The 57,387-nt window shown below is 63.7% G+C and carries 48 protein-coding genes and 3 pseudogenes (1 of these 51 only partly in view); 39 read left to right on the top strand and 12 right to left on the bottom strand.

Features of this window, described 5'->3' with window-relative positions:
- Window positions 1-206 carry the 5' portion of an Hsp20/alpha crystallin family protein gene (locus tag B0G62_RS29065; RefSeq protein WP_103707620.1) on the bottom strand. 202 nt of this gene lie to the left of the window's left edge, so the window shows 206 of its 408 coding nt (coding positions 1-206); it begins with the start codon at window positions 204-206; the stop codon falls past the left edge of the window.
- Between the two features lie 15 nt (window positions 207-221).
- Window positions 222-662, bottom strand: coding sequence for an Hsp20/alpha crystallin family protein (locus B0G62_RS29060; RefSeq protein ID WP_103707619.1), 441 nt, complete (start codon window positions 660-662; stop codon window positions 222-224).
- A gap of 246 nt (window positions 663-908) precedes the next feature.
- Here B0G62_RS29060 and B0G62_RS29055 point away from each other — a divergent pair, with 246 nt between their 5' ends.
- A complete protein-coding gene (locus B0G62_RS29055; RefSeq protein WP_103707632.1) occupies window positions 909-1,292 on the top strand; it encodes a hypothetical protein in 384 nt (127 codons plus the stop codon).
- A 280-nt stretch (window positions 1,293-1,572) separates the two neighbouring features.
- On the opposite strand, the gene B0G62_RS31495 is transcribed toward B0G62_RS29055, so the two are convergent.
- The gene (locus B0G62_RS31495; protein WP_146055379.1) at window positions 1,573-2,004 is read right to left on the bottom strand and encodes a hypothetical protein; all 432 of its coding nucleotides are present in this window, start codon (window positions 2,002-2,004) and stop codon (window positions 1,573-1,575) included.
- A gap of 246 nt (window positions 2,005-2,250) precedes the next feature.
- Here B0G62_RS31495 and B0G62_RS29050 point away from each other — a divergent pair, with 246 nt between their 5' ends.
- The 9 genes from B0G62_RS29050 to B0G62_RS29010 all read left to right on the top strand — a co-directional run bounded on the left by B0G62_RS29050 (window position 2,251) and on the right by B0G62_RS29010 (window position 12,684).
- Complete coding sequence (locus B0G62_RS29050; protein WP_146055378.1) at window positions 2,251-2,448, top strand: hypothetical protein; 198 nt, start codon at window positions 2,251-2,253, stop codon at window positions 2,446-2,448.
- Between the two features lie 492 nt (window positions 2,449-2,940).
- On the top strand, window positions 2,941-3,831 hold the full coding sequence (locus B0G62_RS29045; protein WP_244193424.1) for a cytochrome c oxidase subunit II: 891 nt from the start codon (window positions 2,941-2,943) through the stop codon (window positions 3,829-3,831).
- A gap of 57 nt (window positions 3,832-3,888) precedes the next feature.
- On the top strand, window positions 3,889-6,462 hold the full coding sequence (ctaD, locus tag B0G62_RS29040) for a cytochrome c oxidase subunit I (RefSeq protein ID WP_244193423.1): 2,574 nt from the start codon (window positions 3,889-3,891) through the stop codon (window positions 6,460-6,462).
- Window positions 6,459-6,881: a hypothetical protein gene (locus B0G62_RS29035; protein WP_103707615.1), complete on the top strand. Its 423-nt coding sequence runs from the start codon at window positions 6,459-6,461 to the stop codon at window positions 6,879-6,881. Before ctaD ends, B0G62_RS29035 begins: the two co-directional genes overlap by 4 nt.
- Window positions 6,878-8,212 carry a c-type cytochrome gene (locus B0G62_RS29030; protein WP_103707614.1) on the top strand — a complete coding sequence of 445 codons (1,335 nt, stop codon included), beginning with the start codon at window positions 6,878-6,880 and terminating at the stop codon, window positions 8,210-8,212. Before B0G62_RS29035 ends, B0G62_RS29030 begins: the two co-directional genes overlap by 4 nt.
- Window positions 8,213-8,402: 190 nt before the next feature.
- Window positions 8,403-8,990 (top strand): (2Fe-2S)-binding protein, encoded by a 588-nt coding sequence (locus B0G62_RS29025; protein ID WP_103707613.1) that lies wholly within the window; start codon window positions 8,403-8,405, stop codon window positions 8,988-8,990.
- Entirely contained in the window at window positions 8,987-10,012 is a 1,026-nt protein-coding gene (locus B0G62_RS29020; RefSeq protein ID WP_103707612.1) for an FAD binding domain-containing protein, read from the top strand. Before B0G62_RS29025 ends, B0G62_RS29020 begins: the two co-directional genes overlap by 4 nt.
- Window positions 10,013-10,014: 2 nt before the next feature.
- The gene (locus B0G62_RS29015; protein WP_103707611.1) at window positions 10,015-12,267 is read left to right on the top strand and encodes a xanthine dehydrogenase family protein molybdopterin-binding subunit; all 2,253 of its coding nucleotides are present in this window, start codon (window positions 10,015-10,017) and stop codon (window positions 12,265-12,267) included.
- A 66-nt stretch (window positions 12,268-12,333) separates the two neighbouring features.
- A complete protein-coding gene (locus B0G62_RS29010; protein ID WP_103707610.1) occupies window positions 12,334-12,684 on the top strand; it encodes a hypothetical protein in 351 nt (116 codons plus the stop codon).
- A 231-nt stretch (window positions 12,685-12,915) separates the two neighbouring features.
- On the opposite strand, the pseudogene B0G62_RS29005 reads toward B0G62_RS29010, so the two are convergent.
- A pseudogene (locus B0G62_RS29005) lies at window positions 12,916-13,248 on the bottom strand (NADPH-dependent FMN reductase); the annotation flags it as partial.
- A gap of 43 nt (window positions 13,249-13,291) precedes the next feature.
- Window positions 13,292-14,065, bottom strand: coding sequence for a PIG-L deacetylase family protein (locus tag B0G62_RS29000; RefSeq protein ID WP_103707609.1), 774 nt, complete (start codon window positions 14,063-14,065; stop codon window positions 13,292-13,294).
- Between the two features lie 159 nt (window positions 14,066-14,224).
- Between B0G62_RS29000 and B0G62_RS28995 the strand changes: the two genes are divergently transcribed.
- A complete protein-coding gene (locus B0G62_RS28995; RefSeq protein ID WP_103707608.1) occupies window positions 14,225-14,545 on the top strand; it encodes a hypothetical protein in 321 nt (106 codons plus the stop codon).
- Window positions 14,546-14,858: 313 nt separating this feature from the next.
- Here the strand turns inward: B0G62_RS28995 and B0G62_RS28985 are convergent, their stop codons facing one another.
- Window positions 14,859-17,486 (bottom strand): ATP-binding cassette domain-containing protein, encoded by a 2,628-nt coding sequence (locus B0G62_RS28985; protein ID WP_244193422.1) that lies wholly within the window; start codon window positions 17,484-17,486, stop codon window positions 14,859-14,861.
- A 246-nt stretch (window positions 17,487-17,732) separates the two neighbouring features.
- Between B0G62_RS28985 and B0G62_RS28980 the strand changes: the two genes are divergently transcribed.
- The 8 genes from B0G62_RS28980 to B0G62_RS28945 are packed head-to-tail and all read left to right on the top strand — an operon-like array spanning window position 17,733 to window position 26,915.
- Window positions 17,733-19,043 carry a glycosyltransferase gene (locus tag B0G62_RS28980; RefSeq protein ID WP_103707605.1) on the top strand — a complete coding sequence of 437 codons (1,311 nt, stop codon included), beginning with the start codon at window positions 17,733-17,735 and terminating at the stop codon, window positions 19,041-19,043.
- Window positions 19,044-19,094: 51 nt separating this feature from the next.
- Window positions 19,095-19,718, top strand: a complete 624-nt coding sequence (locus B0G62_RS28975; protein ID WP_103707604.1) for a D-glycero-alpha-D-manno-heptose-1,7-bisphosphate 7-phosphatase — start codon at window positions 19,095-19,097, stop codon at window positions 19,716-19,718.
- Entirely contained in the window at window positions 19,715-20,905 is a 1,191-nt protein-coding gene (locus B0G62_RS28970; protein WP_103707603.1) for a glycosyltransferase family 9 protein, read from the top strand. The genes B0G62_RS28975 and B0G62_RS28970 overlap by 4 nt, the downstream gene beginning before the upstream one ends.
- Before the next feature lie 29 nt (window positions 20,906-20,934).
- Window positions 20,935-22,725, top strand: a complete 1,791-nt coding sequence (locus B0G62_RS28965; protein WP_103707602.1) for a carbamoyltransferase family protein — start codon at window positions 20,935-20,937, stop codon at window positions 22,723-22,725.
- Complete coding sequence (locus B0G62_RS28960; RefSeq protein WP_103707601.1) at window positions 22,722-23,783, top strand: glycosyltransferase family 2 protein; 1,062 nt, start codon at window positions 22,722-22,724, stop codon at window positions 23,781-23,783. The genes B0G62_RS28965 and B0G62_RS28960 overlap by 4 nt, the downstream gene beginning before the upstream one ends.
- Before the next feature lie 12 nt (window positions 23,784-23,795).
- Window positions 23,796-24,929: a glycosyltransferase family 9 protein gene (locus B0G62_RS28955; RefSeq protein WP_103707600.1), complete on the top strand. Its 1,134-nt coding sequence runs from the start codon at window positions 23,796-23,798 to the stop codon at window positions 24,927-24,929.
- On the top strand, window positions 24,923-25,894 hold the full coding sequence (locus tag B0G62_RS28950) for a glycosyltransferase family 4 protein (protein ID WP_244193421.1): 972 nt from the start codon (window positions 24,923-24,925) through the stop codon (window positions 25,892-25,894). The genes B0G62_RS28955 and B0G62_RS28950 overlap by 7 nt, the downstream gene beginning before the upstream one ends.
- A 25-nt stretch (window positions 25,895-25,919) precedes the next feature.
- Window positions 25,920-26,915 carry a UDP-glucuronic acid decarboxylase family protein gene (locus B0G62_RS28945; protein WP_103707599.1) on the top strand — a complete coding sequence of 332 codons (996 nt, stop codon included), beginning with the start codon at window positions 25,920-25,922 and terminating at the stop codon, window positions 26,913-26,915.
- A 25-nt stretch (window positions 26,916-26,940) separates the two neighbouring features.
- Here B0G62_RS28945 and B0G62_RS28940 read toward each other — a convergent pair whose 3' ends face one another.
- A complete protein-coding gene (locus B0G62_RS28940; RefSeq protein ID WP_103707630.1) occupies window positions 26,941-27,930 on the bottom strand; it encodes an NADP-dependent oxidoreductase in 990 nt (329 codons plus the stop codon).
- Window positions 27,931-28,171: 241 nt separating this feature from the next.
- On the opposite strand from B0G62_RS28940, the gene B0G62_RS28935 reads away from it, so the two are divergent.
- Both B0G62_RS28935 and B0G62_RS28930 read left to right on the top strand, forming a co-directional pair.
- A complete protein-coding gene (locus tag B0G62_RS28935) occupies window positions 28,172-29,293 on the top strand; it encodes a glycosyltransferase family 2 protein (protein ID WP_103707629.1) in 1,122 nt (373 codons plus the stop codon).
- 82 nt (window positions 29,294-29,375) lie between these two features.
- A complete protein-coding gene (locus tag B0G62_RS28930; protein WP_103707598.1) occupies window positions 29,376-30,029 on the top strand; it encodes a UdgX family uracil-DNA binding protein in 654 nt (217 codons plus the stop codon).
- A gap of 72 nt (window positions 30,030-30,101) precedes the next feature.
- On the opposite strand, the gene B0G62_RS28925 is transcribed toward B0G62_RS28930, so the two are convergent.
- Window positions 30,102-32,444 (bottom strand): FdhF/YdeP family oxidoreductase, encoded by a 2,343-nt coding sequence (locus B0G62_RS28925; RefSeq protein ID WP_103707597.1) that lies wholly within the window; start codon window positions 32,442-32,444, stop codon window positions 30,102-30,104.
- Window positions 32,445-32,607: 163 nt separating this feature from the next.
- Here B0G62_RS28925 and B0G62_RS31845 point away from each other — a divergent pair, with 163 nt between their 5' ends.
- The gene (locus tag B0G62_RS31845; protein ID WP_167401366.1) at window positions 32,608-32,760 is read left to right on the top strand and encodes a hypothetical protein; all 153 of its coding nucleotides are present in this window, start codon (window positions 32,608-32,610) and stop codon (window positions 32,758-32,760) included.
- Between the two features lie 176 nt (window positions 32,761-32,936).
- Here the strand turns inward: B0G62_RS31845 and B0G62_RS28920 are convergent, their stop codons facing one another.
- Together B0G62_RS28920 and B0G62_RS28915 are read right to left on the bottom strand one after the other, a co-directional pair.
- A complete protein-coding gene (locus B0G62_RS28920; RefSeq protein ID WP_103707596.1) occupies window positions 32,937-35,264 on the bottom strand; it encodes a PAS domain S-box protein in 2,328 nt (775 codons plus the stop codon).
- Between the two features lie 237 nt (window positions 35,265-35,501).
- Window positions 35,502-36,188, bottom strand: a complete 687-nt coding sequence (locus B0G62_RS28915) for a glycosyltransferase family 2 protein (RefSeq protein ID WP_103707595.1) — start codon at window positions 36,186-36,188, stop codon at window positions 35,502-35,504.
- 291 nt (window positions 36,189-36,479) lie between these two features.
- Between B0G62_RS28915 and B0G62_RS28910 the strand changes: the two genes are divergently transcribed.
- Complete coding sequence (locus B0G62_RS28910) at window positions 36,480-36,797, top strand: hypothetical protein (RefSeq protein WP_103707594.1); 318 nt, start codon at window positions 36,480-36,482, stop codon at window positions 36,795-36,797.
- 291 nt (window positions 36,798-37,088) lie between these two features.
- On the top strand, window positions 37,089-37,550 hold the full coding sequence (locus B0G62_RS28905) for a response regulator (protein WP_103707593.1): 462 nt from the start codon (window positions 37,089-37,091) through the stop codon (window positions 37,548-37,550).
- A gap of 679 nt (window positions 37,551-38,229) precedes the next feature.
- Here the strand turns inward: B0G62_RS28905 and B0G62_RS28900 are convergent.
- The gene (locus B0G62_RS28900; RefSeq protein WP_103707592.1) at window positions 38,230-39,759 is read right to left on the bottom strand and encodes a methyl-accepting chemotaxis protein; all 1,530 of its coding nucleotides are present in this window, start codon (window positions 39,757-39,759) and stop codon (window positions 38,230-38,232) included.
- Between the two features lie 823 nt (window positions 39,760-40,582).
- On the opposite strand from B0G62_RS28900, the gene B0G62_RS28895 reads away from it, so the two are divergent.
- The 5 genes and pseudogenes from B0G62_RS28895 to B0G62_RS28875 form a co-directional block, all read left to right on the top strand.
- Window positions 40,583-41,776: a porin gene (locus B0G62_RS28895; RefSeq protein ID WP_103707591.1), complete on the top strand. Its 1,194-nt coding sequence runs from the start codon at window positions 40,583-40,585 to the stop codon at window positions 41,774-41,776.
- 151 nt (window positions 41,777-41,927) lie between these two features.
- Complete coding sequence (locus B0G62_RS28890; RefSeq protein ID WP_103707590.1) at window positions 41,928-43,178, top strand: MFS transporter; 1,251 nt, start codon at window positions 41,928-41,930, stop codon at window positions 43,176-43,178.
- A gap of 75 nt (window positions 43,179-43,253) precedes the next feature.
- The gene (locus B0G62_RS28885; protein WP_103707589.1) at window positions 43,254-44,297 is read left to right on the top strand and encodes a LacI family DNA-binding transcriptional regulator; all 1,044 of its coding nucleotides are present in this window, start codon (window positions 43,254-43,256) and stop codon (window positions 44,295-44,297) included.
- A gap of 213 nt (window positions 44,298-44,510) precedes the next feature.
- Window positions 44,511-44,669 (top strand): hypothetical protein, encoded by a 159-nt coding sequence (locus B0G62_RS31840; protein ID WP_167401364.1) that lies wholly within the window; start codon window positions 44,511-44,513, stop codon window positions 44,667-44,669.
- Window positions 44,648-44,818 (top strand): annotated as a pseudogene (locus tag B0G62_RS28875) (aldehyde dehydrogenase family protein); the annotation flags it as partial. The gene B0G62_RS31840 and the pseudogene B0G62_RS28875, both read left to right, overlap by 22 nt.
- 54 nt (window positions 44,819-44,872) lie before the next feature.
- On the opposite strand, the gene B0G62_RS28870 reads toward B0G62_RS28875, so the two are convergent.
- Window positions 44,873-45,877, bottom strand: a complete 1,005-nt coding sequence (locus B0G62_RS28870) for a LacI family DNA-binding transcriptional regulator (protein WP_103707587.1) — start codon at window positions 45,875-45,877, stop codon at window positions 44,873-44,875.
- A gap of 95 nt (window positions 45,878-45,972) precedes the next feature.
- Here B0G62_RS28870 and B0G62_RS28865 point away from each other — a divergent pair, with 95 nt between their 5' ends.
- The 10 genes and pseudogenes from B0G62_RS28865 (at window position 45,973) to B0G62_RS28820 (ending at window position 57,294) form a co-directional block, all read left to right on the top strand.
- Complete coding sequence (locus tag B0G62_RS28865; protein ID WP_103707586.1) at window positions 45,973-46,791, top strand: NAD-dependent epimerase/dehydratase family protein; 819 nt, start codon at window positions 45,973-45,975, stop codon at window positions 46,789-46,791.
- Window positions 46,788-47,720, top strand: a complete 933-nt coding sequence (locus B0G62_RS28860) for an SMP-30/gluconolactonase/LRE family protein (RefSeq protein ID WP_407671256.1) — start codon at window positions 46,788-46,790, stop codon at window positions 47,718-47,720. Before B0G62_RS28865 ends, B0G62_RS28860 begins: the two co-directional genes overlap by 4 nt.
- A gap of 1,334 nt (window positions 47,721-49,054) precedes the next feature.
- The gene (locus B0G62_RS28855) at window positions 49,055-50,137 is read left to right on the top strand and encodes a porin (RefSeq protein ID WP_103707585.1); all 1,083 of its coding nucleotides are present in this window, start codon (window positions 49,055-49,057) and stop codon (window positions 50,135-50,137) included.
- 226 nt (window positions 50,138-50,363) lie between these two features.
- Complete coding sequence (locus tag B0G62_RS28850) at window positions 50,364-51,269, top strand: helix-turn-helix domain-containing protein (protein WP_167401365.1); 906 nt, start codon at window positions 50,364-50,366, stop codon at window positions 51,267-51,269.
- Window positions 51,270-51,502: 233 nt separating this feature from the next.
- On the top strand, window positions 51,503-52,819 hold the full coding sequence (locus B0G62_RS28845) for an MFS transporter (protein ID WP_103707583.1): 1,317 nt from the start codon (window positions 51,503-51,505) through the stop codon (window positions 52,817-52,819).
- 39 nt (window positions 52,820-52,858) lie between these two features.
- A complete protein-coding gene (locus B0G62_RS28840) occupies window positions 52,859-54,058 on the top strand; it encodes a M24 family metallopeptidase (RefSeq protein WP_103707582.1) in 1,200 nt (399 codons plus the stop codon).
- Window positions 54,059-54,177: 119 nt separating this feature from the next.
- A pseudogene (locus B0G62_RS28835) lies at window positions 54,178-54,615 on the top strand (IS5/IS1182 family transposase); the annotation flags it as partial.
- Window positions 54,616-54,979: 364 nt separating this feature from the next.
- On the top strand, window positions 54,980-55,813 hold the full coding sequence (locus B0G62_RS28830) for an ABC transporter substrate-binding protein (protein ID WP_103707581.1): 834 nt from the start codon (window positions 54,980-54,982) through the stop codon (window positions 55,811-55,813).
- A 75-nt stretch (window positions 55,814-55,888) separates the two neighbouring features.
- On the top strand, window positions 55,889-56,620 hold the full coding sequence (locus B0G62_RS28825) for an amino acid ABC transporter permease (protein WP_103707580.1): 732 nt from the start codon (window positions 55,889-55,891) through the stop codon (window positions 56,618-56,620).
- A complete protein-coding gene (locus B0G62_RS28820) occupies window positions 56,617-57,294 on the top strand; it encodes an amino acid ABC transporter permease (RefSeq protein WP_103707579.1) in 678 nt (225 codons plus the stop codon). The genes B0G62_RS28825 and B0G62_RS28820 overlap by 4 nt, the downstream gene beginning before the upstream one ends.
- Window positions 57,295-57,387: the final 93 nt, after the last annotated feature.

Here is a 57,387-nt window from a genome sequence, read left to right as displayed (position 1 = left end):
GCCTCGATGACGAGACTGCTGTCATGGACCCGCACATCGAGCTTGTCGCGGGTGACGCCGGGAAGGTCGGCCCACAACGTGACGCCCTGGGTGTCCTCATAGATATCGACGGCGGGCGTAATCGTCATCCGCCGCGCGGCAGGCCCGCTTTCGCTGCGCGTGATCGCCGACGGGTCGCGCTTGCTCAGTTCGGTGGTATCGCTCATTTTCGGCTCCCTGGATTACTGGACGGTGATTGCTCGCGGCTTCGAGGATTCGCGCTTGCCGATAGCGATCGACAGGCAACCATTCTCGTAGCGTGCCTGAACCTTGTCGGGGTCTGCGTTCTCCGGCAGTTCGATGACGCGCCGGAACGCGCCAGTGAAGCGCTCCTGCGCATAAGCGCGTGTGTCCTCGCCAGTATCCGGTGGGGCCGGCTTGCGCTCACCGCTGATGGTCAGCAGCCCTTTGTCGATCGACACGTCGAGTTCCGCCGCATTGATGCCGGGTGCAAACGCGACAATCTCGATCGAATCGTCGGTGGCACCAATATTGACCGGCGGGAACATGCCGAAGCGGCTCGCCCGAAGACTGGAGGGAAAAGTACCGAAGAGGTTCGCCATCTGCCGCTGCAGCCGGTCGAACTCGCTGAAGAGGTCAGTTCCAAAGTAGAGATCGCTCATGATGCTGTTCTCCTCACGTGATACATGGAGGCGAACGGACCTACGCGCTCCAGTTCGCCTGCCATCTGGCATAACAAGTCGAAACACGCAGCGCACGGAACATCGGGACACGCGCGTCTGCCTGAGCGAAATCCAAGATAGGAACTGCCACGAAAATTTCAAGAGGGAAAAATAGCGGTTTGCCCTTGAAAATTTTTTGATAGTTCCTATCATCGCGGCGGAACAACACTGCGAATGGAGGACATCGTGGAATTCGATACCGACTGGCTGACCTTGGGCCCACACCGCGTTCGGCTGCGCTCGACCAAGGGTTTTCCAACGGAAGCAATGCGCAAGGCGGTGGACGTCATCCGGATTGCGGTCGACAACAACATGAGCGCCCGCGCTCGCATCGTGGAAGTGGTCTGCCGGCACGAAAAAAACTATGAAGTCACGATCGGGACGACCATCGCCAAGGACAAGGTTTGTGCTCCGCAACTCGAAACATTTGTCGCGGGCGTGCTCGGCCTGCCGGCTGACCACATCAACCTGATCGTCACCACGGTGGATCAGTCCGAAGTGGATCTGCATTTTGGTGTGTACGAGCGGATGCTCGCCGAGAAACTGGGCGTGGCGCCGCCGATCCAGTGATCCGGACGGCGGACGGAATGGCCGGGCCGGTAGCCGGAGTGTGCCTCGAGCGTGACCGGAACATGACCCTCGGGGACGGAACTTCGCTACCCGCCCGCGGAATGAACAGCGTCAACGACACCGGCTACCTGCGGAGTCCGGCAACGTGCGGCCTAAACTGTGTATTCCGCGATGGTCCGATCACGCTCGCCGATGACCTCGCGAAAATGTCTGGCAACTAACCTGGTATTGTGCGACCTGGCTTGCCCCGAGGCTTAGTCCGGGAAGCCTTTAGCGACGGCTATTCTATTCTTTCAGGCGGAGAAAATCGGCGTGGTGACAAATGCCAATGTGATGTCGCCCCCCTGACCGCAACCGCGCCATAATCGAAAAGGAGTTGTTGCGCCAGCAGTACGTTTGTCCCGCCCAGGCTTTGGATTATCGCGAGAATCCGTCGGCTATTCGGACGCTGATAGTGTTGATGGATTTCGTCTAATCGGTGGAAATCGTGATGACCGAAGACGCTTTGACACTCGCCGTGCCCCGCATATTCAGCGGTGCCAGACCCCTGTGGCGGTAAAACGTCTGAAGGTGCGGGCGTCGGATTGCCTCCCTCTCCGAGGTCAAAAATTTGTGCCCTCACATTTTCTGGCTGGATTTTTTTAAGTTCTTCAACGGCCTCCTCTGCATCACGAATGAATCGAAACAAACCAATGAGCGATATTTCGGACATGAGTGCCTCCTTACCTGCCACACGCTTTATTTTGTCCCTGGGAGCGCAAAAACCATTCTACCCGGGTTTTAAAATTAAGAATAGACAGATTTAAATAGACATTTAGGTAGGACTTTTAATCAAGATAAGTGAAGTTTCGTCGCGCCTTCCTCGCACTGCCGTGTCCTCTGCCGACAAATGTTGGAGATCCCTGGGACTAAATTTTGCGACGCGCGCCTTATTTCACTAACGAGCGGGAAGGAAGATATGAGAGTCAGCGTTTATAACGACGGCGACGAGTCGATCCGTGTAATTGCAGATCGGAAGGTGGGTAACGAGACGTTAATCGATGCAGGCGAAGAGGTTGTCCTTGAGGCAGAACGAATGATCCAACTCATCGAAATCGGGGGCGCGGATCCGACCGACCCGGACGAGGATGCGGACGACGAAGGGTTGGAGCGCTGATCAGGGACACGCCAGACGCCGCCACGTGTCCTTTGCGGGCGCAATCAGTGGTCCAGTGATAGCAAAACGCCATTTGGCCTCATTTTCGTGGATGGGCTACGCGGGGCGCCCATCACGCATTGGCCTGGGCAGTCACGACCGTCAACTGGTGTCCTCAGGTCCGAAATCTGCTACTGCTAATTTTCCCTTTCCCGCAGCCCATCAGCGCAGCGGGTGACGGCGTGAGAGTGGTCGCGCGGACTCCGCCGCGCTCCAAGCCGGGGGCTTTGTCGGAGCGCGCGCAATTTCCTACGGAGAACGCCGATGTGCTGGATCGTCCCTCCGCTCTGCCAGAAGCGCTTGCGGGTTTTCGGCGCGGGCGTCGCAACATCGTGCGCGCTCTACCAGACGTGCTCTGCGGCCACCCCTCTCTCCTATCTACTCCATAGCGCAGGCCCTGCGGCTTCGACCGTCAATATACTGGCGTGGGCGCTCATCGCACTATGTTCTGCCGTGTCTATCGCAGTTGCTTTATTGCTGGTAGTGGCCATTGCGAAGCGCCGCGGATCGTTGGAATCGCAGTCGATACCCGAAACGGTCGTCACCGACGGTAGCCCCGAACACAGTGCCTCCCGTGAGCACGCCGCGAATCGCATTGTCATTGCCGGTACCGCGGTCTCAACAGGGCTATTGTTCGTCGCGCTGATCGGCATGCTACGCGTGCTTGCCGCAATCGCCGAGCCTCCGCGCTCACCGTCCGTCTCCGTCACCGTCACGGCCTATGACTGGTGGTGGAAAGTCACCTACACAATGCCCGACGGAAATCGTTTCGTGACGGCCAACGAAATCCACATTCCTGCCGGTGAACCGGTAGAGGTGAATCTCTCTAGTGCAGACGTCGTGCATGCCTTCTGGGTGCCCGCGCTTGCGGGCAAGACCCAGGCAATCCCGGGTCAGGCGAACCGCCAATGGCTTCAGGCCGACCATGCCGGTGTATGGCGCGGCCAGTGCACCCAGTTTTGCGGCCCACAACATGCCCACATGGCTATGGAGGTCGTCGCCGAAACACCTGAGGCGTACGAACGCTGGCTGGTCAGCGAAGGGAGTCCCGCCGCGGCGCCTGGAAACCCGGCTGCCTTGCGCGGCGAGCAAATCTTCGAGTCGCGATGCGCGGCGTGTCATGCCGTGCGCGGCACAAGCGCCAACGGTGCGCAGGCGCCTGACCTCACGCACCTGGCGTCGCGTCGCCTGATCGCCGCGGGAACGCTCGTCAATACGTCCGCAAATCGCATCGAATGGATCGAGCACGCGCAGCGCATCAAGCCTGCCTCACTCATGCCTGATTTCGCCCTCACACACGATGAGGCCATTGATCTCGGGGCGTGGCTCGACACGCTTCAATGACGCGACCCCACCATGAACCGCTCCCCGGCTTCCCCCGCTGCAGGACCCGAGGCAGACATGCCAGTCGTGCCACATAAGCGAACCGCGTGCCTTTCGCGCGTGCCGGAGACGGGCACTGAGCCCCTCGACGCGGAAAGCGTACGCCGACTCGAAGCCATCTGGGAAACTCGACCCGGCTGGCGCGGCTGGTTTTGTACCGTGGACCACAAAAGCATCGGTATCCGCTACCTGGTGACGGCGTTCATATTCCTGCTGCTAGGCGGCAGCGAAGCGCTCGTGATGCGCGCGCAGCTCGCCCTGCCCAACGAGACGCTGCTCACGCCGCAGCAGTATGACCAGCTGTTCACGATGCACGGCGTCACGATGATCTTCCTCTACGCGCTTCCCGTGCTGAGCGGCTTCTCCAACTATCTTTGGCCACTCGTGCTCGGCTCGCGCGACATGGCGTTCCCACGTCTGAATGCGCTGTCCTATTGGGTCTTTCTTGGTGCGGGACTGCTGCTCTATGCGAGCTTTCCGCGCGGCCAGGGCGCGGATGCAGGCTGGTTCAACTACGTCCCGCTCGCTTCGGCAAACTACGATCCAGGGCCGAACATCGACGTGTACGCACTGGGCATGGTGCTGCTCGGCATCTCGACGACCGTGGGCGCCGCCAACTTCGTTGTCACTTTTCTGCGCATGCGCGCCGCCGGTATGTCAGTCGCGCGCTTGCCCATTCTCATCTGGGGCACGCTCACGGCTTCGTGTGCGAATCTGCTTGCCGTGCCTTCGGTGAGCCTCGCGTTCTTCATGCTCTGGCTCGACCGCAATGCGGGCGCGCATTTCTTCGATGTCGCAGCCGATGGCCGCCCGCTGCTCTGGCAGCACCTGTTCTGGATCTTCGCGCACCCGTGGGTCTACGTCGTGGTGCTGCCGGCGATGGGTATTGTCTCGGAAGCGTTGCCGACGTTCTGCCGCCGCCCGATCGCCGCCTATGCTGCCGTCGCCTTATCGACGGTCGCGACCATGTTGATCGGCTTCGAGGTTTGGCTGCACCACATGTTCGCGACGGGCCTGCCGCCGCTTGCACTGGCGTTCTTCGGCGCGGCGAGCATGCTGATTTCGGTGCCGAGCGCTATCGCCGTGTTCGCGTGGATCGCCACCATCTGGACCGGCAGGCCCGTGTTCAAGACGCCGTTTTACTACTTCGCGGGCTTCGTGCTGATGTTCACCGTGGGCGGTGTTTCCGGCGTCATGACGGCCGCTGTGCCGCTCGACTGGCAGCTCACCGACACCTACTTCGTGGTCGCCCATCTGCACTACGTACTGCTCGGCATTAACGTTTTTCCGGTACTGGGCGGACTCGTCTACTGGTTTCCCAAGTTCACGGGACGGCTGATGAACGAGCGCTTCGGCAAGTGGACGTTCTGGGTGCTGTTCGTCGGCTTCAATCTCGGCTTTTTTCCGATGCATATTTCCGGGCTGCTCGGTATGCCGCGCCGCGTTTACACCTATCCCGCCGATATGGGCTGGAATACGTCGAATCTGCTCACGAGCATCGGCGCCTTCGTGTTCGCCATCGGCATCGCCATGTTTATCGGCAACGCGCTTGTAAGCCTGCGGCGAGGCGCGCACGCCGGCGCCAATCCATGGGACGCGAGCGGGCTCGAATGGTCGACGAGTTCTCCGCCGCCGCCCTACAATTTCGCCGTGCTTCCGAGCGTAAACTCGCGCGACCCGCTTTGGTCCGCCGACGCGAGCGGGCCGCGCCCCGGCTATCTGCTGCATCGCGGACGCGAGGCGCTGGGCGTGTCGCCGATGACTGGCGAACCGGACGTGATCCTGAAGATGCCCGACGACTCCTGGGCGCCGTTCGTTCTGGGCGTGGCCGCGACGGCGGTGTTCGTCGCGCTGCTCCTGCATTCCGCGACGTCGACGGCGTTCGCTGCGCTGGTCTGTGCGGCGGCGCTGGTCGCCTGGCTCTGGCCTCGTCGTGAGCTGGGTCAGCGCGAGCCGTTCGCGCCACAGCCTGCGCCGTCCAACGATACAAGAACCGCCGATGACAGTCTGGCGCTTCCCGTGGGCAGCGCCGGCGAGCACGCGGGCGGCTGGTGGGGTGTCCTCACCTTGGTCGTGACTGAGGCCGCGCTGTTCGGCTATCTGATTTTCTCGTATCTCTACCTCGCGTCGCAGAGCCCGCGGCTGTGGCCACCCGATGGCTTGCCCAAACTCGGCGCAAGCAGTCTGAATACGTTGCTGCTACTGTCGAGCAGCGTGTTCGTCTGGCTCGCGGGGGCGCTGGTCCGGCGCGCGCGTACCGTCCCGGCGTTCTGGGCGATGGCGGCTGCCATCGCGCTCGGCGCAGCGTTCGTTGGCATCCAGTTCAAGGAGTGGCACGAGCGGCCCTACGGGCTGTCGTCGAATCTCTATGGCTCGCTCTATTTCACCATCACGGGCTTTCATATGGCGCACGTGATAGCCGGCCTCATCATGCTTTGCTGGCTGGCCGTCTGGATCGCGCGCGGTTATTTCGACGGTCGGCGCGACGCGGCGCTCAATATCGGCGGCCTTTACTGGCATTTCGTCGATGTCGTATGGCTGTTCATCTTCAGTGTGCTCTATCTGTCGCCCTACTGGATGCGAGATCGATGATGGAATCCGCTCCCGCATCGCCTGCCCGAACGCCGAAGCGCACGATCCACGCCGCCATGTGGTTCGGCTTGCTAGGCGTGCCGCTCGTGTGGGCTGGGCACGTTCTGGTCTGCACCGGCCTCGTGGCGATCGCCTGTGCGGGCGGCGTCGCGCAGCGCAACGCGTTGCCGTGGAGCGTGACGCATTGGCTCCTCGCGCTCGTATCCGCCGCTGCGTGCGCACTGTCCTGCGCGGGCATTCTGGCCGCCCGCGCATCGTGGCAAAAGACCGCAACGTTACCGGCGCCGCGACGCGAAACGTTCCGCTTTGTCGCGTGGTGCAGCACAGCCGTTTCAATCGCCTTCACGCTCGGGCTTGTGTTCACGATGGCGGTGTTGGTCACGCTACCCTTACAGCGCGTTTGCGAGGCGCTGCGATGAGCAGGCCGCGCGCGAACTGGCTCGTCGCGGTCGCTGTGATCGCTATCACGGGAACATGCCTTGTCGTCTTGCCCGGCGCGTGCGACAAACGCGACGACGCATCGGCTGCCACGGCGCTAAAGCCGCCGCCTGACGCCACCCTGATCGCGCTCGGCGAGCAGCTTGCGAAAGCGGGCGATTGCGCTTCGTGCCACGACTCCGCGCGGCGCGAGCCGTTCGCGGGCGGCCAACCCGTGAACTCCCCCTTCGGCCCGATCTACGCGAGCAACATTACGCCGGATCCGCTGCACGGAATCGGCCGCTACTCGCCCGAACAATTCGCCGCGGCCTTGCAGGATGGCGTCGCGCCCGGCGGCAAACGGCTCTACCCGGCGATGCCGTATCCCTCGTTCGCCGCGCTCGACAGACACGACATCGACGCGCTTTACCAGTACTTCATGTATGGCGTCACGCCGGTCGCAAACGCGACACCGTCCACGCGCCTGCCCTTTCCCTTTAACCAGCGCTGGGTTCTGCTGTTCTGGCGTCTGCTGTTTGCGCAGCACGGGCGCTTCGAGCCCGATCCGGCGCATGATGCGCAATGGAACCGGGGCGCGTGGCTCGTGCAGGGCCTCGGACACTGTGGCGCCTGCCACACGCCGCGCGGCCCCGCTTACAACGAAATGGGCTACACCGAGCATAGCCCGCTCTACCTCACCGGCGGCTTGGCCGACCACTGGTCCGCGCCGAACCTGACCGGCGATACGGGCAGCGGCCTGGGCCGCTGGAGCACCGAGGACATCGTGGCTTTCCTGCGCGACGGGCACAATGCACGCGCCTATGCGTTCGGTGCGATGGCGCCCGTGGTCGGCGCGAGCACGCAGTATCTGGATGGCGACGATCTGCGCGCCATTGCCGCGTACCTGAAATCATTGCCTGTCCGCGCGGCGAGCGGCGCCTACACCGATAGCGCGGCCGCCCGCGCGGCTACCCAAGCGACGCTTTACAACGGCGTGCCGGAGTTGCCCGGCGCGGGCGTCTATCTGGCATTCTGCGCGAAATGCCATGGCGCCGACGGACGCGGCACGCCCGACAAGGCGCCGCCTCTGGCGGGAAGTGCGCTCGCGTTGTCGGCTGACGCGACGAGCGCGCTGCGCATCATCATTGAAGGCAGCGAAAGTCCGCAAACGCCGAATGGAGGCGAGCCGCGCAGGATGCCCGCGTTTCGCGCGCAATTCACGGACAGCGAGATCGCGCAGGTCACGAGTTTCGTGCGCAATGCATGGGGAAACCGTGCCGCCGCGGTCGCGCCCGCGGAGGTGACCCGACTGCGCGCTGCAATCCACCGCTAGGGCGCTGTGATGCAACGCGGCCTTCGCTGTGCGCGCTGGATGTTCTTCGAACCCGAATTACGCGAGCACGACGAGCAACCTGTCTGAAGCCGTTTCGGCGGGCAAGGCCTTTGCGCAAGGCAAAGACGCCTATTCCTTCTTTTCCGCCTTTTTCCTTTTCGCGTTAATCGACCGAGCCAGGAGAACTGTCATGCCCAGCCAGACCGAAACCGCTCTTCATGCCCAGGCGCGCCCCGAATCGCGTACCGGATCGCACTCGAGTACGCACCGAGCGTCCCTGGAAGACACAATAGCGCTCACCCTGACGATCAACGGCACGCAGCACGCGTTGAGCATCGAACCGTGGACCAGCCTGCTCGATCTGTTGCGTGAGCAGTTGCATCTGTGCGGCACAAAAAAAGGCTGCGACCACGGCCAGTGCGGCGCCTGCACTGTCCTCGTGAACGGCGTGCGTATCAATTCATGCCTCGCGCTCGCCCTCGTGCATGACGGCGCGCAGATCACCACCATCGAAGGACTCGCTGAGGGTGACACGCTGCATCCGGTTCAGCACGCTTTCGTCGAACACGATGCCTTTCAGTGCGGCTACTGTACGCCGGGGCAGATCTGCTCGGCGGTCGGGCTGCTCGCGGAAGGTCACGCGCACTGTCGCGACGACGTGCGCGAACAGATGAGCGGCAATCTGTGCCGCTGCGGCGCCTATGTCAATATCGCCGATGCTGTAGATGCCGTGCGTTGCGCCCGGTCCCCCGCAGCAAACGGGGAGGACGCGCGATGAACCGCTTTTCCTACGCAAGGGCGACCAGCGTCGCCGACGCGGTGCACCTGCACTCAGTCACACCCCACGCGCAATTCCTCGCGGGCGGCACGAATCTGGTCGACCTGATGCGCGAAGACGTCCTGCGCCCCACGGCGATTATCGATATCACACGCCTGCCGCTGCGCGACATCGAGCCGACGTCGCAAGGTGGCCTGCGTATCGGCGCGCTGGCGAGCAACAGCGCACTCGCCTGGGATGCGCGCGTGCGCGAGCGGTATCCACTGATCACGCAGGCGATCCTGGCGGGCGCCAGCGCGCAGATCCGCAATGCGGCGACGGTTGGCGGCAATCTGCTTCAGCGTACGCGCTGCCTCTATTTTTACGATCCTGCCACCTGCTGCAACAAGCGCGCGCCGGGCACCGGCTGCGCCGCGCTCAACGGCGTCAATCGCATGCATGCCATCTTCGGGGCGAGCGAACAGTGCATCGCCACGCATCCTTCCGATTTATGCGTCGCGCTCGAAGCGCTCGACGCGAGTGTGTTGATCGCGGGACGCAACGGTTCACGCACCCTGCCTTTCGATGCGCTGCATCGCCTGCCTGGCAACACGCCGCATCGCGAAACCGTGCTGGAGGAAGCGGAACTCATCACTGCCGTCGAGGTGCCTGCCGAAGGTTACGGCCAGCACGCCACCTATCTGAAACTGCGCGATCGCCAGTCCTACGCATTCGCGCTGGTTTCCGTCGCGCTCGGCCTGCGTGTGGAAGACGGCCAGATCGCCGCGCTCGGCTGCGCGCTGGGCGGCGTCGCACACAAGCCGTGGCGCGACCGCACGGCCGAAGCAATGCTGCTCGGCCGCGAAGCCAGCGATACCCGCGCACACGAGCAGTTCGCCGATGCCGTAGTCGCACACGCCGCCCCCCGCCCCGGCAATGCATTCAAGGTCGAACTCGCCCGCCGCGCGATTGTGCGCGCCTTCGAACGCGCGCTTTCGGGTTCGCCGACGGCGTCAACCCAACACGACGTCCGGGAGGAATGAGCATGACCACCGTTTTCGACAAATCCGTGACCCATATCGGCGCGCCGCTATCCCGTTTGGACGGGCGCAGCAAGGTCACCGGCGCAGCCCGCTATGCCGCCGAATTTCCCGCCGCAGGGCTTGTGTACGGCGTGGTCGTCAACGCGCCGGTAGCGCGCGGTGAAATCCTCGCCATTGACGCGACCGCCGCGCGGGCGATGCCCGGCGTGCTGACCGTCCTCACGCACGAGAACCGCCCCGAACTGGCTGACGACGACGCGGCCTGGAAAGATCAGGTGGCGCCGGGTGGTACGCCGTTGCGACCGCTGGGCGATGCGCACATACGCTTCGCTGGTCAGCCCGTCGCAATGGTGGTCGCCGAAACGCTCGAACTCGCGAGCCATGCGGCCCGGCTCGTACGCGTACGCTGCCGCAGCCAGCCGCATCAGACCGAGCTCGCCAGCGTGGTGAAGGATGCGGTTGTGCCGTCGAACGAAAAAGCCGGCTTCGAGCCACCGCCCGCGCCACGCGGCAACGCTTACGAGGCGCTCGCACACGCCGAAGCGCACACCGACGCGTTCTACTCCACGCCGATGGAATATCATCAGCCGGTGGAAATGCATGGCTGCACGGTCGTCCCCTCTGCCGATGGCCGCTACACGGTGTACGAAAAAACCCAGGGCGTGGGCAATACGCAGCAGTATCTGATGAAGGTTTTCGGGCTCGCGCGCGAGCGCGTACGGGTTGTGTCGCCGTTCGTGGGCGGCGCTTTCGGCGCGGGTCTGCGGCCCCAGTATCACCTGCCGCTCGCGATGATGGCCGCGCGTGTCCTGCGTCGGCCCGTACGAGTCACGCTCACGCGCGCGCAGATGTTCGCGTCTGGTCACCGTCCGGCCACGATCCAGCACGTCGCGCTGGGAGCGCGGCGCGACGGGCAGCTGCAGGCCGTGATCCACGAAGCCGTTGGCGAAACTTCGCAGTTCGAAGATTTCACCGATGTAGTCGTCAACTGGGCGGGCCAGCTCTATCGCGCCGAACACGTGCAACTCGGCTACAAGGTTGGCCGCCTTGATCTACCGACGCCGGCAGACATGCGTGCCCCGGGGGCCGCACAAGGGCTGTTCGCGCTCGAATCCGCGATGGACGAGCTTGCCGTGGCGTTGCAGATGGACCCGCTCGAACTGCGCATCCGCAACTATGCCGACGAGGACGCCAGCAAACGCCGCCCGTGGTCGAGCAAGGCGCTGCTCGACTGCTATGCGCAGGGCGCGGAGCGCTTCGGCTGGGGCGCGCGCATTGCCACGCCGCGCGCGATGCGCAACGGGCACGAACTGGTGGGCTTTGGCATGGCCACGGGTATGTGGGACGCCATGCAGAACGAAGCGAGCGTGCGCGCCGTTCTCGACGCCGACGGACGGTTGGCGCTCGCGAGTGCCACGGCGGATATTGGCACCGGAACTTATACGGCGATTTCGCAGATCGCCGCCGATGCGTTTCATCTGCCGATCACCGACGTTCATTTCACGTTGGGCGATACCAGTTTGCCGCCGGCACCAATCGAAGGCGGGTCGTGGACCATCTCATCGGTAGGCAGTGCGGCGTCTGTCGCCTGCTCGCGGTTGCGGGCGCGCCTCGCGCAACTGATCGTCGCTCACGGCGGCGCACGCTTCGCCAACCTCGACGCCGATGCGCTTTCGGAAGCACTTGTCATCGAACGCGGCGAAGTGACCGTTGCACCGGACAGACCGCGCATCGGCATCGCCGCGCTGCTGGCAAGCGCGGGCATGAAGACGCTGGAAGAACAGGTCACACTTAAGCCCGAAGAATTGCAGCGACGCTATTCGATGGCGACACATTCGGCCGTGTTCGTCGAGGCGCGCGTGGACGAGTCGCTCGGCACGATCCGCATTGCCCGCGTAGTCAGCGCCATCGCTGCAGGTCGCATCGTCAACCCGAAGACGGCGGCGAACCAGATCGCGGGCGGCGTGGTATGGGGCATCGGCATGGCGTTGCACGAGCATGCGCAGGTCGATCACACGCTTGGCCGCGTCATGAATCACAACCTCGCCGAATATCACATACCGGTCAATGCCGATATCGGCGAGATAGACGTGCTGTTCGTCGACGAGCAGGACGATGTCGTCAATCCGCTCGGTGCGAAGGGCGTGGGAGAAATTGGCGTGGTGGGCGTGGCGGCAGCTGTGGCCAATGCCATCTTCAATGCGACAGGCAAGCGCGTGCGCGATCTGCCCATCACGTTGGACAAGCTGCTTTAGGCTGCAGGGTCGCGGGCACCCGGCTTGCGGTCGCGGGATGACTTCTCATGACTTCGGGAGCTTTCCATGCCGCAAGCCACTCGTTTTCGTTCACGCCGCAACACCACGATTGTGTCGATTTTCTGTGCTGCGCTCATCGTCATCACGTTTGTCCTCGCCGAAATGAAGCCGTGGTCGCGCAAGCCTGCCGACGCTGGCCTTTGCCAGAATAACCCGGCGCAATGGCGTCAGACAGCGCTGCAAAACAAGACCGGAGGCACAGCGTTCGCCATTCCGTCGGGCGCCCGCTGGGACGAAGAGAGTCGGCGCTGGGTCGTGCCGTTCCGCACCCGGGATCAGCAGGCTGGCGACCCCAATCAAACCGCGCTGATCGACTGCACAGGCGCCGTCACGATACCGAATACGCGGGGCGGCTGAGCCATCGCGCGGGGGATCGCGCGACGAACACCTCGACGACCGCCGAAAACGGAAACCCGAAACCAGGCTCCCCAAACAACCGCCACCCCATCGCGATCGCCATCCCTATCGCACAAGCGCAGCAAGCATCTCCATCGTCGTCGCTCCCGTCGCCAAATTGTCCTGGCGCCAGTTTCGCTAGCCCCAGGCTCGGCGAACTATCGATTGCGGCAGGAGAGATCGACGCCGGATTTACTTCGCGCGGGGCGGCTCGATGCCTTCGCCGGCACGATGCTGCTTGCCCACGCGTAACGCACTGACCGCCGCAGTGACGGCGCGGGCGACGTTGGCAACCTCCGCCTGCAAGTTTGTGTCCGCATCGAGCGCGAGGTGCGAGGTGGCATACGGCTCGGAATAGCCAATCATTCGGTCAATACGGGCCAATGCGCCCGCATCGATCCAGCCCATCCAGTCGAGCCAATCTGCCAGCGTCCGTCGGGCACCCTCGATCCCGGCCACATCGACATGAACAACCGGCCCGTAAATGCGTCCTGCCAGATGCTTCGGAAAATCCCATCCGCGAATTATCGGTTTTCTCCTTGAAATCCGCTCATCTGATAAGAAAACCTCATCGACGCCCCGCACCGGCCCCGTTCGGGCCATTGAGCGCACGGCCGACCGATTCGATGCGCCAGAAGCGTTCCCTACGTTTTACGTCAGGCGGAAACGAGTCGAAGGCGCGAGCCTGACTTTCATAGGCTTCGATGGCGCGGCGCTTGATCGCCGCCGCATTGCTCCGCGCCGCCGCGCCAAAGGCGCGCGGGTGTACGAAGCACGCCCGCAGTCCATCGTCCCGCAGGCGCGTCAGTCCCGCTTTCAGCACGCCCGGCATGGCGCGATAGATCGCATCCTCATAGGCAATGCAACCGGCGAGCCGCCTGCTGCTCACGAGTCGCCTGCACGCCGCCCCCACCAGTTCATGATCGGAGTGCCACAGTCCAAGCGGACACACGGGCAGGCAACTATCAAAACGGCGAAACTGTGCTTCCAGCGCATCGGCGACTTCGGCCACACCCGGCGGCACCCCATATTGCGAATCGAGAAAATCCAGCCAAAGCGGGGCCGCGCCGCAAAGCGCAAGCGCGCGCTCGTCTTCTTGCCAGCGCGCGTCCATCGCCTCGTGTGCGTCACCGAATCCGCTAGCTGTGTCCCAGTCGGTGCGCAGCGGCTCGACGGGTTTTCCCGCGAACACCGTACACACTACGGAACCCGCGCAGCGCGCAAGCAGACTGCCGCAACTGAGTACGGCATCGTCGAGATGGGGCGAAACGACAATAAGACGCGGCGAAGCGGATGGCGTTATCGCAGGTCTTGCGGCGGTTTGGGTGGCGCCTGGCGGCATTGCAGCTCCTGTGGCGGGGAAAGAAAACAACGCGCGTGCAAATGTCACGCCTGGCCGCCGACTTCTCCCGTTCAAGCGGCACGCGATGTGCGCTCGGGATGCCACGGACGCGCCACGCGGGCGCTCGCCAACCGTCAACTCGATGAGGGAGAAACAGTCATGAACACACGCAACACTCTGGTCGCCGTCCTCACCAGTCTCATGCTCGCGGCTTCTGCCGGGGCGCTCGCCCAAGGCGCTGGCGGCGGCAACGGCGGAACCGGCGGCGGTAGCAACAGCACGGGGAATACGCCGGCAGGCGCGAGCGGCGAAGGCAGCGGCAATGCCTATCCGGACCAAAGCGCGTCGGGCACGGGATCGGCAAGCCATAAGTCGATGCAGCGCTCGCATACGAAGTCGCACGCGAAGACGAAGAAGCCGATGAACGATACGACCAACACGCCCGGTGCCGACGCCAGCAGTGATACGAAGGGGCAATAACGTAACAGCAAAGGTGGCGGGCGCGCTGCCGCCGCAGGCGGGCTAACAGCGGAACGGCGTGCCTGCGCTACGCGGCACGTCGCTCCTCTGAACGGAGCACTACTCGTGTGCCGGCGCGGCGGAGCCAACAGCCGCGGGCAAAGCCAGGTCCGACGCCGCTGCTGGCTGAGCCTTGCCCGCGACGATTCGCTCGTGCCAGACGCTCATGCTGTCGTTGCCGACGTCGTGGGCAATGCAGTGTGGCGCGTGACGGGCGCCGCGAGCAAGACTGCCGGCGAAACCACGAACGCGCATTCGCCCGGTTGATTTCCTGTCACGGCCTGGACTCGCTCTCGATCGCCTCGATCAGTGCGGGCACCGTGACGGGCTTCACAAGACACGCGGAGAAGAGATCGCGCGCGGCATGGGCGGCAGCGACACGCGCGAATTCCCCCGTCATTCCCAGCACTGCGACGGGACGCGCCACGCCGCGCGCCTGTTCCAGTTCGCGCAGTGACTCGACCACGTGCGCGCCGTCTTCGTCGCCGAGGTGCAGATCGCAGAGCGCAACAACAGGCCATTGCGCGCTTTCGCGCCCGCGCAGCGATTCTAGCCACGCCGCGCCGCCCGCATACACCTCCACCTGCGCGCCGTGCAACGTCAGCGCCGCCTCCAGCGCGTCGCGGGTTTCCTCGTCGTCGTCCAGCACGGCAATGCGTAGCCCTGCGAGTTCGCACGGCATCCGCGAAGGACTATGCGGTGCCGGTGGTTCGGGCACCAGCGCATGCAGAGGCAGGGCAGCGGCGTAGCGCACGCTATGATCCTGCGGATCGAGAGTGAGACTCGCACCCGCCTCGCGCAACAGCGCTTCCACACGCGCCAAGGCTTCATCCGCGAGCGGCGCGGGCCGCGGGCCACCGGTCACGCCGAGCAGCACCGTATTGCCATCGCGTCGCGCGCCGAAGCGTACCTCGCGCGTCGCCGGCTCCGTCTCGTTCTTCGCGAGCACCACCAGCGCCTGCGCCAGCGCGTCGGCATCTTCCGCATCGACCCAATGGCTGTCATTTTCTTCGATGCTCGCGCGCACTCCGCCCTCGCGCACCGTCGCCGCCGCCCGCCCGAGCAGTTCCGCGACATTCACGGGTGCGGTCGCGAGGCGACGCCCCGCATGTTCCAGATCGTCCTGCTGCCACTGCATCGCCCACATCTTCGCGTAGACGCCTTCGCGCGCGCGCAGTGCTTCGTGACGCCCCGACTCGACGATGCGCCCATGTTCCATGACCAGGATCAGATCGGCATCGACGATGGTTGACAGCCGATGCGCGATCACCAGCGTCGTGCGGCCGCGCGCAAGCCTTCGCAGTTCGTTCTGGATGGCCCGCTCGGAACGCGTATCGAGCGCCGATGTCGCTTCGTCGAAGACCATGATGCGCGGATTCTTGAGAATCGCGCGCGCGATCGCGATGCGCTGCCGCTCGCCGCCCGAAAGCCGCACCCCCCGCTCGCCCACGCGTGTTTCGTAGTGATCGGGCAACCGCTCGATCAGGTCGTCCAACTGGGCGGCGCGGGCCGCGCGCACGATGTCGGCACGCGTGGCCCGAGGCTGTCCATAGGCGATGTTGTAGGCGATGGTTTCATTGAACAGCACCGTATCCTGCGGCACGATGCCGATCGCGTCGCGCAGGCTCGACTGCGTGACGCGCGCAAGATCCTGTCCGTCGATCTCGACGCTGCCCCGCTGCGGGCGGTAGAAGCGAAATAGCAGACGTATCAGCGTGGATTTGCCGGAGCCGCTTCCGCCCACGACAGCCACGGTCTGCCCCGGCGCCGCCGTGAAGTCGATATCGTGGAGCACGGCCTGCCGCGTTTCATAGCCGAAATCTACGTGACGAAACCTCACCTCGCCGTCGAGCACGTGGAGCGCCTGCGCATCGGCCATATCGGCATCTTCGCCTGGCGTGCCGCGCGCGGCGAGAATGCCGAACAACCGTTCGATGTCCACGAGCGCGTCGTTCGCTTCGCGGAACACGAAGCCCAGCGTATTGAGCGGCGCGCACAACTGAATGATGTAGGCATTCACGAGGATGAGATCGCCAATCGTCATCGCGCCCGCCAGGACGTTCTGCACGCCAATCAACATCACCGCGGCAATGCCTGCCGCCACCACGCCGCTCTGCCCCACATGCAACGCAGTCAATGCGCGTTGATTGGCCAGCCGCGCGAGCACCCATTCGTCGAGCAAGCCACGCAGGCGGGAGACCTCGTGCTCGCCGGTGGAGAAATACTTCACGGTGTCCTGGTTGAGCAGGCTGTCGACGAGCCGGGCATCGGCGCGCGCCTCCAGGGCATTCACGGCGCGCTGGAACACCAGACGCCGCCGGGTAAAAATCGCCGTGTACGCCGCGTAAAAAGCGAACGTTGCCGCGATCGCGAGCACGAAGCTCTGATCATAGCGATCCGCGATGATCGCGACGACCACGACGATTTCGATGAACGTCGGCAACACGGAAAACAAGGCCGTGCCGAGTAGAAAACCCAGCGCATCCGCACCCTTTTGCACGTCGCGCACGATCGCCCCCGTCTCGCGCTGCGCATGAAAGCGCGCCCCCAGCCGGTGTAGCTGTGCGAACGTCCGCTCGCGCAGCGACGCGACCGCGCGCTGCACCACCACGCTGAATGCAACGTCGCGCGCTTCTCCCAGCGCATCGGACAGAAAGCGCAGCAGCGCATAAGCGAGCGCGAGAAGCACGGGTACCAGCGCGAGCCGGTGTGGCGCCCCCAGATGGTCGATCAGATGCTTGAGCGCAATCGGCACCGAGACCGCGCCCAGTCGCGCGAGGATCATGAGCGCCGTCGCCGCCGCCGTGGCGGAAGCATGCTGCCACAACGCCGCGCCCAGCGCGCGGGCGATCCGCCTGCGCTGCCCGCGCATGGAGCGGCCCCCGGCTGAGGCTTCATTCATCTGCCGCTCCCATCTGCTACCTCCCTGGCCAACACGCGCGCAACGACGGCGAAGCCGTGCTGTGCGCAATCCTTGCTCCCGTGCCGCGGGTTGCCGCGCTTTTCGGAAACGGGACGATTGGCACGTCAAATGCTCTCGTCGTTGCACCCGGTGCAACATTCGCGGCGCAGGTCCGATCGAGCTGCCCGCGCCGGCGCACTCACGAGGCCTTCTGTTCGGTTAGCCGATTCCTGCGAGGAAAGTCCCATGAAAATTGCACTCATCAGCGAACATGCTTCGCCACTCGCGCTGGCGGGCGGCGTGGATACCGGTGGACAGAACATCTATGTCGCACACGTCGCGCGTCAATTGCAGCGCGCGGGACATCAGGTTGACGTCTTCACGCGGCGAGACCGCGCCTTGCTGCCGCCGATCTCGCTGATGGACGGCATCCGCGTCGTGCACGTGCCCGCGGGTCCTCCCACGCAGCTGCCCAAGGAAAAGCTGCTTCCGCACATGGGGGAATTCGCCTCGTTCGTCGTCGATTTTTGCAGCCGGGAAGCGCAACCCTACGACGTAGTGCATGCGAACTTCTTCATGTCGGGCATAGCGGGACTGGCTGCAAAGGATGCACTGCGCGTGCCGCTGGTCATGACGTTCCATGCGCTCGGCCGCGTGCGGCGGCTGCACCAGGGCGCAAGCGATGGATTTCCCGATGAGCGCTTCGCGATCGAAGACGAAATCGTGCGGCGCGCCGACTGCGTGATCGCGGAATGTCCTGCCGACGAGTCCGATTTGATCGAACACTATCGGGCCGAACCGAAGCGAATTGCCGTGGTGGCCTGCGGTTTCGATCCCGAGGAGTTCGCCCCGGTCGAGCGTCGCGAGGCGCGCAGGCATGTCGGCTGGCCGCGCGACGAATTCGCGGTTCTGCAACTGGGCCGGCTCGTGCGCCGCAAAGGCATCGACAATGTCGTGCAAAGCATCGCGGCGCTACAGGCGGGCTATGGCGTGAAGGCGCGCCTCTACATCGTCGGCGGGGACGCCGACACCCCGAACGAACTTGCCACGCCGGAGATCGCGCGGCTGCGCGGCGTCGCACATCGTTACGGGATCGAGGACCGGGTGGTCTTCGTGGGTCGTCGCGAGCGGGCCGCGCTGCGCTACTACTACAGCGCCGCGGACGTATTCGTCACCACGCCCTGGTACGAGCCCTTCGGCATCACCCCTCTCGAAGCGATGGCCTGTGCCACGCCTGTGATCGGCGCCGATGTGGGCGGGATCCGTCACTCGGTAAGGCATGGCGAGACCGGCTGGCTGGTGCCAGCGCGCGACCCCCACGCGCTGGCCGCCCGCCTGCATGCGCTGTACGCCGATCCGGAACAGGCGCGCGCCATGGGCAAAGCAGGCCGCGCGCGCGCCGAGGCCTATTTCACCTGGCGACGTATCGGCCTCGAACTCGAAGAAATCTACGCGCGTCTGGTCGGCAGCCGGGCCGCGCCATCCAGCCGGCGTCGGGCGGACGCCGACAGCGAAAGCGCCGCGGCGCAGTCCTTGCGCGTCGTGGGCTCGATGTGACCATGCCCGGTGATCGAATGTGACGACTTCAGTATGCCAAGCGGAGCCGGTATGAACAGGACTTCTAATCAGCGTCCTGCCGTCTTTCTCGACAAGGACGGCACGCTGCTCGAAAACATTCCCTATAACGTCGATCCCGCGAAAATGCGGTTCGCGCCGGGTGCCGGCGAGGCGCTCGAACTGCTCGCCCGCTCGCCTTTTCGGCTCGTCGTAGTCAGCAATCAGGGGGGCGTCGCGCACGGACGTTTTGCGCAAGAGGCCTTGCACGGCGTCGAAAGGCAGTTGCGGCGCATGTTCGAGCGCTGCGGCGCGACGCTCGACGCTGCCTGCTGGTGCCCGCACGATCCTGCCGGTCACGTCATGCCGTATGCGAGCGCGTGCCTCTGCCGCAAGCCGCAGCCGGGGATGCTGCTGCGCGCGGGCCGCGAACTCCGGCTCGACCTGACGCGAAGCTGGATGGTGGGCGATATCCTGAACGACGTGGAAGCCGGCAATCGTGCGGGCTGCCGCAGCGTCCTCGTGGACTGCGGCAACGAGACCGAATGGCAGAGCGCGCCGCGACGCCTGCCGTATGCGATCGTCGCCAATCTCTACGAAGCCACCCAGATGATCGTGGAGCGTCACGCCTACGAGAGCAGGGGGCCCCGCGCCATGTGCGAGACGGTGCTGCGATGAACGGCACGCCTTTCCCGCGCGCGCCGCTCCAAGCCCACGCGCGCACGCCCGGCGTCGCGCCCGCAGCCGCACCGTGGGACGCGGAGGTGCGCCGCATTCTTTGCGTGCGCCTCGACAACATGGGCGACGTCCTGATGACCACGCCGGCCCTGCACGCCCTGCGCGAGAGCGCGCCGCGCCGTCACATCACGCTGCTGGCCTCGCCGGCGGGAGCCGCGATCGCGCGCCATCTTCCCGACGTGGACGACGTGATCGAATACGACGCGCCCTGGAGCAACGCCACCCGCAGCCCGGCAAGCGGCGACGAGGCCGCGCTGCTCGCGCAGTTGCGCGCCGGCTCCTTCGACGCCGCAGCCATCTTCACGGTCTACAGCCAGAACCCGCTACCCGCCGCGACCCTGTGTTTCCTGGCCGGGATCGAGCGGCGGCTCGCTCACTGCCGCGAAAATCCCTATGCGCTGCTGACGCACTGGATACCCGATCGCGAACCTCACGCCGAACTCCGCCACGAGGTCGAACGCCAGTTGGCCATGGTGCGAAGCGTGGGCGCCCGCGTAACGGATGCGCGCCTGCGGCTGCGCGTGAGCCCCGCGGCTCGCGCGACGCTCGCCGACAAGCTGCGCATGCGCGGCGTCGAGCCCAGCGTGCGCTGCGTGGTCGTCCATCCGGGCGCGAGCGCGGCGTCTCGCCGCTATCCCGCCGCGCTGCACGCCCGGGCGCTCGATCTGATCGCGCCCGCCGCGCCCGGCCCCATCGTGCTCACCGGCAGTCTGCAGGAAGCCGCGCTGACCGCGGAGGTGTCGAGCTACATGAGCGCCCCCACTCGCGCGCGGGTGATCGACTGCGCCGGCGCGTTCACGCTCGCCGAACTGATCGCCCTACTCGAACAGGCCGCGCTGCTGATCGCCAACAACAGCGGTCCCGTGCATCTGGCGGCCGCGCTCGGTACGCCGGTGGTCGATCTCTACGCGCTCACGAATCCCCAGCACACACCCTGGATGACACCGCATCGGCTGCTGTATCGCGATGTGGACTGCCGCTGGTGTTACCGCAGCATCTGCCCCGAAGGCCATCACGCCTGTCTGCGCAGCGTGCCGCCCGCCGAGGTCGCCCGCGCGGCGCACGAATTGCTCGGCTATGCGCCGCCACTGCCAGCCCGTGCCGTTGTGCCTGTCCATATCGTCTGACATTCCAACGCTTACTGGAGTCCGCCGCCATGTACACATTGGGAATCAATGCCGTCTACCACGACAGCGCCGCTGCGCTGCTGCAAGACGGAGTCGTGATCGCCGCCGCCGAGGACGAACGCTTCACACACGTGAAGCACGCCAAGCGGCCCGTCCCGTTCTCGACCTGGCAATTGCCCTTCGACGCCATCGACGCCTGTCTTGCCCAAGCGAACATCACGCTCGCCGACATCGATCACGTGGCCTATTCCTACGACCCCGCGCTGTTTCCCGCGATGCCCACGCAGCCGGGCGCCACCATCGCGTTACCTTTCGATCCGACACAGGTGCGCGCGCAGCCGGGCCCGCAAAATCATGAAAACGGCTCGCCGTGGGATCCGCTCTTTCTGAGCTATATCGTCAACGCCAAAGCCCAGTTGCTCGACGGCGCGCCCCATCATCTGCGCAGACGCTTTGCCGGCGTGGACCGCGAGCGGGGTTTCGAGTGGCATTTCGTCGAGCATCATCTTGCACACGAAGCCAGCGCGTTTCTCGCGAGTCCGTTCGACAATTGCGCCGTGCTCACCATGGACGGCCGGGGAGAAGGCGTGACGACCAGCCTCGGCGCATTCCGCGACGGCGTGTACAAGCGCATTACGCAGGTAGAACTGCCGCATTCCCTCGGGCTGCTCTACGAGGCTGTCACGGGCTGGCTGGGCTTCCTGCACTCGTCCGATGAATACAAGGTCATGGCGCTTGCCTCGTTCGGCGAGCCGCGCTACCTCGACGCCTTTCGCGAGATCGTGCATTACCGCGGCGACGGCCACTACACAGTCGCCGAGCCGCGCCTCGTCGAACGCTTCGGCGCGCCGCGCGAACGTGGCGGCCCGCTGGAGCAGCGGCACTACGACATCGCCGCGTCGCTGCAACGTGTGCTTGAGGAAACCGTGCTGGAAATGGCGCGCTGGCTGCACGCCCGCACGGGGCTGCGCCATCTTTGCATGGCGGGCGGCGTGGCGCTGAACTGCGTGATGAACGCCTTCGTGCGCGACCACGGTCCGTTTGACGATGTCTGGGTGCAACCCGCCGCCGGCGATGCGGGCACGGCGCTGGGGGCGGCGCTCTGGACGGATTACCGTCTGCGCACCGAGGCCGCGCGCGCAGCGGGCGAAACCCGCGCCGAGCGGCACTGGCGAATGGACCACGCCTACCTCGGTCCCGCCTTCGACGACGACGCCATCGAAAGCTTCCTGCGCTGGTCGAAAACACCCTACCGGCGTCTGAACGATATCGCCGAAGAAGCCGCGCAACTGCTCGCCGACGGCCAGGTCATCGGCTGGTTCCAGGGCCGCACGGAATTCGGGCCGCGGGCGCTGGGCGCACGCTCGATCCTCGCCTCGCCGGTCGATCCCGGCATGCAGGCGAAGCTCAACGAGATCAAGGACCGCGAGGATTTCCGGCCCGTCGCGCCCGTGGTGCTGGAAGAGCGCGCCAGCGAATGGTTCGTCGATGCGCGGCGCGCGCCCTTCATGCTGTTCATCTTCGATGTCCGGCCCGAAAAGGCCGCGCGCATTCCGGCCGTGCGCCATGTCGATGGAACCGCGCGCGTGCAGACCGTGAACCGTGCGCAGCACGCGCTCTACTACGACCTCATCGCGGCATTCGAGCGACGCACCGACGTGCCGGTGCTCGTCAACACCTCGTTCAACACGCGCGGCGAGCCGATGGTGAATTCGCCGCGCGACGCGCTTGAGTCGTTCTGGACCTCGCCGCTCGACGCGCTCGTGATCGGGCCGTTTCTGGTCAGCAAGACGCCTGCCTCAGCGAAGGAGCGCGCATGAAAGCCGCCGACGTCGAACTGCGCGAATCGCGGCCCATCGGTGCGCCGGAGCCGTCGTTCGATGGCTATCCGGGCGCGCTGCTCGAACATCTGCGCATTGCCGTGGTGGTGCCCACTTTCCGGCGCGCCGCCCTGCTCGAACGCTGCCTCGACGCGCTGTGCGCGCAGGATCTGCCGACCGCCAACTATGAGATCGTGGTGTGCGATGACGGCCCGGACGAGTCCACGCGCGAAGCCGTCGGGCGCCGCGCCGCGCGGGAGGCACCGCGCGGTCTCGCGATCCGCTACGTGCCGGTGCGCGATACGCAAGGCCCGGCCGGGGCCCGCAATGCCGGCTGGCGGGCCGCGCGCGCGCCGCTGATCGCCTTCACCGACGACGACACTGTGCCGCAACCCGGCTGGCTGCGCGCCGGTCTTGCGGCGCTCGAACGCGCGCATGCGGTGGCGGGGCGTATCGTCGTGCCGCTCGAAGGCGCGCCGAGCGACTATGAACGCGACGCCAGTGGCCTCGCGCAGGCCGAATTCGCCACGGCCAACGCCTTCGTGCGCCGCGCGACGCTGGCCGAAGTAGGCGGCTTCGACGAACGTTTTACCAGCGCCTGGCGTGAGGATTCGGATCTGCAGTTCGCCCTGCTGCGCGCAGGTGCCTCGCTGGCGCGCGCCGACGATGCCGTGGTCGTGCATCCCGTGCGCCCCGCGCGCTGGGGCGTGAGCCTCGCGCAGCAGCGCAAGAGCCGGTTCGAGGCGCTGCTGTTCCGCAAGCATCCCGCGCTCTACCGCGAGAGCATCGCCGCGGGGCCGCCGCTGCTTTACTACGGCGTGCTCGCGAGCGTGCTCGTCCTTGCGATGGCGCTCGCGCTGCGGCACACCGGCATCGCGCTGGCGGCGCTCGCGATCTGGCTCGCGCTGACCGCCAGCTTCTGCGCGCGGCGCCTACGCGATACGCGCCACGACGCGCTGCATGTGCTCGAAATGATCTGGACGTCGCTATGGATTCCGTTTCTGTCGATCTACTGGCGGCTGCAAGGCGCCGTCAGCTATCGCGTCTGGTTTCTTTAAAAGGGTGCGCCGATGATCCCGCTTTTCGACACGCCTGCGCCACGCCGCATCGTCATTTTCCGCGCCCTGCAACTGGGCGACATGCTCTGCTGCGTCCCCGCGCTTCGCGCGCTGCGCGCAGCCTGCCCACATGCGCATATCGCGCTCGTGGGACTGCCGTGGGCGCGCGACTTCGTGGCGCGCTATCCGACATTGCTTGACGAATTTATCGCTTTTCCGGGGGCGCACGGCTTTCCCGAGCAGGCCGAGGACGAGAGCGGCCTGCCCGCGTTTCTCCACGCGATGCGCCTGCGCCGTTTCGATCTGGCGATCCAGTTGCATGGCAGCGGCGGCGTCGCCAACGCGCTGGTGCACGCGTTCGGCGCGTGCGCACTCGTGGGCTTTAGCCAGCCCGGCGAAACTCCGCCGCCCGGGCGCTTTCTAGCCTGGCCCGACCGGCTGCCCGAACCGCAGCGCTATCTCGCGCTGCTGCACGCGGCCGGCGTGCGCGGCCGGGCCTTGCGCGACGATACGCTCTGGTTTCCGCTACACGACGCCGATCGCGCCGCCTGCGCGGCGCTGATCGATCACCATGGACTCGATCCGTGGCGGCTCGTGCTGGTCCATCCGGGCGCGCAGCTGCCGTCGCGGCGATGGCCCGCTGAGCGCTTCGCCGCGCTGGCCGACGCACTCGCCCTCGACGGCTGGCAGATCGCCGTAACGGGCACGGCGCATGAACGCGAGTTGACGGCTGGCATGCTGGGCGCGATGACGCAAGGCGCCCGGCATCTCACCGGGGAGACGACGCTCGGCGCGCTCGCGGCACTTGTGCGGGCGGCACGCCTGGTCGTCTGCAACGATACGGGGCTTTCGCATCTCGCCGCCGCGATGCGCACGCCAAGCGTGGTCGTGGCCTGCGGCAGCGACACGCGGCGCTGGGCGCCGCTTGACCGCGCGCGCCATCGCGTGATCGCCGACTGGCCCGAATGCCGTCCCTGCATGTATCCGGTTTGCCCGCACGGCCATCCCTGCGCGCTCAATGTGAGCGTCGAAGAGGTGGCGACGCTCGCGCGCACGCAATTGCAGGGCGCCGATGGTCCGCCCACGACCCGCCCACCGATGTATCCAGACGCCCCGCACGATCAACGGAGCCTGCCGCCATGCTGATGCGAAACCCACGCCCCTTGCGCGTGCTGACCTGGCACGTGCACGGCAATTACCTCTACTACCTGACCCAGGCTCCGCACGAATTCCATATCGTCACGAAGCCCGGCCATCCACCCGGTTACGCAGGCCGCGTCGGCGCCCTGCCGTGGGGCGCCAACGTCCACGAAGTCGCCGCGCAAGAGGTGGTGTCGCGCGAATTCGATCTGATCGTCTATCAGCACCGCAGTCACTGGGAGCACGACCGGCTGGACCTGTTGAGCGAAGCGCAACGGCGGCTGCCGCGCGTCTATATCGAACACGATCCGCCGCAGGAAGCGCCCTTCGCGCAGCGTCACTGGGTAGACGATCCGGGCACGCTGCTGGTGCACGTCACGCCGTTTAACGCATTGATGTGGGACAGCGGAAAGACCCCCGCGCGGGTGATCGAACACGGCGTACTCGTGCCCGGCGACGCGCGCTATCGCGGCGATCGCGTAGGCAACCGCGCGCGCGGCATCGTCGTCGTCAACCATCTGCGTGAACGCGGACGGCGTCTGGGCGCCGATGTGTTCGAAGCCGCGCGGCGCGACGTGCCGCTCGACCTGGTCGGCATGGATGCGCAGAGTCTGGGCGGAATCGGGGAAATACCGAACCCCGATCTCCCTGCCTTCATCGCGCCTTATCGCTTCTTTTTCAATCCGATCCGCTGGACGAGCCTCGGACTGGCAATCGTCGAGGCAATGACAGTCGGCCTGCCGATCGTGGGCCTCGCGACCACGGAGCTTGCGAGCGTGGTTCGCAACGGCGAAAACGGCTTCGTCGATACACGCCTGGATAAGCTTGTCGAATCCATGCGCGCCCTGATCCACGATCCGGCGCTGGCGCGCCAGCTCGGCGACGCGGCGAGGCGCACCGCGCTTGAGCGCTTCGCCATCGATCGATTTGCCCACGACTGGGATGTCGCGCTACGCGAAGTCGCGGCGTAAGTGAAGTGACTGGAGAACGCTCATCATGAAAGAACTGACCAGCAAGCGCATTCTCGTCACGGGCGGCGCAGGCTTTCTCGGCTCGCATCTGTGTGAGCGCCTTGTCGCGCAGGGCCACGATGTACTGTGCGTCGATAACTTTTACACCGGTTCCAAGCGCAACGTGGCGCATCTACTCGATAACGCAAACTTCGAACTGATGCGTCACGACGTGACGTTTCCGCTATACGTGGAAGTCGATCAGATTTACAACCTCGCTTGTCCCGCTTCGCCCATTCATTACCAGTACGATCCCGTGCAGACCACCAAGACCAGCGTGCACGGCGCGATCAACATGCTCGGACTGGCCAGGCGCGTGCATGCGCGGCTGTTGCAGGCCTCGACGAGCGAAGTTTATGGCGATGCGCTCTGCCATCCGCAAACCGAAGACTACTGGGGTCACGTGAATCCCATCGGTCCGCGCGCGTGCTACGACGAAGGCAAGCGTTGCGCCGAGACGCTGTGCATGGACTATCGTCGTCAGCATGGCATGGATGTGAGGATTGCCCGCATCTTCAACACATACGGGCCGCGCATGCATCCGCGCGATGGCCGCGTGATTTCGAATTTCGTCGTGCAGGCGCTCACGGGCGAAGCGCTGACCGTCTACGGCGACGGCTCGCAGACGCGCTGCTTCTGCTATGTCGACGACCTGATCGACGGCCTCATGCGCCTGATGGAGTGCGAGACGCCCTGCGACGGCCCCGTAAACATCGGCAATCCTCATGAAATATCGATGCTGGACACCGCGCGCCTCGTGATCGCGCTCGCGCAGTCGGACTCGCCGATCGCGTTCGCGCCGCTTCCCGCCGACGACCCAAGCCACCGTTGCCCTTCGATCGAGCGCGCGCGGGGGTTGCTGGACTGGACGCCGCATACGCCGCTCGATATCGGGCTGGGCGCGACGCTCGACTGGTTTCGCCGTCTGATCGACGATGCGCACGCCGCCCCCGTCGCCCAAGCCGCGGCGCCGCATGTTTAACGCGGCCGATGCCGAGCAGGCCCACTCACGCCCCATCGCGCAACGCCACGAGCTTGCCGTGCGGATGGCCGCTCTCCAGGCGCGCGAAGGCCTCGCCGATGGCGTCGAAATCGTAACGCTCTACCACCTCGACCGTGATCTCGCTCCGTTCGAGCAGCGCCAGGATGTGTTCCAACTGGGCGCCGTCTGCGCGCGTGGTGTAGCGCGCGGCATGCGCGCCATGCGCCGAGGCCTGGCCCTGCGAAGGTTCGGTCAGCGTTGAAATCAGCGTTCCGCCGGGTTTTAGCACCGTCCACGAGCGCGTCTGCACCTCGCCGCCCATCAGGTCAAAGACGAGGTCAATGTCGCCGGTCACGTCCTCGAAACGCTGGCTGCGGTAGTCGATGGTTTCGCTCGCGCCTAGCGCGCGCAGTGCTTCATGTGTCTGCGCCGAAGCGGTGACGATCGGATACGCGCCGCAGCGGCGCGCGAACTGCACCGCGAAGCGTCCCACGCCGCCGCTTGCCCCCTGGATCAGCACGCGCTCGCCGCGTTCGAGCTTGCCGTAATCGAACAGTCCTTGCCAAGCCGTGAGCGCGGCAAGCGGCGTGGCCGCCACGACATCGACGCCAGCCCCGCGCGGAGCGTTCGCCAGCGCACTCATCGGAACAGCCACATAGTCCGCGAGCGCGCCCTGACCCTGGCCGATGAACGCGCATACGCGCGTGCCCGGCTCCCATCCGCTCGCGCCTTCGGGCCGCGCGACTACGACGCCCGCCACATCGCGGCCGAGCGTGAACGGTAGATCGTGCTGCGTGATCGTCGGATAACGGCCTTCCAGCGTCTTCAGATCCACCGGATTGAGCGCGGCGCCGTGCACCTCGACCAGCACCTCGTCGTCGCGCAACGACGGCAGCGGCACGGTCTCCCGGCGCAGCGCGTCGAGGCCCCCAAAAGCCTTCACGCGCCACGCGCGCATCGTTTCCGGCAATGCACGCGATTCCTGATCCCTATGCGGTTCATTTTGCAGTTCCATGATTTGCTCCTTTTCGACGGTCGATTGCGACGCCGCCAAGGATCGGACAGCGTCGCGCCTCGCAGACTGTCGCGCAATCGACAGACCCAAGCCGGAACGCCCGTGCGGGCAGCGCGCCGCGTGGGTACAACGCATGCGCAGCGCGATTTCGCGGCTTGTGCGTCTTGTGCGTCTTGTTATTGCGATCCGGCCAGCTGCGGTGTGAGTCGGCGCGCAAAAGAAACGATCGAGGATGACCCGCATGAAACACCATTTCCTTAACCCGCACATCAGCGTGATCGTGCTCACTCACAACCGACGCGCGGAGTTGATGCGCACGGTCGCGTCGCTGCTACGTCTGCCCGAGCGGCCCGCGGTCATCGTGGTCGATAACGGGTCGAGCGACGGCTCGCCCCAACTGCTCGCGCATACGTTTCCGGGACTGCAAGTGGTACGCAGCAAATCGAATCTCGGCGCGGCGGCGCGCAACCTGGGCGCGAACCTGGCGAGCACGCGTTATATCGCCTTCAGCGACGACGATACCGACTGGCGGCCGGGCGCGCTTGCCAAGGCAGTGGAACTGCTCGAACGATATAACCGGATTGGCGTGCTGTCGGCGCGGGTGGTAGTCGGCGCGCAACGCACGCTCGACCCGACTTGCGCGTTGATGGCCGACAGTCCGCTCTCCGGCACCGGCCATCCGCTGCGCTCGCTCACAGGATTCATGGCCGGAGCCTGCGTATTTCGCGCCGATCTTTTTCGCGAACTGGGTGGCTACGAGCCGCGTCTGTTCATAGGCGGCGAAGAAGCGCTGCTAGCGCTGGATCTCCTGCAGGCGGGCCACGAAATCGCCTATGCACCCCATCTCGAAGTCCATCACCGGCCCTCGATGTTACGCGACAGCGAACTGCGCAGACGCCTGCTTGCGCGCAACGCGGCGCTGGTCGCGTGGCTGCGGTTGCCCAGCACCGAAGCGCTGGCGGCGACCTGGCGTGCGCTCGGCGCCGCGCTTCGCGAGCGGCGGGCGGCGCGGGCCTGGCTCGCGCTCTGGCGCGATCTGCAATGGGCGTCGCACAACCGCAAACCGGTGGCGGCGCGGGTGTTAAACATGCGCGAAGCAGTGCGCCGCGCGGAGCGTGATGCCCGTTTGCGAAGCACGGGAGCGAAACCTGCTCCCTTATTGCACAAGTCATTCCTCCAGGAGCCCACCATGGCCACCACTCCGAACAAGGACGACAACCCGATCCGGCCCGAACAGTCAGACGTGGTGCAAACCGATCTGCCGGATATCGGCCCCTCGGAAGACCCGGATGCGCCCCCGCTCGATCCTGAGGTCGATCCCGACGCCGAGTCGCTCGATCCCCCCGAGACGACTGCCCGGTAGCTGCTCCAAACTGCGTGAGGGTGCGCTGTGCCAGAAACGCGAAATATCGGAGCAGTCGTTGGAACGACGCAGGAGTCCCGCTATGACGACGAACCCACGAACGGCGAGTGGTCGAGGCGATAAGCCTGCTTCGATATTGATAGACGCCGCCCAGCGACCACGATCGCTTGACGAATGCCACCGGTGTTCGCTGTTCTACGACGCTACCCAGCCGGTACCGGGCGCAGGAAACCCGCACGCAAAGCTGATGCTGGTCGGTGAGCAGCCGGGCGACAGTGAAGATCGCGCGGGTCTGCCCTTTGTCGGCGCTGCGGGCCGGTTGCTCGATTCGATACTTGCGGAAGTCGGTATCGAACGCCCGACTATTTATATAACCAATGCGGTCAAACACTTCAAATGGGAATTACGCGGCAAACGGCGTTTGCACAAGACGCCGGTGCAGCGCGAGGTCGAGGCATGCAGGTATTGGTTGGACTCCGAATTAACACGGATTAAGCCGCACGTGGTCGTTGCGTTAGGGGCAACTGCTCTACGCGCTGTCCTGAATGACCCGCATGCCCGACTCAACGCTTATATGCACGAGCCAACTCGTCGCGGCGATGCGGTGATACTGGCAACGTGGCATCCCTCATATGTGTTGCGCGCGCCGTCGGCGACCGCACGCGAGGACGCACGCGCTCAACTGAGCGCTACGTTGCGCGATGCACGAGCGTTGCTGAGCCGTCGGAAGGAATGAGGACAGGGTATTTTCTAAAACGCGCGCTCCTTGGGGAAGTGTTGCCAGGCCGCCCCCGGCTCGCGACTTCGATTAAGTGTGTTGCGGCGCGCCTGTGTCTGCCCTGAATGTGTCGCCGGCACTGCCCGTATTTTTATCGACTGCCACTACGCGCACGGGAATCGACTTGGCAGCTGGCACCTTGCTCTGTTTCGCGCAGTGCCAGAGCGGCAGCAGCGGATTGCATTCCGGATAGTAGCCTGCCAGACACCCGCGCGGCACGTCATAGGGCATCGCGGCCAGACCCGCAACCTGCCGCACCACGCCATCGGTCGAAATCGTCTGCAGGGTCAGGCGATCGCCCGTGTCAATATCGCGCGCTTTCATGTCGTCGCCATTCATGAGCAGCACCATGCGCGAACCCCGCACGCCGCGAAAGCGGTCATCGTGGTTGTAGATGGTGGTATTGAACTGTCCGTCCGCGCGCAGCGTCATGAGGCGCAACGCGCCGGGCTCGCTCTGCGGCATGTCGGGGTCCTCGTTCAGCGTTTCCGGGACCTGAAACTCGGCTTTGCCGCTCTGCGTTTTCCACTTGCGCTCGCGCGCGGGTAGAGGGCGCACGAAGCCACCTGGCGTCCACATCCGTGTTTCCATATCGTGGAACATCTCGGGCCACGTCTTCGCGATTTCCGCGCGCACGCGCGTGTAATCTTCGCTCCACGCCCCCCAATCGGCAGTGGATCGCTCTCCCAGCGTCGCCTTTGCAAGGCCGGCCAGGATAAACGGCTCGGAACGGATATCGGGCGATGCGGGCTCCGCAACACCGCGGGAACCGTGGAAGCGCGCCGTGCTGTCTTCCATGGAAACGTATTGTTCCCGCCCGCCGCTGCGATCGATTTCGATACGGCTCAAGCATGGGAGCAGCCACGCATCTTTGCCGTGTTCAAGATGGCTGCGATTGAGCTTGGTGGCGATGTTGACGTTCAACTGCAACCCGCGCCAAGCGGCTTCGATACGCGCGCGGTCGGGCACCGAGCGCACCAGGTTGCCGCCGAGATTCACGACAGCGCGCACGCGCCCGTCGATCATGGCCTCGAAGGCTTCGACGGTGTTGAAGCCCGCCTTGCGCGGCGGCTCAAAGTCGAACTGGCGTGCCAGTTGATCGAGAGGCGCGAGTTCGGGCTTTTCGGTAATACCGACCGTGCGCTGGCCCTGCACATTCGAATGCCCGCGCACCGGCGACGGTCCTGCCCCCGGTTTGCCGATGTTGCCGCGCAGAAACAGCAGGTTACAGAGCATGCGCACGTTTTGCACACCCAGACGATGTTGCGTGAGGCCCATACCATAGTGGGCAATCACCGCATTGGACTGCATATAGACGAGCGCGGCGGATTCGATCGCGGCGCGCGAGAGCCCGCTCACGAGTATGATTTCGGCCCAGTCGGTCTCGCGCAGGTATTGCGCAAAATCCTCGAAGCCGACTGTGTGCTCACGGATGAACGCCGTGTCGAGCACCTCGGAGCCGCCGCTCGCAAGCGCGCTGTCATGCGCTTCCAGCACGGCCTTGCATAGACCGACAAGCGCCGCGCTGTCGCCGCCGGGCCGCACCTGGTGATACTGCGTGCTGATCTGGGTATCGCCGGGCAGCAACATGTCGCGCGGCGACTGTGGATTAGCAAAAGAAAGAAGGCCCGGCTCGCGTAGCGGATTAAATGTGATGATCGGCACACCGCGTTTGCGTGCATCCTGAAGCTGGTGAAGCATACGCGGGCTGTTGGTGCCCACGTTGTGACCGAAGAAAAACATCAGATCCGTATGCTCGAAATCGTCGAGACCGATCGTTCCCACGCCCACGCCGATGGCCTGCGTGAGGCCCACGCTCGTGCTCTCATGGCACATGTTGGAGCTGTCCGGCATATTGTTGGTGCCATACATGCGTGCGAACAATTGCAGCATGTACGCGGTTTCCAGCGAAGCGCGACCCGAGGTATAAAACACCACGCTGTCCGGATCGAGCGCCCGCAACTGCGCGCCGATCGCCGCGAATGCCTCGTCCCACGAGACCGGCACAAGGCGATCGCTCGCGACGTCATAACGCATTGGTTCGGTCAGACGCCCCGCTTCCTCCAGATCATGGTCGTGCCATCCCAGCAACTCGCTGACTGTATGCTTCGCGAAGAAAGCGCGATCTGCGCGCTTCGAAGTGGTGTCCCAGGCGGTGGCCTTGGCACCGTTCTCGCAGAACTCAAACGTATGCGGATGAGCGGGTTTGGCCCATGAGCAACTGACGCACATGAAGCCATCCGGCTTGTTCTGACGCGGCAGGATTTTCGCGTCGCGCAGCACCGATCTTTCCTGCACGAGTATGCGCGCGACCGCCTTTACCGAACCCCAGCCGCCCGAAGCATTCGGGTAAGCGTCAGGGTGATGTCTCATCCGTGCGGTCTGCCGGGAAGATTTTCCCATGTTGCGCCTCGCCCAATGCCGTCCATGTTTTCGACGGAGCGCAATCTTCGTTCCGCATGGGGCGCACGGTTTCGCCGGATGCAGACCGGTGCCCCCGTGCTAAAAACCGCTTTTTCCTGCGCGGCGATCTCAGTTGACAGCCGATGCGATTGCCTTCGCTGCTGCGTTCAGCGCCGCAGCCAACAGCAAAGGGGACGACGGGGCGGCGCTTTTTGTCTGCGCGCCGGTCTGTCCCGACGCTGCGCTGACCGGGCGCGGCGCGGCATCGTCCACCGGCCAGGAATGAGCCGTCACCGTCGGCCACCTGATACCAAGTCGTGATAGGTATAGCCCGGCCGTCCTGCCCCGCGACGGCTTTTCGCGAAGCCTGCAGCGTTATCCGCCTGTTTCAACGCGATACGAGTTCTTACCGGCGACATCGCTACGGCGATTCCGCTTGCCGGTGGAATGCTGGTTTCCGCTTTATGGCTGTGTTAATGCGTTGATCGCCTGCGCCAGATCGTTCGCCGCAAACGGCTTGCGCACGTACCCAAACCGGAAAGACAGTTGGCCGGGGTCCGGCGGTAGCTCGCCCGAGGCGAAAATGACATGCAGCGCCGGGTAATTTTGCACCGCGCGCTTCGCCAGATCGATACCGGACTGCCCCGCGAGTCCCATATCGGTGACAAGGACGGTCGCGCCGGTCTGCTTCAGGGCGTGCAGCGCTGATTCCACCCCGTCGGCCTGCACCACGCGGTAATTCATCGCCGTCAGCAGTTCGCTGACCGCTTCACGCGAAGCCAGATCATCGTCAACCACAACCACCGATCGCGCCTTGCTGTCCACTGCGCCCGCAGGTGGGGAAACTGGGGCGGACGGAGCGGACGCCGGTTGCCCCAGCACCGCCCGGATCCTGCTCGCGAGCTGCGCGCGGCTGTAGGGTTTGCTGAGCAGATGGACGCCCGGATCCAGGCGTCCCGCGTGCACGATCGCGTTCTGGGTATAGCCAGATGTAAACAGCACCTTCAGGCCGGGCGTGACGCGGACCGCCATCCGCGCCATCTCCGTGCTGCGCAGCGGCCCCGGCATCACCACATCGGAGAAGAGCAGGTCGATCCGCACCCCGCTGTTCAGGATTGCCATCGCGCTTTGCGCGCTGTCGGCCTTCAGCACGTTATAACCAAGCTCGGCAAGCATTTCGACTGCCGTCGTGCGCACGTGTGCTTCGTCTTCCACCACCAGCACCGTCTCCGTCCCGCGGGCCAGAACGACCGCCTGTGATGGGGAAGCCGCTTCTACAACTTCCTCAAGCGTACGCGGCAGGTAGATCTTTACCGTCGTTCCGTGCCCGACTTCACTATAGATCCGCAGATGGCCGTGGCTCTGCTTTACGAACCCGTAGGCCATGCTCAGGCCCAGGCCGGTTCCCTCGCCTTCCGGTTTGGTCGTGAAGTAAGGTTCAAGCGCGCGCTCCAGTACATCAGGCGTCATACCGCTGCCGGTATCGCTGATCGCCAGCAGGATGTACTGGCCGGGCGGCACGTCGGCGGGCAGCGCGCCGTAGTGTTCGTCCAGCATGGCATTGGACAGTTCGAGGGTGAGCTTGCCGCCACCCGGCATTGCATCGCGCGCATTGATCGCGAGGTTCAGCACGACGTTTTCCAGCCGGTTGGGATCGACCAGCGTGTTCCATAACCCGCCTGCGACGACCGTCTCCACGTCAATCATTTCGCCCAGCGCACGCCTGAGCAGGTCGTCCATTCCGCGCAGCATCGATCCGAGGTTCACCGCCACCGGCTCAAGCGGCTGGCGGCGGCCAAAGGCCAGCAGTTGGGTCGCGAGGTTGGCACCCTGCTCCACTGCATCGATCGCCCTGGCGATGCGCTCGCGCGACCAGACATCGCGTGCGTGGCGACGCTCAAGGAGTTCGAGATTGCCGCGCAGGACCTGCAGGACGTTGTTGAAATCATGCGCCACGCCGCCGGTGAGCTTGCCGATCGCTTCCATCTTCTGGGCGTGCGCCAGGGCCGTGCGCGTCTTGTCGAGCTGTTCCTGGGCCGCCTTGCGGTCGCTTACGTCGCGGGTAATCTTCGCGAAACCGACCAGCGCGCCGGCTTCATCCCGGATGGCATCGATTACGACGTTTGCCCAGAAGCGGCTGCCATCCTTGCGAACACGCCAGCCTTCCGTTTCGTAGCGCCCCGTGGTGGTCGCAATCTGCAGGCCTCGTTCCGGCAAGCCCTGAGCCACGTCCTCGGGCAGGTAAAAACGCCGGAAATGCGTGCCGAGCACCTCGGCTGCCTCGTAGCCTTTGATGCGCTCGGCTCCAAGGTTCCAGTTGGTGACGTAGCCCTCCGGGGAAAGCATGAACAGCGAATAATCGGTGACACCTTGCACGAGGAGCCGGAAACGGCGCTCGCTTTCCAGCACCGCCTCGTGGGCGAGACGCTTGTCCGTGCCGTCGCGCAGCACAACGGCAAATCCGTCCATGCCGTCGTCCTGCGTTTGCAGCTGGACAATCAGGACATTCGCCCAGAACCGTGAGCCGTCCTTGCGCGTGCTCCATCTCTCGGTCTCAAAACGCCCGCTTTCACGCACCTGGGCCAGTGCGGCCTCAACCGTGGCCTCGGCGTTTTCACCGGTATAAAAGCAAGAGAGAGGCTGGCCGATGGCCTCAGCCGCGTTATAGCCCAGTATCCTGACCGCGCCGGGGTTCCAGCTCGCCACGGTTCCCTGCGCGGTCAGTCTGAAAATCGCATAGGCTTGCAGGCGCCCGACGAGCGCCGCTTCCCAACCAGCGTCGTTTCCCATAACCGGTATCCTCTTCCATTCCTCCGTTACAAACGGCAAGAGCATCCAGCGCGCGAGCTGCGCGGCCTGTCCCATCTCGCCCGAGGCGGGCATCGGGAGGCTGACAGTGTATCGTGATGCAAAGGGGTCCGCGCGCTCGGGTGGACCGGGGCGGAGGGGGAAAGATCCGGATGGATCGGCTGATCCACAGTCGCCGGTTCGGCCCGCGCGTCCGAGGACGCGAAGCCGCTTTGGTCGCTAGCAATCTTGCCCAGGTGCGCCACCAGGATCACCCTGCCGGGCCCATGCCGCGAGCGTGTCGCCGAATCCTCCCCGTACACGGGCGCGCAGACGCGCACTCGTTGTGACGCGCGGCGCCGCGCTCCAGCAGATGGAGGCACCCGTCGCGCGAAGCAGTTCGACCAGCGCGACGTCTTCTCCGCACGCCAGCGGCGGAAAGCCGCCCGCACGCTGGTAAGCCTGGACACTTACCCCCAGATTCGCACCGTGCACATGCCGGTGTCCGTCCGCGTCGCAATATCGCTCGCCCCAGATTTCGCGCAATCGCGCCGGATGCTCATCCCAGTCTTCGACCTGTACCGAGCCGCAAACGGCGTCCGTGCGAAGGGAGAGCTGGGCCACGAGCCAGTCGGGTGCCACGCGGCTGTCGGCATCCGTGAATGCCAGCCACTGTGCGCCCTGGGCGATCATGTGCGCGGCGCCTGTCGCCCGCGCGACGCCTACGTTGCATGCGCTTATGACGAGGGCCTGGATACCCGACCGGAAGACTATGTTTTCTGAACCGTCCGAACATCCGTCGAGCACTACGACGATGCGTACGGGCGTGCCCTGCAGATCCGGATGACGCGCGGCCACGCACGCCGCCGCGAGACACGGGCCCAGCAGTCGTTCTTCGTTGTGCGCCGGAATGACCATGCCGATCATTTTTTTCTTCGCAAGGGTCGGGGTGCAAGACAGCCAGCATCTTTAGTGCCCACGCATCGGAGACTATTCAAGCCATACGTCCTGCCCCCGCCAAAGACAGACTCGATCCGCGAAAGGTTGACACGCCTTCGACGCTGTCAAATGCGCCGGGCAGCAAAGACGCGTAAGCGGATGGAACGCAGGTTGACGCTGAGGATGGCCTGCCCCCCCTCGCCGTCTTTAAAGAAGACGCGCGACGGCATACCGATTGCGCTAGACCATTACCTATCTCGAAGGCCAAAGGAGCGAGGCATGGCAACGCAATCCCAGGAGCAACGCACGCCCGGCGAGCGGTCGGAGAAGGACGTCGATGAGAGCGTGAAGGAGAGCTTTCCGGCCAGTGATCCGCCAGCCGTCGGTGGCGCGACGCGGATCGAACCCGGCGGTAGCGGTGAGCCAGCCGGGTCGACGGATATCCCGGGCAACGACAAACCCGGGGAATCACAGCCGGACAACGACGGAACGGGCACCGGCAAGTCCGGCAAGGAACCCGGGGCAGACGAAGAAGAGGATGAGGAAGGATCCGAAGCCCCACCCAATGAATCGTCGACGGAAAAAGACAAGCTGTAATCCAGTGCGGTCACGAGGGCTAAACGCATTACCCCGGCTATGGATGACTTGCTGGATGGCGCGGCGGCAAACGCCAAGGCCCCCACGAAACACCTCGTCGGGCGTTTCAAAGGCGGTAGTAAACAGCTCGCGCCCGGTCGTCGGCTCTTGGTCCGATCAAGTAACACCCGGCGGCACGCGCGTTGCCGAGAGATTGGACACCCGCGCCGAATGGTTGTCGAAAGCGTGGTCGTTCGGATCCAGGGATATCGATATGCGGGACATTAGACGTGGCGACAAAACAGGAAAGCCGTGCCGAACATTCTCCTTGTTGATGACGACCTGAACAATGCGTCTCCGCTCGCACTCGCCCTTCAGCATGACGGTCATCGCGTCACGATGGCGTCGAACGCTTCGGCCGCGCTGACTGTCCTGCGGCATCAGCTCATTGACTGCCTCGTCACGGATTACGAAATGCCGGGCCTGGACGGCGCGCAGCTGTGCGACCTGGTTCGGGCCCAACCCGCATTTGCGGCGTTGCCGGTCGTGATGCTGTCCGCCGCAGAGGAACCACTGGAACGCGGCCGATGCTGGTCCTTTTTCTTGAGAAAGCCGGTGACCGTTGCCCGTTTTCTGGAAGTGATCGACGCGTGCGCGGCGCGCCGTTTGACTCATCACCCCGTTGCAGGGCAGACCGCCCACGCGGTTGCGCGGCGGTATCAATATCTCGCGCCGCAGAAGTGGCGAGCGGTCCAGTCTTCCTGCTGGCCATGAAAACAGCAGTGGAACCTAAGTCGCGTTATCGATCAGGATCACGAGCGAAGGCGGCGCGGATGGCGGATGGCGTGTCCTTCTCGTTGCCGGGTCGCAAACCGGCAGGTCCTGCCACTTCCGGGCAGCGCGGGTCAGTCCGGAAAGCGGCCGCAGGGAGCGAAGCAGGCGGTAAGCAGGATCGCGGACTGACATGCCGTCCCCCATCTCCCCCGATCCACACCCCGACGGCACCGAACTCATTGTATTTGCCCAGACACCAGGCTAGCGGAATGCCGACCACCCCGTATCCGGACAGCGCGCTGCAAATTGTCAGGCGCCCCCGTCCCATGGCTCGTAAGGCCTCCATCGCAATGTTCTGCGTGCCGTCGGCCATCGGGCAGCACGCCCAATTTTCGGATACCGCCGCTACGGCTTTAATGCCACCTTGATGCCCCCCTCCTCTTTCTCGCGGAACGTCTTGGACATTGCTGGCCCTTTCCCAGCGGCACTGCATGCATGATCACGAAGAAGGGATTGATCTGCCCGTCCTGAATCCTGCCGGCCTCGTGACACCCACTCGCAGCCACAGCAACGAACTGCGCTGCTCCTTCCGTGACGACGCGTTGCTGCGCACGCTGAGCTGCTAAAACAGGTGCCGGTCGTTCGTCCCTTTACTCGCTGCCCGAAGCACTCCTACCTGCTACGTACGGAAGACCCCGACTGCCGAGCGTAGCTGTTCGGCCTGGTCCTGCAGGGAGCCTGCGGCCGCCGCAGCCTCTTCGACCAGTGCCGCGTTTTGTTGCGTAACCTCGTCCATCTGTGCGATCGCCTGATTGACCTGCTCGATCCCGCGACTCTGCTCATGCGAGGCCGCGGCAATCTCGCCCATGATGCCCGTCACCCGGCTGATTGCGGTGCTTACCTTGTCCATCGTCTCGCCTGCACGCGCTACCAGTTCTGCCCCGTTGCGCACGCGGTCGGCTGACGTCTCGATCAGTTCCTTTATTTCCTTCGCGGAGGTCGATGAACGTTGTGCGAGATTTCGTACCTCACTCGCCACAACCGCAAACCCGCGGCCTTGTTCCCCCGCCCGTGCGGCTTCGACCGCCGCGTTCAGCGCGAGAATGTTTGTCTGAAAGGCAATGCCTTCGATGATGCCGATGATGTCGGCGATCTTGCTCGAGCTGTCCTGGATGCCGCTCATCGTGCCGACTACCTCGTTGACAATCGTGCTGCCTTCGGCCGCGATCTCGGATGCGTTAGTGGCAAGGCTGCGCGCCTCGTTGGCGTTATCGGCGTTGTGCTTGACCGCCGCGGTGAGTTGCTCCATGCTCGCCGCGGTTTGCTGTAGCGCTGCAGCCTGCTCCTCGGTGCGGGAGGACAGGTCGAGGTTCCCTTGGGCGATCTGCGTTGTGCCGACGGTGACCGTATCCGAGCCGGAAATGATCTTCGTGAGCATTTCCGTCAGACTTTGACGCATGCGTGCCATGGCGGCGAGCAGGCTGCTGTTGTCGTCCGGGCGTAGAGTGATCGGCAGGCTCAGATCCCCCTGCGCGATCCTGTTCATCACGTCTCCCGCATATGCGGGCTCGCCGCCGAGCGTCCCGGTCAGTCTGCGGATGATCTGCCAGGCGATAAGCCCTATGCCGATGATGGCCACGACGATCAGCGCGATCAGAAATCCACCGACACGCCAGAACGTGGCGTCGATATCGTCAGTAAAGAACCCGGTTCCGATCCACCAACCCCAAGGCTTGAATTCGATGATGCCATTCATCTTGACGACGAAGTCTCCGCTCGTCGGATGCCTGGCCCGGACCGTCATGACCGGCGTACGCTCGCGATCCAGCATTTCCCGATAGAGATCGCCGTCCGGTCGCCCATCGGGTGCCCGGCCGATATTGATTTTCCCGATCACGGACGGGTCGCGGTGTACCAGGGTCAACCCATTGGGCAAACGTACCCAAAAGAAACTGGTGGCCGAATAGTTCAGCTGGTTCAGCGCAAGTCTGGTCGCCGCCTGGGCCTGTTCGGTCGTCATCCTTCCAGCGATCTCTTGATCATGAAAGTAGGTGGCGAGGTGGTTCGCCATCTCCAGCAAATTGACGATCTCCTCGCGCTTGTCGTCAACCATCGCCTGACGGAGGCCGTAAAGTGCCCCGGCACCCACTGCAAGAAGAGCAATAAGCGCAGTCATCGTCAGGATTGCCAGGCGTGTAGAAACTTTCATGTCAATTCTTATCTCTTGCTGTACGACGTCTCTGAAGCAAATCGGCTTCTGGTCCGGGCGACCCGACGGTCAAAACTGAAACCCCGAAGCGGCGCGGTGTCCGCCTGTCGACCGGTAAGCCCATTTCCTGACGGATTTTTCTGGTGACGCTATGGTAGCGATACCATTCAAATGTGTCTACCTGCGATGGGTCGTTACCATTCGTACGCGACTTTGACTAGTTGAAGGACTGCCCTGCGTAGGGAGTTTCACGAAGCCGATATTCGGACGCCGGGTTTGCGCGGCCAGATACAGGGGAACCAGGAAGTGAACTCAACCGCAGCGCTACACAAACACGGCTGGCCAGACGGCGGCCCCTCGAACATTGGCGCGGCAGGCTTCAGGGTCGTCTGGACCTCCCAGTTCCGCGCCGTATTCCCATGAATATGCGTGCGCGATGGTAGCGTTATCATTGCGGTTGTCTGCTGGGGATTCCCCTTAGACGTAAAAACGCTACATTCCCGCCGATTAGGGTAATCGTTTTCCCTAGCCGGCAACCACCGGATTTTATTGCCCTGGCCCCGCGAAAACAGCATTAAGGCGTTTCGTGAAACAACGCAAATTCCAGTAGATGGCGCCGCCACATCGCGTTCTCCTCGTAGAGGAAACAGAAGGAAAATTGTTTCCCGGTCCGGGGCTAAATCGATGGAGAAGGACACTTTTCCAGCCGTGAAAAAGCGGCTGAGCCGGTACACGCTACGCCCGTTGCACGCGCGATCCGGGCGATTGACGCGAATCGGGTGGCGGTTAAGATTCGCAGACCCAAAAAATGAGGGGACGCCCAATGAAGACCACCACCACCCGCACTTCCACGCTTGTGACCGGCGCGTTGCTAACCGCCGGCGTGATGTTCGTCGCAGGAGACGCAGCGGCCCAAAGCAGTGTCACGCTGTACGGCGCAGTTGACGACGCGCTTACCTTCGTCAACAACCAGAAGGGTCACTCCAACGTTTACCTTCGCCAGGGCAACCTGGCCGCGTCGAAATTCGGCCTCATCGGCAACGAAGACCTTGGCGGCGGTTTGTCTGCGATCTTCGATCTGCAGGCCGGCTTCGATCCGAACAGCGGTGCGGCGTCCTCTAGCGGCCTGATCTTCAATCGCGAGGCATACGTTGGTCTAAAGAGCAACACCTACGGTACGGCGACAATGGGCCGGCAGTACACGCCGTACCTGCTATTCGTCGGCCCGCTGTCGTCGAGTTGGGCACTGACTGGCGCAACCGGCGCGCATCCGGGCGATATCGACGGTCTCGACACGACGATTCGCATCAACAACTCGATCACGTACACGTCGCCGGTCTATGCGGGCCTGCAGGCGAGTGCGATGTACGCGCTCGGCGGCTTCGCGGGTAGCACCTCGAAGGGACAGACGTTCAGCGCCGCGTTGCGCTACTCGAACGGCCCGATCGCGCTCGCGGCCGGCTACCTGCAGATGAACAACGCGAACACGAACACGACGATCGCGTTCGACCCGGCATCGACCGCATCCTTCGGCGTGTCCGCGTTGAACCAGGGCTATGTGACCGCACGCGGCGTCCGGCACGCCGCGGCGTCCGGCAACTACACGTTCGACAACGCCACCGTCGGCTTCACGTACACGAACGTTCGATACCTGCCGGGCGGCAGTTCGATCTTCACCGACACAGCCGTGTTCAACACGTACGGACTCACCGGCATCTATCGCTTTACGCCGGCGTTCGACGTCGCGGGCGGCATCAGCTACACGATGGCGTCGAAGGCGAACGGTATCAACGATGCCGCACGCTACCAGCAGTATTCGCTGAAAGAGGCATATCACCTGTCGAAGCGCACGACGCTTTACGCGCTGCAGGCATTCCAGCGTTCGGACGGCGACACGCTCGACGCGAACGGCCACATCGTGATGGCGGCGCCCTCGGTGGGCGACCTCGAAAACCCGACTCCGTCGTCGACCCGCAACCAGTTCGCCGCCATGTTCGGCATCACGGTGCTGTTCTGATTCCCGGATTTGAGTTCTTAGTTTGGCCTCGTTATCGTCCGCGATGATAACGATAACATCCAGTAAGCAAGAACGGAGACAAGCCATGAGTGCTAACCCTTCACTCGTCGCGAGGGCGGCCACCGGCCGTTATCGGTGGACGATCTGCGCGATGATGTTTTTCGCGACCACCATCAACTACATGGACCGGCAGATGCTCGGTCTGCTCGCACCGCTGCTGCAGAAGGATATCGGCTGGACGCAGGTACAGTACGCGGAAACCGTGATGGTATTCACCGTCGCGTATGCACTCGGTCTTGCCGTGTTCGGCCGCATCGCCGACAAGGTCGCGGAAAAAGGTGTGTACGGCACGGCCATGGCGATGTGGAGCGTCGCGGCGATGCTGCATGCGCTCGCGTCGACGGTGCCCGGCTTTGCGGCCGTGCGCGGTCTGCTTGGCTTCTCCGAGGCGTCAAACTTCCCGGTCGCGATCCGCACGACGGCCGTCTGGTTCCCGAAGAAGGAGCGTGCGCTCGCAACCGGCATCTGGAACATGGGCGCGACCATCGGCGGCATCATCGCACCGGCCTTCGTGCCGATCGTCGCGGTGACGTGGGGCTGGCGCGCGGCGTTCATTCTCGGCGGTATTACCGGTTTCATCTGGCTCGTGGTATGGATGATCATCTATCGTCCGCCGACCGTGAATCCGGGCGTGTCGAAGGAAGAACTCGCGTACATCAACTCGGACACCGGCGGGGCCGCTTCCGCGGAAGCGAAGGTGGGCTGGCTGTCGGTGCTACGTTACCGCGAGACGTGGGCGTTTATGGTCGGCAAATTTATGACCGATCCGATCTGGTGGTTCTATCTGTTCTGGTTGCCGAAGTGGCTGAACGAGTCCAACCACATCGACATTCAGGACATGGGCATGCCGCTGATGGTGATCTACGTCATGTCGTGCATCGGCAGCGTGCTGGGAGGCTGGGTGTCGTCGAAGCTCCTGGCGCGCACGCAGCGTCCGAACTTCGCACGCAAGCTGACAATGCTCGTCTGCGCAATCTGCGTGATGCCCATCGCGCTGCTCTCCCAGGTGCAGACGCTGACGTTCGCGGTGCTCGCGGTTGGCCTCGCTGCCGCGGCGCACCAGGGCTGGTCCGCGAATCTCGTGACGCTGGTGTCCGACGTGTTCCCGAAACGCGCGGTCGGCACGGTGATCGGCATCGGTGGCGTGATGGGAATGCTCGGCTCGTTCCTGTTCTCCGGCGTGATCGGCGAGACCCTGCAGCGCACCGGCCAGTACTGGGCGCTGTTCGCGGTCGGCGCGCTGGCGTATATCGTTGCGCTCGCCATCATGCACGTGCTGATGCCGCGCATGACGCCGGTGCAACTCCGCGAGGACTCAAGCCGCGTTATTGGCTTAGGCTAAACTCCGCCTCCAATACGACGCCGACGGCGGTCCATTCCCTGCGGGCTGCCGTCGCTTCGTCTAAACATCCGAGCGATGGCCAAACCGAAAGAAAAAGCAGCAACGACGACCAGCAAACGCGCGCGCGGCGGCGTGCGCGACATCCGCATCACGGATGTGGCGGCACTCGCTCAGGTGTCGCCCATCACGGTGTCGCGCGCACTGAACAACCCCGAAGTCGTCGCCCCCGAAACCTTGCGGCGCGTGCAGCAGATGGTCCAGCAACTCGGCTACGTGCCGAACCGGCTCGCGGGCAGCCTGTCTTCGTCGAAGTCGCGGCTCATCGCGGCGATCGTGCCGACCATCGCGCACTCGCTGTTTTCCACTTCGATCCAGGCGTTCAGCGATGCGATGTCGCGCGCCGGCTATCAGGTGCTGCTCGGCCTCTCCGGCTATGGCGAGGCCGACGAACTGCGCGTGCTCGACGCGGCGCTCTCGCGCCGTCCGGAAGGCGTGCTTCTGGTTGGCGTCGCGCGCACCGCGCCGCTGCGCGCGCGGCTCCTGAGCCTGCAGTTGCCGACTGTCGAAACGTGGGACGACACCGACCTGCAGGTCGACATGCTGGTGGGCTTTTCGCACTACGACGTCGGCGTGGCGGTCGCGCAGCATTTCGTCGAGCGCGGCAGGAAGCGCCCCGCGATCGTGTCCGCGAAGGACGCGCGCGCCCGCGCGCGTCACGATGGCTTCGTGCACGCGATGGCGCGGCACGGCATCACTGACGTCGCGGCCGCGAGTGTCACGCCGCCCAGCTCGGTCGCGCTCGGCCGCGAAAAGCTCGCGGAAATCCTCGACTCGCGCCGCGACATCGACTGCGTGTTCTGCGGTTCCGACCTGCTTGCGCTCGGCGTGCTCGGCGAGGCCCGCGACCATGGCATCAGGGTGCCCGACGATCTGTCGGTTTGCGGCTTCGGCGACCTCGAATTCGCAGCTGAAATGTGGCCCGCGCTCACGAGCGTGCGGGTCGACGGCAAGCGGATCGGCACGGCCGCAGCAGAATGCCTGATTGCACGGCTGAAAGGCGCGCGGGTGGAGAGCAACGTCGACGTCGGGTTCTCCATCGTCGCGCGCGATACCGCGTAGCCCCTTCCCGGCCTGAGACGACGGGGTTCGCAGCGGCCCTGGACGGGCACCCGGCTTTCCCTCCGGTTCCCCTTTGCGACCTGACTTGGCGTTTAGCCTGCCCCACAAGAATAATGGTAACGCTATCATTGAGTTTGCACGAGCGAAGCAGGATACCGTTTAACTTCCTTGCGCCGCGCCGAGATGGCACCTTCATCGAGAAAGAGAATTCATTTGGACAACCCGACCCGCAAGAAGACCCCCGACCAACTTCGCAGCTACCGCTGGTACGGCGTGAACGATCTGCGCTCGTTCGGCCACCGCTCGCGCACGGCGCAGATGGGCTATCACCCGTCCGATTACATGGGGGCAACGTCCAGGCCTGCATGGTGATGATCAACACGGCAACGGCCGGTGTGGACTATCACGTGCCGTTCGGCGGCCGCAAGGGATCGAGCTATGGTCCGCGCGAACAAGGCAGCTATGCGCGCGAGTTCTACACGACGGTGAAGACGTCTTATGTGAATCCGGGCGCGGTTTAAGCGGCTGGATTGCAGCGATAGCGCGGCGGTGGCTGCCGCCGCATGAAGCACACGTTACGCGGCGCGCGGTTTGCCGAGAGTCGATTCGCGCACGATCAGACGCGGTTCGAGCAAGCCGGTTTCGCCCACCGGCTTGCCGGCGAGCGCATCGAGAAGGCGCAGCATCGCGATTTCGCCCAGGCGTTCGCTCTGTACATCGACGGTCGTGAGTCCGGGCCACGCGTATTCGCCATGGGAGATGTTGTCGAAGCCGCATACGGCGACATCGTCTGGCAGCGAAAAGCCAAGATTGCGCGCCTCCTTCAGGAAGCCGAGCGCGATCAGGTCGTTGTAGCAGATCAGCACCTCCGGGCGCGCCGGGCCGAACAGGATCGACGAGCACGCGCGTTCGCCGGCTGAGGCGGTCGGCGCGTCCGCTTCGAAGAGGCGTGGCGCGACGCCCGCGCTGGCGAGACACTCGCTCATGCCCGCGAGACGCTGCTCGTTCGGACGCGCGTGCGCGTAGCCGAGGTAACCGATGTCGCGATAGCCGCGGTTCAGCAGATGCTGCGCGAGCATGAAACCCGCACGATGGTTGTCCGGATTCACGCTCCCGAACTGCGGGTTTTGCGACACGCGATTGATCATGACGATCGGCTTGTTGAGCGGAGCGAGCTTGTCGGCATCATCGTCGGACATCCGCGTGTTCAGCACGAGACCGTCGACGCGCCGCGCGAGCGCTTCGAGCAGCTGAAACTCGCGGGCCGGGTTTTCTTCGACATCGACAAGCAGCAGCGTGTAGTCGAACTGGAGCGCGATGCGGTTCGCGCCTTTCACGAGGCTCGTGAAGTGCGGATTGCGGATGTCGAGTACCGAAAGGCCGATCGTGCGCGTTTCACCGGTCACCATGTAGCGCGCGTGCGGGTTCGACTGGTAGCCTAGCCGCGCAATGGTCGCCTTCAGGCGCGCCTCGACCGGGGGCGAGAAGCGTTGTGTGGCGTTAATGAATTTGGATACCGTAGCGACCGATACACCAGCCGATGCGGCTACGTCGCGAATGGTAGGAACACGTTTTTTCATTCTCGAAGGATAACGTTTTCCCGGGCGTGTGAGAATACGGAGACGCCGCCAGCCGAAGGCGGCCAAAACGGGCAATCGAACAATGAGGAACAAGGATGGACAAGGGTAACAAGCCATTCAAGCGTCTGCTGCTGACGGGCGCGGCGGGCAATCTCGGACGGATCCTGCGCGTCGCGATGCGCGACTGGGCTGATGTCGTGCGCTGCACCGACATCGCGCCGATGGAAGCCGCGGGGCCAGGCGAGGAAGTGATCGAGGCAGATCTCGCGGATCGCGAAGCGGTGCTCGCGCTCGCGCGAGACGTCGATGCGATCGTGCACATGGGCGGCATTTCGGTCGAGGCGCCGTTCGACGACGTGCTTCAGGCGAACATTCTCGGCACGTACAACCTGTATTCGGCCGCTCAAAAGCAAGGCGTGCGCCGCGTGATCTACGCCAGCTCGAATCACGCGATCGGCTTCTACAAGACGACCGAGGTGATCGACGCGAACGCCCCGGTGCGCCCGGACTCGATGTACGGCATCAGCAAGTGCTTCGGCGAGGCGATGTCGCGCTATTACTTCGACCGCTTCGGCATCGAGACGGTCTGCATGCGGATCGGCTCCGCCTATGCCGCGCCGCAGAATCCGCGCATGCTCGTGACGTTCCTGAGCTTCGCCGACCTGACCGAACTCGTGCGCCGTTCGCTGTTCGCGCTGCGCGTCGATCACACGATCGTCTTCGGTGTGTCCGACAATCCTTCGAAGTGGTGGGACAACACGAAGGCCGCGCATCTCGGCTTCGTCGCAAGAGACAGCTCGCGGCCGTTCGCGGACCGCTTCCCGCCCGAAGGGCCGATCGACACGAGCGACATCACGCGCCTGCACCACGGCGGCCCGTATGTGCTGCTCGGGCCGATGGAGCCGAAATCGTGAGCGCCGCGCCGCAGCGACTGAATTTCGAGCGCCTCGAAGCCGACGACGCGCGACGCTGCAGCGTCGGCGAGAGCCCGGTGTGGCGCGCGGCGGAAAATGCGCTGTACTGGGTCGATATTCCGGCGCAGATGCTTGTCCGCTATTCGCTCGCGCATGCGCGGCGCACCGAGTGGACACTGCCTGAGCGCGTCGGCTGCATCGCGTTCGACTGCAACGGCGTCGTGCTCGCGGCGATGGAAAGCGGGCTCTTTGCTGTGAAACTCGGCGAAGCAGCCGACGGTGCGCGCCAAGGTACGGTGTCGGTACGCCTCGTCGCGGCGGTCGAGCATACTGCCAGGCGGATGCGTTTCAATGACGGTCGCTGTGACCGTCAAGGGCGCTTCTGGTCGGGCACGATGGTGCAGGACCCTGTTGGCCGCGAGCCGGCCGGCAGGCTGTATCGCTACGACGCAAATGCGGGTCTGTCAGCGCCGGTGATTGGCGGGCTCTGCACGCAGAACGGTCTCGCGTGGTCGCCGGACGGACGCACAATGTATCTGTCGGACTCGTATCCGACCGAGCGGCACATATGGGCGTTCGACTACGACCTCGACGACGGCGTGCCGACCAACCGGCGACTGTTCGCGAACCTGCACGACTACTCGGGCCGCCCGGACGGCGCGGCGGTCGACGCGGACGGCTGCTACTGGACTTGCGCGAACGACGCGGGCCTGTTGCTGCGCTTCTCGCCGGACGGCCGGCTCGATCGCTCGATCGAACTGCCGGTGTCGAAGCCGTCGATGTGCGCATTCGGCGGCCCGCGCCTCGACAGGTTGTTCGTCACGTCGATCCAGCCGGCTGGCAACGTTGGTGAGCACGACGGCTGTGTGCTCGTGCTGAACCCCGGCGTGGCCGGACTGTGCGACCCGGAATTTGCCGCCGCGCTTTGAGCCGCAAGCATTCTGTCGAAGCAACGGGACAGCACTGCCGCAAGCATTCTGTCCCGTTCGGGAATCCGGCAACACCGCGTGAAGCACCCCAGAGACGGCCCCATCGGTGACCTCTTCGAGCAGCGTAGGGTCCTCGCTCAGATGGGCTACGCCACGCTCGATGCTTCTCAATGGACCCGGCCGACGACCTGGCGCGCAGCAGCAGCTTTCTGGAGTCGGTCTGGGCATGCAATGCCCAGCTCCCTAAGGACAAGTCCCTCAAACCCCTTCTTGATGCCTGCGTCGGATGCCACTGGCCAAACAAAACCGCACTGGCCGACCCCAGGCAGGCATTCGCGGGTGTGCAGTCGATCGCCTGTGGCGTTGGCACCTTGCGTACCCGTTTCAGCACGGCCCACGGGCGACCCCGCATCTGCCATCGCTCGATTGCGGCTGGGCCATGTTTGCGAAGAACGCGTCGGCAGCGTTAGCGATTTTCCTGTTTGATCGTCACGCAAAGAGTGGTTCAGTCAGCCTGACTGGAGACCAGGACGGCCCTTCAGCGCTGGCTGCGCAACGAGTTTGACTGCGCGGACGGCGAAGACTTTGTGCTCAACCTGATCGATGCAATTAACCATGCGCTCGCTTACGAGGATCGCAGTCAGCAGGCATGGGATCTTGTTGTCGGCCAGATCAGCTTTCGAATTCAACTACTGGCGGGTTACTCGCTCATCAGCGGGTGCGCCGCCTTGCTTGCGTTCGTGTCGGGCCAGCGAGAGCGTCTTGTTTCTATCGGCGTTCTACCTCGAAACCAACTCGACCGCCGACCCAGCCGCGTTGCCGAAGTCGCATGGGTAACGAAGGGGGTCGGTATTTCGCCTGCGCTCCCACATCAATGCCTTCTGGCGTTCGGAGTAGTAGATCCTCGGTCTCTGTTTCATTGCAACACCTCCGCTGCTCACGCAGATTCCAGGTGTTGCATCGACCGGTTGAATCCGCCGACTATATCGGCCATTGTTCACGCAGCGTGAGCCGCATGCTCCGGTCGTACGTCGCCGAAAGAATACGTGCCGGTGGCGTACGGCGCATCGAGCGGGTGCGCACCGACGTTCCGACGTTCGCGAATTCCTCATCTCACCTGCCGTCTATACCGGGGTCAATCTGGGGGAAGTCTCACCGATCCTCCGTTCTGGCTTCCGTCGCGACAGAAGGGCGCTCTGCAATTTTGTTCAAAGCGATTTAATTCTTCAATTCGACCCAAGGCATTCACCTTACCGTGCTGACGTTCGCGCCGATGAGTTGATCGACGCAACGCAAGGTGAAAGAAATCTTAACGGGTGGCTTGGAGAGTTCGAATGAAACGTTCTTCCTTTTGTACGATGGCCATTTCGCTGGCCGGAGCCTTGTCCAGTGGCGCGGCGTGCGCTCAGAGCAGCGTGACGTTATACGGCATCGTCGATGCAGGCCTTGCGTACGTCAATAACCAGGGCGGGCACAGTTCGGTTTCTCAGACCAGTGGAGTGCTGCAGGGCAGCCGCTTCGGATTTCGCGGCTCCGAAGATCTCGGCGGCGGCTACAAGACGATATTCGTACTGGAAAATGGTTTCAATGTGAACAATGGCTCGCTGGGACAAGGCGGCCTTCTGTTCGGACGTCAGGCCTATGTCGGTCTGTCTACTCCGGGTGGCACGGTGAGTTTCGGACGTCAGTACGACTTCCTGATCAACCTGTTTCCTATGACCAATATCACCGAGGGGGGCGTTTATTCGTTTCACCTCGGCGACTACGACCGCCTGGGCGGCGAACGCCTCAACAATGCGGTCAGCTATCAAACGCCGGTCTTCAACGGCCTTCAGGCCGGTGCCATGTATTCGTTGGGTGGCGTTCCGGGCTCGCTGGCAACGAATAGCGCGTTCAGCGGCGGAATCTGGTACAGCGGCTCGGCAATCAATTTTGCCGCGGCTTACACATCGATCAATAACACGTCTGTGTCGCCGACCGCCGGTCTCGGCGTTTCCTCGCTCCTCGGCTCGCCGGCGGGCACTGCGACGATCAGCCTCGACCGGCTAGACATTGCCGGAGTTGGGGCAAGCTACGCGTTTCAGTCGGCCATCCTGCATGCTGTCTATACGCGAACCGATTTTCGGCGTGGTGGAGCGTCAGCGGTCCTGAACGCTTACGAAGCAGGCGCCACCTGGTACGTCACGCCGACGATTGCATTACTGCTTGGCGGGAACTACTACAAACTGGGCGCCGTGCACTGGGTAGAACCGATCGCCGTCGTGGACAAGTTTCTGTCGAAGCGCACAGACCTGTATGCTCAGGTTAACTACCTGCACGCATCCGGTTCCGGCGTGAAAGCGGTGCTCGTTTCAAACGCTCCTTCCAGTGGCGATGCCCAGCTAGGCGTGACTCTGGGTATCCGTCACAAGTTTTAGCCGGTCAATCGTGAACCACGCAAGATTAATATGAAGTGATCGCTTATCGTCCGTGGACCTGGCCGCTTGCGCGCCAGGTTCCGAAAGCGGATTTGATGGCCAGAAGCTCGACAACCCAGATCTGGCGCCATCTCTATACTGGCCAATCTTGGCGGCATTCCAGGAATGCTAGACTAGCTCGGATAAATGCGTGATGTCTTGTTTAATATCCGCCAGGGACAGTCGAATGCACCCCATCATCGAGTCCGTCTCGGAGGCATGGAAAATCGCTCCACTTTCGGTGCTCCCCGTCGAACATGACGTGGCAGGCGCGCGTTGGCTCTGCGCTGCGAGTAAACACCGGACACCTTTTACGTCACCGCCTCTGGAAGAGATTCACGTGGTATCGCTAGTCCTGCGTGCCTTCAATGTGCAATGCTGGGTAGATGGAGAAATGTTTTACAGAGGGAGGGTGCCGGCCAACCGGCTGCGCGTCGTTCCCGCAGGCAATTCGCCGTCGTGGGTCGCCGATAGCATCGTGGAGATGTTCCATGTCTATATCCCCGACGCGGCGCTCCGACGTAGACTCAGCGTGCTGGGATATCGCGGCGACGTGGCGTCGTCATTGCTGCGAGCGACGAATTACGTTTCCGATCCGTTACTGCAGAACCTGATGCAGCGACTGGCCGTCACCGTGCGCGCCAAAGGACGGCTGCAGGAGCAGTACCTCAATACGCTAAGCGACGCGCTGCTTCTCCATCTGCTCAGCTATTACAACGGGCACCAGCCAGGTTTTTCGGAGTCGCGCGACCCGCGGCAGCTAGCCATCGAGGCCGCTATTGATGAGATCGCGAACAGCCTCGGCACCCATACCGACATCGGGACGCTTGCCAGCAACGCCGGAGTCAGCGTTTCGCAGTTCACGCGAAATTTCCGGCAAACGACGGGCCTCACCCCGCATCAATATCGGCTTCGCTTGCGGATCGAGGCCGCGAAGGAAAAGCTGAAGGGTGGGATGGAAAGCCTCGCGACAATTGCCGACGAATTGGGATTTGCGGACCAGGCTCATTTCACCCGGGCGTTCAGGCAGTTTGCGGGCATGACGCCCGGAGAATTTTCGACGGCATTCAGGCGTTCAGTCATGTCAAAGTGAACGGTCCCATCCGGCTCGGGTTTCGAATATTCAATTAGTCAAAGGGACTGCGGAGTTCCTGATTAACTCTCAGTCCAGATGAACCGGTTCCGCCTCGCGCTGCTTCGCTTTGCAACGCGACGAAAATCTTCAAAGCGCGTCTTTTCTTCAATCCACCGATTATTGCCCCCCTTAGATTGGCGTCCAGAACGCGAGGACTCTAGCCGCCGTCGCGAAAGACAAGGGGATGATATATGGGTAACAGGTCGGCAGGGTGCGAAACCGGATTAGCGGCGACACAGCACGCGAGCGGGAAATATGCCGGGACGAATACACCGCGCGAGATCGTGGCGGCAGCGCTTGGAAACGCGCTCGAATGGTTCGATTTCATCACCTACGGGTATTTTGCAACGGTCATTGCCAAACTTTTTTTCCCGGCGGCAGGCCTGACCGGTGCCCTGCTGCTCGCCACTGCCACATTTGGCGTCGGTTTCGTCGTCCGTCCGCTGGGTAGCCTGATTCTCGGACTTTATGGCGACAGGGTCGGACGCAAGAATGCACTGACGTTGACGATCTGGCTCATGACGGTGGGCACGGCCCTCATCGCCATTGCGCCGCCGTATCAACAGGCAGGATGGGTCGGCGCTGCGCTGCTGGTGCTGGCTCGATTGATCCAGGGCTTCGCCGCTTCCGGTGAGTATGGGAGCGCAGTGGCCTTCCTCGCTGAAAAAGCTCCCGCGACGCGCCGGAACTTCTATGTGAGCCTTCAGATGTCCACCACGATGCTCGCCATCGTCGCGGGCGGTGCGGTGGGAACATCGCTTACGTATGCGCTGGATCAAGCTCAGCTCGAAAGCTGGGGTTGGCGCGTGCCGTTCGTTATCGGCCTACTGATTGGTCCAGTCGGGTTTTACGTGCGCAAGCATGTGACCGAGCCGGACCTGCTCACGGACGCCGAGCGGTTGTCGACCAAGGCGGTTATCGCGCAGCTGTTCGCCGCGCAACTGCGGACTACGCTCACGGCGATCGGCGTCACGATCGTGGGCACGGTGGCGTTTTATCTGAACCTGATCTATATGCCGACGTTCGCCGTCCGTCAGCTTGGCTTGCCGCTTTCCGCGCCATTCATGAGCACAGCGGTCGCAGGCCTCGTAATGGCGGTTTGCGCGCCGGCGGCCGGCCTACTCGCCGACCTCAAGTTCCGGCCCGTCATCCTGTTTTCTGTCGCCACAGCGGCGATTGCGCTGCTGACCTACCCGTTCTATGCGTGGCTGATCCGTTATCCGACGCTCACCAATCTGCTGCTCATGCAGGCGGCCCTCGCGATTCCTATGGGAACCATCAGCGGTCTGGTCCCGGCCGTCGTTTCGCGACTATTTCCGCCGGAGGTACGTTCGACGGGACTATCCATCTCATACAACATTCCGACGACGGTTTTCGGTGGCTTTTCGCCGCTAATTGTCACTTATCTGATCGGCACGACGGCCAATAAGGCCGCTCCCGCGTTCTACATCGTCGCTGCAGCCGTCCTGAGTCTGTTGGCCGCGATGATGCTACCGCGCGCGCGCTGATCGGCGGGCACTCCCTAATCTGCTACCAAAGGTATTCGAATGGCACTCTTGACCCGGAATGTCCACGTACAGCGTCTCAAGGATATGCAGGCGCTGATGAAAGAGCACCGGCTCGACGCACTCATATTCATGCGCGCGGACATGATCCAGTACGCGACCAACTTCGCGGTGGATGTCGAGACCTGGGAGCGTCCGATCGCGCTGATCGTGACGGCCGATGGCGCAATGTCGCTCCTGCTCAACGAACTGTCGATCGGCGGGATACGGATCTTCAGCGCGCAGAACAAACTCTGGGTCGACGAGTCGCACATTCACTACTATGCCGAGCATCCCCGTGTCGTCGCGCGTCTGCCGCTAATTACTGAATGGAGCGACACCTTCGCTGCCATGGTGGTCAAGGCCGGGCTGCGCTTTGGCCGTATCGGTTGCGACGCATCTCATCCGCTTCTGACCACTGCGATGCAGCAGGTCCCCGGGGCATCTCTGCAGGTAATGTTCCCTGCCATTGCCTCCCTGCGCTGGCAAAAGCATCCGGAAGAGATTGCGAATATGCGCGCGGTCGCGGCGCTTGCCGACTGGGTGCAGGAAAGATATATCGAGAACATCCGGCCCGGTCGCCTCGTGCAGGAGCTGGACGCCAGCATGGCGGCCCTGTTTTACGAAGAGGGCGCGCGCCGCTTCCCCGGTGAGGACCTGCTGGTCAAGGTGTTTCTCAGCCTGAGCGGGCCGGCCAGTGCGGCACCACACGGAGACGGCGCGCAAGGCGGCGCGCGTTTCGAGTCCGGACACGGCGTCGTCAATGCCGTGATTCCGAGCCTCAACGGTAGTGTGATCGAAAACGAGCGGACGTACTTCTGCGGCCAGCCGACCAGCGACCAGATCCGCTTCTACGAGGCCGCCTTGAGCGCGACAAATGCGGCAGCGGAGCAGGCGGTTGCCGGACGTCCCCTGTCGGGTATCGATTCGGCGGCGCAGGAAGTATTCGAGCGGGCCGGCCTGGCGCAGCACGTCAGACACCGCACCGGGCATGGGATGGGCATTCTGCATCACGAATTCCCCGCCGACATGGCGTTCAATCATCGCCCGCTGCGAGAGCGGGAAGTCTTTTCGGTCGAGCCGGCTTTGTATGTCGACAACCTCGGCGGATTCCGGATCGACAATACCGTTGTGGTTACCGATGCAAAGCCCGAAGTCCTGACGCATTCGCCCACGCGCCTCTCCGAAGTCATTCTCGGTTAGGCATTTCGGTAAGCGGGATGCTGCGCGCGGGGTTTCTAGCAAGCTGTTGAAATAGCTCCCGCCGCCGTCATCGGAGCGGGAGCGGTAAACGTTGAGACAAGGGAACGGACAACACTGAGCTCGAGCACGATGTCATCGTAGGTTTGTTCAACGAGACGGTCGAGGCTGCACACACGCGTGGCTACCTGTCGGGCGAGCATTTCAGCGTGGACGGCACGCTGATTCAGGCGTGGGCCGGGCACAAGAGCTTTGTACGCAAGAACAAGTCGAATGACGATACGCCCGATGGCGGTACGCGTGAGCGCGAGAACTGGCACGGCGAGAAGCGTAGTAACGAGACGCACGAATCGAGTACGGACAGCCAGGCAAAGCTGTTTCGCAAGAGCCGTCGCACCGGTGCGCTGCTCTGCTATATCGGGCACCTGCTCACCGACAACCGGCACGGCCTGGTGGTGAACGCGCAGGTAACGCAGGCCAGCGGTACAGCCGAACGCGACGCTGCGGCAGCAATGCTCGCGCACGCCGCGCAACTTGCTGGCGTCCCGATTACGGTTGGAGTTGTTCCTGCTCACTCAGGCGGCCTACAACCTCACACGTATGCGTACGCTCGCGGGCAAAGCGGCGTAGAAGCGCAAATCGGCGAGGAAAATGGCATTCGTTCCACCTGAACCAAGGGCGCTCGGCATCAAATCGACACGGACCAAACCGACGCGGTATCTCTTCGGAAAGACCTACCGGGCATCGGCGAGGTGTATTTCAACAGCCTGCTAGTGGACATGTCTGCCGTCGCGCCAAATCTTTCCCCGGACTTTCGACCTGAAAAAAACTTCGTTCCCTTGCGCGACGCGCACCGATAGAGTGCGGCCAATGCGACCGAGCAGCCAACGCTCGACAGCGCAACAAACAAAAGGAATTCCGGCAATGAAGATGAAAATCAGGGGCGCAGTGCTTCCCGCACTGTTGACGGCACTCCTCGCCGTGGCATCGAACGCGGCTCATGCCGATCGACTGGACGATATCAAGAAGGCAGGCGTGCTGCGGGTCGCCGCATTCGACAGCAATCCGCCGTTCGGTTTCGTCGATTCGACGGACAACCAGATCGTTGGTCTCGACGTCGATTACGCGCGCGCCGTGGCGAAAAGCCTTGGCGTAAAGCTTGAGGTGCAGCCGACCAACCCCGCGAACCGCATCGCGTTCCTCAAGTCGGGTAAGGTCGACCTCGTGTTCGCCAACTTCACGATCACGGACGAGCGCAAGAAGGAAGTCGATTTCAGCACGCCTTATTTCGCTTCGGGCACGCAATTTATCGCGAAGAAGGGCACGCTCAAATCGCCCGATCAACTCGCGAACCTGCGCATCGGCGCCGACAAGGGCACGACCAACGAACAGCAGGTGCGCGCGAAGTATCCGAACGCGACCATCGTGGCCTATGACGACACGCCTTTTGCGTTCGCCGCGCTTCGCACGGGCAACGTGCAGGCCATCACGCAGGATGGTCCGAAGCTCGTCGCGCTGCTCGCGCGCGTGCCGGATAAGGCGAACTACGAGATTCCGGCGTTCACCATCTCGAACGACTATGAAGGCGTCGGCGTGCCGAAGGGCGAAACGCGTCTGCTTGACGTCGTCAACACGACGCTTACACATCTCGAAGCCGACGGCCAGGCCGCCCAGATCTACGACAAGTGGTTCGGCCCGAAGAGCGCCGCGCCGCTGCCGCGCCTCTTCAAGATCGGCGATCCGCAAAAGAGCAGCTGATCCGCAGCGCTGTCATCCGGTCCCGGGCCTCTCTCCATAGAGGCCCGGGCGTTGTGCTTTCTGCTTCCCTGATTCATGCATAGCTGGCTTGAACCCAAGTATTTCGCGTGGCTCGAACAGGGCCTCATCGTCACTTTGTGGCTTTCCCTCTGCGCGGGCCTATGCGCGACACTGCTCGGCTTTGTCCTTGCGATCGCGCGCGCCGCACAAAGCGCGGCGGTGGCGCGTGCCGCATCGCTGTATGTGTTCGTGTTCCGCAACTCGCCGCTGCTGGTGCAACTCCTGTTCTGGTATTTCGGCGCGGCGGCGTTGCTGCCGTCGGACTGGATGACCTGGCTTAACGCTGGGCATGCTCTCGCGTGGGGACCTGTGACGCTGCGCTGGCCGAGCTTCGAACTGCTCGCCGGCTGGTTGGGACTGACCTGCTATACGACGGCATTCATCGGCGAGGAATTTCGCGCCGGCATGCAAGGCGTGAGCGAGGCTCAGGCAAACGCCGCCGCGGCGCTGGGGATGCGTCGCTGGACCGCGCTGCGCTACGTGATCCTGCCGCAGGCGCTGCGCATCGCGACGCCGCCGCTCGCGGGCCAGTACATGAATCTGGTGAAAAATTCGTCGCTCACCATGGCGATTGGCGTCGCGGAACTCTCGTACATGTCGCGCCAGGTGGATACCGAAACGTTCAAGACGTTTCAGGCCTTCGGTATCGCGACCGTGTTTTACGTCCTGACGATTGCGGTCATCGAAGTGGCGCTCGTCGTCTGGCAGCGCACGGGCACCCGCGCACTGCCGCGAGGTCGCGCATGAATGCCTTTGACTCGCTCTCGACGCTGCGCTACCTGCTGCTGGGCTCGTTTCCCGTTGGGCCGCTCGGCGGCGTCGCGCTCACGCTCGTGCTTTCGGTTACATCGGCCGTGCTCGCGGCGGTGATCGGTCTCGCGGGCGGCGTGGCGCTTGCCATGACGCGCGGCATCGCACATCTGGCGCTCACGGCGGTCGTGGCGTTCTTCCGCGCCATTCCCGTGCTGATGTTGATCTTCTGGACTTTCTTTCTTATGCCGATCCTGCTGCACGTCGACGTGCCCGGTCTTGCGACCGTCGTGTGCGCGCTCGCGCTGATCGGCGGCGCCTACCTTTCGCATTCGGTGTACGCAGGCATCGCATCGATCGGTACAGGGCAGCGTGATGCCGCACTGTCGCTGGGTCTCACGAGATGGCAGGCGCTCAGGGAGGTGGTCCTGCCGCAAGCCGTGCGCGTCATGATGCCGTCGTTCGTCAACCAGTGGGTGTCGCTCATCAAGGACACATCGCTTGCCTACATCGTCGGGGTGCCGGAATTTACCTTCCTCGCGAATCAGCTCAATAACCGGCTCATGGTCTATCCCGCGCAGATATTCCTGTTTGTCGGCTTCGTTTATTTGCTCCTGTGCGGCGCGCTTCAGTGGCTCGCAAATCGGGTTTTGAGGCGGCAAGGGTCTTAGAGAATGAAAGGGACTTCCCCGTCCCGAGGCTGCGGCGGAAGCCGCGAGTCGGCATCGACGTGCCATGATGAAGTTTCGAACGTTCATCAACAC

This window comes from Paraburkholderia eburnea, from assembly GCF_002917095.1.
Lineage (GTDB): Bacteria > Pseudomonadota > Gammaproteobacteria > Burkholderiales > Burkholderiaceae > Paraburkholderia > Paraburkholderia eburnea.
The sequence above is the reverse complement of the archived record's forward strand: the minus strand, read 5'-3'. Positions and strand labels throughout refer to the sequence as shown.

What these genes read in the sequence shown, in the direction of transcription:
- B0G62_RS29060 (WP_103707619.1), bottom strand. Translation starts at nt 662, where the DNA reads ATGAGCGATCTCTACTTTGGAACTGACCTCTTCAGCGAGTTCGACCGG.
- B0G62_RS31495 (WP_146055379.1), bottom strand. Translation starts at nt 2,004, where the DNA reads ATGTCCGAAATATCGCTCATTGGTTTGTTTCGATTCATTCGTGATGCA.
- B0G62_RS29050 (WP_146055378.1), top strand. Translation starts at nt 2,251, where the DNA reads ATGAGAGTCAGCGTTTATAACGACGGCGACGAGTCGATCCGTGTAATT.
- ctaD (WP_244193423.1), top strand. Translation starts at nt 3,889, where the DNA reads ATGCCAGTCGTGCCACATAAGCGAACCGCGTGCCTTTCGCGCGTGCCG.
- B0G62_RS29035 (WP_103707615.1), top strand. Translation starts at nt 6,459, where the DNA reads ATGATGGAATCCGCTCCCGCATCGCCTGCCCGAACGCCGAAGCGCACG.
- B0G62_RS29030 (WP_103707614.1), top strand. Translation starts at nt 6,878, where the DNA reads ATGAGCAGGCCGCGCGCGAACTGGCTCGTCGCGGTCGCTGTGATCGCT.
- B0G62_RS29025 (WP_103707613.1), top strand. Translation starts at nt 8,403, where the DNA reads ATGCCCAGCCAGACCGAAACCGCTCTTCATGCCCAGGCGCGCCCCGAA.
- B0G62_RS29020 (WP_103707612.1), top strand. Translation starts at nt 8,987, where the DNA reads ATGAACCGCTTTTCCTACGCAAGGGCGACCAGCGTCGCCGACGCGGTG.
- B0G62_RS29015 (WP_103707611.1), top strand. Translation starts at nt 10,015, where the DNA reads ATGACCACCGTTTTCGACAAATCCGTGACCCATATCGGCGCGCCGCTA.
- B0G62_RS29010 (WP_103707610.1), top strand. Translation starts at nt 12,334, where the DNA reads ATGCCGCAAGCCACTCGTTTTCGTTCACGCCGCAACACCACGATTGTG.
- B0G62_RS29000 (WP_103707609.1), bottom strand. Translation starts at nt 14,065, where the DNA reads ATGCCGCCAGGCGCCACCCAAACCGCCGCAAGACCTGCGATAACGCCA.
- B0G62_RS28995 (WP_103707608.1), top strand. Translation starts at nt 14,225, where the DNA reads ATGAACACACGCAACACTCTGGTCGCCGTCCTCACCAGTCTCATGCTC.
- B0G62_RS28985 (WP_244193422.1), bottom strand. Translation starts at nt 17,486, where the DNA reads ATGAATGAAGCCTCAGCCGGGGGCCGCTCCATGCGCGGGCAGCGCAGG.
- B0G62_RS28980 (WP_103707605.1), top strand. Translation starts at nt 17,733, where the DNA reads ATGAAAATTGCACTCATCAGCGAACATGCTTCGCCACTCGCGCTGGCG.
- B0G62_RS28975 (WP_103707604.1), top strand. Translation starts at nt 19,095, where the DNA reads ATGAACAGGACTTCTAATCAGCGTCCTGCCGTCTTTCTCGACAAGGAC.
- B0G62_RS28970 (WP_103707603.1), top strand. Translation starts at nt 19,715, where the DNA reads ATGAACGGCACGCCTTTCCCGCGCGCGCCGCTCCAAGCCCACGCGCGC.
- B0G62_RS28965 (WP_103707602.1), top strand. Translation starts at nt 20,935, where the DNA reads ATGTACACATTGGGAATCAATGCCGTCTACCACGACAGCGCCGCTGCG.
- B0G62_RS28960 (WP_103707601.1), top strand. Translation starts at nt 22,722, where the DNA reads ATGAAAGCCGCCGACGTCGAACTGCGCGAATCGCGGCCCATCGGTGCG.
- B0G62_RS28955 (WP_103707600.1), top strand. Translation starts at nt 23,796, where the DNA reads ATGATCCCGCTTTTCGACACGCCTGCGCCACGCCGCATCGTCATTTTC.
- B0G62_RS28950 (WP_244193421.1), top strand. Translation starts at nt 24,923, where the DNA reads ATGCTGATGCGAAACCCACGCCCCTTGCGCGTGCTGACCTGGCACGTG.
- B0G62_RS28945 (WP_103707599.1), top strand. Translation starts at nt 25,920, where the DNA reads ATGAAAGAACTGACCAGCAAGCGCATTCTCGTCACGGGCGGCGCAGGC.
- B0G62_RS28940 (WP_103707630.1), bottom strand. Translation starts at nt 27,930, where the DNA reads ATGGAACTGCAAAATGAACCGCATAGGGATCAGGAATCGCGTGCATTG.
- B0G62_RS28935 (WP_103707629.1), top strand. Translation starts at nt 28,172, where the DNA reads ATGAAACACCATTTCCTTAACCCGCACATCAGCGTGATCGTGCTCACT.
- B0G62_RS28930 (WP_103707598.1), top strand. Translation starts at nt 29,376, where the DNA reads ATGACGACGAACCCACGAACGGCGAGTGGTCGAGGCGATAAGCCTGCT.
- B0G62_RS28925 (WP_103707597.1), bottom strand. Translation starts at nt 32,444, where the DNA reads ATGAGACATCACCCTGACGCTTACCCGAATGCTTCGGGCGGCTGGGGT.
- B0G62_RS28920 (WP_103707596.1), bottom strand. Translation starts at nt 35,264, where the DNA reads ATGGGAAACGACGCTGGTTGGGAAGCGGCGCTCGTCGGGCGCCTGCAA.
- B0G62_RS28915 (WP_103707595.1), bottom strand. Translation starts at nt 36,188, where the DNA reads ATGATCGGCATGGTCATTCCGGCGCACAACGAAGAACGACTGCTGGGC.
- B0G62_RS28910 (WP_103707594.1), top strand. Translation starts at nt 36,480, where the DNA reads ATGGCAACGCAATCCCAGGAGCAACGCACGCCCGGCGAGCGGTCGGAG.
- B0G62_RS28900 (WP_103707592.1), bottom strand. Translation starts at nt 39,759, where the DNA reads ATGAAAGTTTCTACACGCCTGGCAATCCTGACGATGACTGCGCTTATT.
- B0G62_RS28895 (WP_103707591.1), top strand. Translation starts at nt 40,583, where the DNA reads ATGAAGACCACCACCACCCGCACTTCCACGCTTGTGACCGGCGCGTTG.
- B0G62_RS28890 (WP_103707590.1), top strand. Translation starts at nt 41,928, where the DNA reads ATGATGTTTTTCGCGACCACCATCAACTACATGGACCGGCAGATGCTC.
- B0G62_RS28885 (WP_103707589.1), top strand. Translation starts at nt 43,254, where the DNA reads ATGGCCAAACCGAAAGAAAAAGCAGCAACGACGACCAGCAAACGCGCG.
- B0G62_RS28870 (WP_103707587.1), bottom strand. Translation starts at nt 45,877, where the DNA reads ATGAAAAAACGTGTTCCTACCATTCGCGACGTAGCCGCATCGGCTGGT.
- B0G62_RS28865 (WP_103707586.1), top strand. Translation starts at nt 45,973, where the DNA reads ATGGACAAGGGTAACAAGCCATTCAAGCGTCTGCTGCTGACGGGCGCG.
- B0G62_RS28855 (WP_103707585.1), top strand. Translation starts at nt 49,055, where the DNA reads ATGAAACGTTCTTCCTTTTGTACGATGGCCATTTCGCTGGCCGGAGCC.
- B0G62_RS28850 (WP_167401365.1), top strand. Translation starts at nt 50,364, where the DNA reads ATGCACCCCATCATCGAGTCCGTCTCGGAGGCATGGAAAATCGCTCCA.
- B0G62_RS28845 (WP_103707583.1), top strand. Translation starts at nt 51,503, where the DNA reads ATGGGTAACAGGTCGGCAGGGTGCGAAACCGGATTAGCGGCGACACAG.
- B0G62_RS28840 (WP_103707582.1), top strand. Translation starts at nt 52,859, where the DNA reads ATGGCACTCTTGACCCGGAATGTCCACGTACAGCGTCTCAAGGATATG.
- B0G62_RS28830 (WP_103707581.1), top strand. Translation starts at nt 54,980, where the DNA reads ATGAAGATGAAAATCAGGGGCGCAGTGCTTCCCGCACTGTTGACGGCA.
- B0G62_RS28825 (WP_103707580.1), top strand. Translation starts at nt 55,889, where the DNA reads ATGCATAGCTGGCTTGAACCCAAGTATTTCGCGTGGCTCGAACAGGGC.
- B0G62_RS28820 (WP_103707579.1), top strand. Translation starts at nt 56,617, where the DNA reads ATGAATGCCTTTGACTCGCTCTCGACGCTGCGCTACCTGCTGCTGGGC.